Annotated in this window: 45 protein-coding genes; 5 read left to right on the forward strand and 40 right to left on the reverse strand. The window is 38.0% G+C overall.

What is annotated here, in order from left to right; genetic code table 11:
• Positions 1–206: 206 nt before the first annotated feature.
• Together AX663_RS05050 and AX663_RS05055 are read right to left on the reverse strand one after the other, a co-directional pair.
• Entirely contained in the window at positions 207–1,205 is a 999-nt protein-coding gene (locus AX663_RS05050; RefSeq protein WP_013990622.1) for an alpha-ketoacid dehydrogenase subunit beta, read from the reverse strand.
• Positions 1,206–1,229: 24 nt separating this feature from the next.
• Positions 1,230–2,201, reverse strand: coding sequence for a thiamine pyrophosphate-dependent dehydrogenase E1 component subunit alpha (locus tag AX663_RS05055; RefSeq protein WP_060972898.1), 972 nt, complete (start codon positions 2,199–2,201; stop codon positions 1,230–1,232).
• 458 nt (positions 2,202–2,659) lie between these two features.
• Between AX663_RS05055 and AX663_RS05060 the strand changes: the two genes are divergently transcribed.
• Positions 2,660–3,652 (forward strand): hypothetical protein, encoded by a 993-nt coding sequence (locus AX663_RS05060; protein WP_231605980.1) that lies wholly within the window; start codon positions 2,660–2,662, stop codon positions 3,650–3,652.
• On the forward strand, positions 3,642–4,931 hold the full coding sequence (locus AX663_RS05065) for a hypothetical protein (RefSeq protein WP_060972900.1): 1,290 nt from the start codon (positions 3,642–3,644) through the stop codon (positions 4,929–4,931). Before AX663_RS05060 ends, AX663_RS05065 begins: the two co-directional genes overlap by 11 nt.
• 167 nt (positions 4,932–5,098) lie before the next feature.
• Here the strand turns inward: AX663_RS05065 and AX663_RS05070 are convergent, their stop codons facing one another.
• The 3 genes from AX663_RS05070 to AX663_RS05080 all read right to left on the reverse strand — a co-directional run bounded on the left by AX663_RS05070 (position 5,099) and on the right by AX663_RS05080 (position 9,059).
• Complete coding sequence (locus AX663_RS05070) at positions 5,099–7,042, reverse strand: DUF2207 domain-containing protein (RefSeq protein ID WP_060972901.1); 1,944 nt, start codon at positions 7,040–7,042, stop codon at positions 5,099–5,101.
• Positions 7,043–7,117: 75 nt separating this feature from the next.
• Positions 7,118–8,386, reverse strand: coding sequence for a dihydroorotase (locus AX663_RS05075; protein WP_060972902.1), 1,269 nt, complete (start codon positions 8,384–8,386; stop codon positions 7,118–7,120).
• Positions 8,387–8,405: 19 nt separating this feature from the next.
• On the reverse strand, positions 8,406–9,059 hold the full coding sequence (locus tag AX663_RS05080; RefSeq protein WP_049545851.1) for a uracil-DNA glycosylase: 654 nt from the start codon (positions 9,057–9,059) through the stop codon (positions 8,406–8,408).
• Between the two features lie 213 nt (positions 9,060–9,272).
• Here AX663_RS05080 and AX663_RS05085 point away from each other — a divergent pair, with 213 nt between their 5' ends.
• On the forward strand, positions 9,273–10,469 hold the full coding sequence (locus AX663_RS05085; protein WP_060972903.1) for a cation diffusion facilitator family transporter: 1,197 nt from the start codon (positions 9,273–9,275) through the stop codon (positions 10,467–10,469).
• A gap of 231 nt (positions 10,470–10,700) precedes the next feature.
• Complete coding sequence (locus tag AX663_RS05090; RefSeq protein ID WP_060972904.1) at positions 10,701–12,047, forward strand: D-alanyl-D-alanine carboxypeptidase; 1,347 nt, start codon at positions 10,701–10,703, stop codon at positions 12,045–12,047.
• Between the two features lie 26 nt (positions 12,048–12,073).
• Here AX663_RS05090 and AX663_RS05095 read toward each other — a convergent pair whose 3' ends face one another.
• The 10 genes from AX663_RS05095 to AX663_RS05140 form a co-directional block, all read right to left on the reverse strand.
• A complete protein-coding gene (locus AX663_RS05095; RefSeq protein WP_060972905.1) occupies positions 12,074–12,925 on the reverse strand; it encodes a patatin-like phospholipase family protein in 852 nt (283 codons plus the stop codon).
• Positions 12,922–13,542, reverse strand: coding sequence for an SGNH/GDSL hydrolase family protein (locus AX663_RS05100; RefSeq protein ID WP_060972906.1), 621 nt, complete (start codon positions 13,540–13,542; stop codon positions 12,922–12,924). The genes AX663_RS05095 and AX663_RS05100 overlap by 4 nt, the downstream gene beginning before the upstream one ends.
• A gap of 3 nt (positions 13,543–13,545) precedes the next feature.
• Positions 13,546–15,123 carry an ABC1 kinase family protein gene (locus tag AX663_RS05105; protein WP_060972907.1) on the reverse strand — a complete coding sequence of 526 codons (1,578 nt, stop codon included), beginning with the start codon at positions 15,121–15,123 and terminating at the stop codon, positions 13,546–13,548.
• Positions 15,124–15,140: 17 nt separating this feature from the next.
• Positions 15,141–15,419, reverse strand: coding sequence for a phasin family protein (locus AX663_RS05110; protein WP_013990645.1), 279 nt, complete (start codon positions 15,417–15,419; stop codon positions 15,141–15,143).
• Between the two features lie 246 nt (positions 15,420–15,665).
• Positions 15,666–17,102, reverse strand: a complete 1,437-nt coding sequence (locus tag AX663_RS05115; RefSeq protein ID WP_021144203.1) for a glycoside hydrolase family 1 protein — start codon at positions 17,100–17,102, stop codon at positions 15,666–15,668.
• A 123-nt stretch (positions 17,103–17,225) separates the two neighbouring features.
• Entirely contained in the window at positions 17,226–18,362 is a 1,137-nt protein-coding gene (locus tag AX663_RS05120; RefSeq protein WP_037601295.1) for an AI-2E family transporter, read from the reverse strand.
• A 77-nt stretch (positions 18,363–18,439) separates the two neighbouring features.
• Positions 18,440–19,036, reverse strand: a complete 597-nt coding sequence (locus AX663_RS05125; RefSeq protein WP_060972908.1) for a histidine phosphatase family protein — start codon at positions 19,034–19,036, stop codon at positions 18,440–18,442.
• A complete protein-coding gene (locus AX663_RS05130; RefSeq protein WP_060972909.1) occupies positions 19,033–19,641 on the reverse strand; it encodes a histidine phosphatase family protein in 609 nt (202 codons plus the stop codon). Before AX663_RS05130 ends, AX663_RS05125 begins: the two co-directional genes overlap by 4 nt.
• The gene (locus AX663_RS05135) at positions 19,638–20,240 is read right to left on the reverse strand and encodes a histidine phosphatase family protein (RefSeq protein ID WP_060972910.1); all 603 of its coding nucleotides are present in this window, start codon (positions 20,238–20,240) and stop codon (positions 19,638–19,640) included. The genes AX663_RS05130 and AX663_RS05135 overlap by 4 nt, the downstream gene beginning before the upstream one ends.
• 17 nt (positions 20,241–20,257) lie before the next feature.
• Positions 20,258–21,085 (reverse strand): Cof-type HAD-IIB family hydrolase, encoded by an 828-nt coding sequence (locus AX663_RS05140; protein WP_060972911.1) that lies wholly within the window; start codon positions 21,083–21,085, stop codon positions 20,258–20,260.
• Positions 21,086–21,272: 187 nt separating this feature from the next.
• Between AX663_RS05140 and AX663_RS05145 the strand changes: the two genes are divergently transcribed.
• Complete coding sequence (locus AX663_RS05145; protein ID WP_060972912.1) at positions 21,273–22,250, forward strand: phosphodiester glycosidase family protein; 978 nt, start codon at positions 21,273–21,275, stop codon at positions 22,248–22,250.
• A 36-nt stretch (positions 22,251–22,286) separates the two neighbouring features.
• Here AX663_RS05145 and AX663_RS05150 read toward each other — a convergent pair whose 3' ends face one another.
• From AX663_RS05150 to AX663_RS05270, 25 genes are all read right to left on the reverse strand, one after another.
• Positions 22,287–23,339, reverse strand: coding sequence for a hypothetical protein (locus tag AX663_RS05150; RefSeq protein ID WP_060972913.1), 1,053 nt, complete (start codon positions 23,337–23,339; stop codon positions 22,287–22,289).
• A 10-nt stretch (positions 23,340–23,349) separates the two neighbouring features.
• Positions 23,350–24,342: a stealth family protein gene (locus tag AX663_RS05155; RefSeq protein WP_060972914.1), complete on the reverse strand. Its 993-nt coding sequence runs from the start codon at positions 24,340–24,342 to the stop codon at positions 23,350–23,352.
• On the reverse strand, positions 24,339–25,439 hold the full coding sequence (gene glf / locus AX663_RS05160) for a UDP-galactopyranose mutase (protein ID WP_060972915.1): 1,101 nt from the start codon (positions 25,437–25,439) through the stop codon (positions 24,339–24,341). The genes AX663_RS05155 and glf overlap by 4 nt, the downstream gene beginning before the upstream one ends.
• Before the next feature lie 13 nt (positions 25,440–25,452).
• Positions 25,453–26,451: an acyltransferase gene (locus AX663_RS05165; protein ID WP_060972916.1), complete on the reverse strand. Its 999-nt coding sequence runs from the start codon at positions 26,449–26,451 to the stop codon at positions 25,453–25,455.
• Between the two features lie 2 nt (positions 26,452–26,453).
• Positions 26,454–27,869: a flippase gene (locus AX663_RS05170; RefSeq protein WP_060972917.1), complete on the reverse strand. Its 1,416-nt coding sequence runs from the start codon at positions 27,867–27,869 to the stop codon at positions 26,454–26,456.
• Between the two features lie 49 nt (positions 27,870–27,918).
• Positions 27,919–29,085 carry a hypothetical protein gene (locus tag AX663_RS05175; protein ID WP_060972918.1) on the reverse strand — a complete coding sequence of 389 codons (1,167 nt, stop codon included), beginning with the start codon at positions 29,083–29,085 and terminating at the stop codon, positions 27,919–27,921.
• A gap of 28 nt (positions 29,086–29,113) precedes the next feature.
• On the reverse strand, positions 29,114–30,106 hold the full coding sequence (locus AX663_RS05180; RefSeq protein WP_060972919.1) for a glycosyltransferase family 2 protein: 993 nt from the start codon (positions 30,104–30,106) through the stop codon (positions 29,114–29,116).
• A gap of 19 nt (positions 30,107–30,125) precedes the next feature.
• Positions 30,126–31,100, reverse strand: a complete 975-nt coding sequence (locus AX663_RS05185) for a glycosyltransferase (RefSeq protein WP_060972920.1) — start codon at positions 31,098–31,100, stop codon at positions 30,126–30,128.
• A gap of 24 nt (positions 31,101–31,124) precedes the next feature.
• Entirely contained in the window at positions 31,125–31,727 is a 603-nt protein-coding gene (locus tag AX663_RS05190) for a DUF1919 domain-containing protein (RefSeq protein WP_331462067.1), read from the reverse strand.
• A gap of 60 nt (positions 31,728–31,787) precedes the next feature.
• Positions 31,788–32,933 (reverse strand): glycosyltransferase family 4 protein, encoded by a 1,146-nt coding sequence (locus AX663_RS05195; RefSeq protein WP_060972921.1) that lies wholly within the window; start codon positions 32,931–32,933, stop codon positions 31,788–31,790.
• A gap of 2 nt (positions 32,934–32,935) precedes the next feature.
• Complete coding sequence (cps2T, locus tag AX663_RS05200) at positions 32,936–34,108, reverse strand: beta 1-4 rhamnosyltransferase Cps2T (RefSeq protein WP_060972922.1); 1,173 nt, start codon at positions 34,106–34,108, stop codon at positions 32,936–32,938.
• 32 nt (positions 34,109–34,140) lie between these two features.
• On the reverse strand, positions 34,141–35,508 hold the full coding sequence (locus AX663_RS05205; protein WP_060972923.1) for a sugar transferase: 1,368 nt from the start codon (positions 35,506–35,508) through the stop codon (positions 34,141–34,143).
• Positions 35,509–35,564: 56 nt separating this feature from the next.
• On the reverse strand, positions 35,565–36,305 hold the full coding sequence (locus AX663_RS05210) for a tyrosine-protein kinase (RefSeq protein ID WP_002890888.1): 741 nt from the start codon (positions 36,303–36,305) through the stop codon (positions 35,565–35,567).
• Between the two features lie 9 nt (positions 36,306–36,314).
• Positions 36,315–37,007, reverse strand: a complete 693-nt coding sequence (locus AX663_RS05215) for a capsular polysaccharide biosynthesis protein (protein ID WP_048790943.1) — start codon at positions 37,005–37,007, stop codon at positions 36,315–36,317.
• Between the two features lie 8 nt (positions 37,008–37,015).
• Entirely contained in the window at positions 37,016–37,747 is a 732-nt protein-coding gene (gene cps4B / locus AX663_RS05220) for a capsular polysaccharide biosynthesis protein Cps4B (RefSeq protein ID WP_048790944.1), read from the reverse strand.
• Positions 37,748–39,208 (reverse strand): LCP family glycopolymer transferase CpsA, encoded by a 1,461-nt coding sequence (cpsA, locus tag AX663_RS05225; protein WP_060972924.1) that lies wholly within the window; start codon positions 39,206–39,208, stop codon positions 37,748–37,750. It abuts the gene before it with no gap.
• Between the two features lie 340 nt (positions 39,209–39,548).
• Positions 39,549–40,259: a purine-nucleoside phosphorylase gene (gene deoD, locus AX663_RS05230; RefSeq protein ID WP_048675940.1), complete on the reverse strand. Its 711-nt coding sequence runs from the start codon at positions 40,257–40,259 to the stop codon at positions 39,549–39,551.
• A gap of 397 nt (positions 40,260–40,656) precedes the next feature.
• Positions 40,657–41,370: a type 1 glutamine amidotransferase gene (locus tag AX663_RS05235; RefSeq protein WP_037601325.1), complete on the reverse strand. Its 714-nt coding sequence runs from the start codon at positions 41,368–41,370 to the stop codon at positions 40,657–40,659.
• Positions 41,367–42,614 (reverse strand): chloride channel protein, encoded by a 1,248-nt coding sequence (locus AX663_RS05240; RefSeq protein WP_060972925.1) that lies wholly within the window; start codon positions 42,612–42,614, stop codon positions 41,367–41,369. Before AX663_RS05240 ends, AX663_RS05235 begins: the two co-directional genes overlap by 4 nt.
• A gap of 182 nt (positions 42,615–42,796) precedes the next feature.
• On the reverse strand, positions 42,797–43,510 hold the full coding sequence (locus AX663_RS05245) for a LemA family protein (protein ID WP_060972926.1): 714 nt from the start codon (positions 43,508–43,510) through the stop codon (positions 42,797–42,799).
• A 13-nt stretch (positions 43,511–43,523) separates the two neighbouring features.
• Complete coding sequence (locus tag AX663_RS05250) at positions 43,524–44,333, reverse strand: purine-nucleoside phosphorylase (RefSeq protein ID WP_060972927.1); 810 nt, start codon at positions 44,331–44,333, stop codon at positions 43,524–43,526.
• Between the two features lie 18 nt (positions 44,334–44,351).
• Positions 44,352–44,897 (reverse strand): DUF1697 domain-containing protein, encoded by a 546-nt coding sequence (locus AX663_RS05255; protein WP_060972928.1) that lies wholly within the window; start codon positions 44,895–44,897, stop codon positions 44,352–44,354.
• Between the two features lies 1 nt (position 44,898).
• Entirely contained in the window at positions 44,899–46,110 is a 1,212-nt protein-coding gene (locus AX663_RS05260; RefSeq protein WP_060972929.1) for a phosphopentomutase, read from the reverse strand.
• A gap of 121 nt (positions 46,111–46,231) precedes the next feature.
• Positions 46,232–46,912, reverse strand: a complete 681-nt coding sequence (rpiA, locus tag AX663_RS05265) for a ribose-5-phosphate isomerase RpiA (RefSeq protein ID WP_060972930.1) — start codon at positions 46,910–46,912, stop codon at positions 46,232–46,234.
• 159 nt (positions 46,913–47,071) lie between these two features.
• A partial coding sequence (locus tag AX663_RS05270) for an LPXTG cell wall anchor domain-containing protein (protein ID WP_156430764.1) occupies positions 47,072–47,448 on the reverse strand: 377 nt, incomplete at its 5' end.

The following is a 47,448-nucleotide window of genomic DNA, read 5'->3' on the forward strand; positions in this document are numbered from 1 at the left end:
ACAGAATTTTAGGAGTTTTACGTTAGTGTGCTTGCACACAAGTAAAACTATCTAAGATTCCAAAGCATTTCGTTTGAGTTCAAATCAACTCAAACGCTTTAACGCCCTCTCCTTTCTACTTTAAATTATATTTTCCGATACTCTCACAGTTAAAACAAGAAACACATTTTACTAGCGAGACATATCACTTAACCGTCGCTAGAAAGTTAGTTTCCTTTATTGGCCATCTTGATAATAGCAGCCTTAATCTTTTCAACATCTGGAAGAACCGCTTGTTCCAAGACACGCGCATAAGGTACAGGCACATCTTCACTTGCCAAACGTACAATTGGGTGGTCAAGGTAATCAAATGCTTCACTTTCAGTAACCATAGCAGCAATCTCACCGATGAACCCACCAGTCTTATATGCATCATTGACCAACATCAGTTTACCAGTCTTCTTAACTGACTCGAAAATCAATTCCTTATCAAGTGGGATAAGCGTACGTGGGTCAACGACCTCAACGTTAATACCTTGTTCAGCCACTTCTTCAGCAGCCTTAAGAACACGTTCCAACATACGACCATATGTGACAATAGTAAGGTCAGTCCCTTCACGCTTGATTTCCCCTTTTCCAAGTGGAATGTAGAAATCAGGATCTTGAGTCACTTCCTCTTTCTTACCGTAAAGTGCTTTTGGTTCCATGAAGATAACAATGTTATTGTCCTGAATAGCAGATTTCAAAAGACCTTTAGCGTCGTTAGCATTACCTGGAGCAACAACTTTAATCCCTGGAATGTGAGTCAACCATGACTCAAGAGATTGTGAGTGCTGTGCCGCAGAACCAATCCCTGAACCAGAAGCTACACGGAAAGTTACAGGAGTCTTCAAACCACCACCAAACATGTAGTTGTTTTTTGCACCATTATTAACGATAGCATCAAGGGCAATCGTGATGAAGTCCATGAAAGTCAAGTCAACGATTGGACGAAGACCTGTGATGGCAGATCCAACAGCTGCACCAGCGATAGCTGCCTCTGAAATTGGTGTATCTTTAACACGTTTTTCACCAAACTCTGCCAACATCCCAACTGATGTACCGAAGTCACCACCATAGATACCAACATCTTCACCCATAAGGAAGATGTTTTCGTCTTTACGCATCTCCTCGCTCATAGCAAGGTTTACTGCCTCACGCAAGGCCATCAATTTTGTTTCACTCATACTTGTATTCCTCAACCTTTCTCTTTAGTCTACCCATACATCTTCAAAGGCAACTGAAAGTTCTGGATCTGGGCTATTTTGGGCGAACTCATAAGCTGCATCAACCTCTGCCTTGACTTGGCTTTGGATAACATCTAACTCTTCAGCGCTTGCAATATTTTCAGAAACGAGATAGTCACGGTATTTAATAATTGGGTCGTTATTGTTCTTCCACTCGTCAACTTCTTCCTTAGTACGGTAAACACCTGCATCAGCAGTTGAGTGACCAAACCAACGGTAAGATTCTACCTCAACGATAGCGGGACCGTTGCCACCACGAACATGCTCAACAGCCTTGCCCATTGTTTCGTATACAGCCAAAACATCGTTACCATCTTCACAGTAGAAACCAGGAATACCATAAGCTTCCGCACGTGTATAAAGGTGAGGTGTGTTTGTTGCTTTATGGATATCCATTGAGATACCATAACGGTTATTGATGATAAAGAAGATAACCGGCAATTTCCAAGTAGCTGCCATATTGACTGACTCATGGAATGAGCCTTCATTAGTTGCACCATCTCCTGAAAAGGCCACAACAATATTTCCTGTTTCTTTGTATTGCTGAGTGAGAGCTGCACCTACGGCAAGAGCATAACCACCACCAACAATACCGTTAGTTCCGTAGTTACCTTTTTCAAAGTCAGCCAAATGCATAGAACCACCACGGCCCTTAGAAACACCTGTCGCCTTACCTGCAAGCTCCGCCATCATTTTATTCAAATCCATGTCTTGGGCAATAGATTGTCCGTGACCACGGTGATTTGAAAAGAAGATATCGTCATAGCTCAAGTGTTGAACAGCCCCAACGTTGGCTGCTTCCTCACCAACTGAAAAGTGAGTCATTCCTTGAACAAAACCACGACGAACCAATTTATTAATACGTGAATCAAATTCACGAATACGTTCCATTTTAGTGAACATCTCAAGATGTGTCTCTTTAGAAAGTTTTACCATATCGATCTCCTCTATCGAAATTTTACTATACATCTAGGATAGGTTAAAAAAACTTAATGGGCAAGAAATATGCTTGAAAAATGAAAAGCCTTACATCCTTATCACTTATAGGCAATTCGTATGCTCTTTTTGTTTGCGATATGGTATAATGATATGATTATATAGATTTTACCCGAATAGGAGAATATTTGATATTGAGTGATGTCATAATTCACGGGCTTACGGCATGTATAGCTTTTATTTTACAAATTATTATCTTCAAGGTGACCACGCAAAGGCCGCTTAGATACTGGGTTATTATTTTAGCTGGTATAGCAATTTTTGCCTCTAGTTATTTGGGCATTTTGTATCCAAAATCCGGTTTTATTGCACTAGTACTCTTTCTAGCTGCCAAATCCTACAAAAATCTAAGACATACCATTTTGGAGACTTTCTTCATACCTTTCACCTTTGCCTTAATGGTAAGATTGGTCATTTTCCTGATTATTCCAATCTTTTTCCCTTCTGTCCTAGATTACTATTATGCTGGTCCCTTTATTCTCTTGCTTGCCTTTTTGCTATGGTTTGCTCAAAGTGCCCTTCTACAGGTGGACTACTCACGAATGATGCAAATTGACAAAGCAAGACCATGGTACAAATCAACCTCTGTTGCTCTTTGTGCTCTAGCCATTATTTACTTTGCTTCTGAACTTCTTTCAACAAACATTCACTTTACCGTTGCCTTTCTTATTATTACAGCTCTGATTCTATCTGGACAGGTTAATCTCTATAGAAAGGACCTCAGTGCGCAAACACAAGAAGCTCAAGAGGAACATTCTCAGCTTCTTCAAAAATCAAGTCAGAACATCAATACTTGGTACCAGAAAAAAACTAGCCAAGAGCTCTTTATCAAGGACGAAGCTGAAAATCTCTACGATATCATCCGTTTCCAACAAAACGAGGAAGCTCAGGAGTTAATTGACTACTTGCTGACTCCGAATCCACTCGATAAAAAGATTGATCATTTTTATCGAGATAAACTTGAAAATATTAAACTCCCTGATTTGCGAGTCCTCTTTGAAGCTAAATTCCTAAAGGCAAAAGAATTGGATGTTTGGGTTAGTATGGAGGTCCCAGAACCCATTACCGTTTATCCTATTTATCCTTTAGATTGGGTATATATCCTTTCAACAATCTTGGATCACGTCATTGACCAAGCACAAGATAGCGAACAGAAATACCTTAGCTATGCTTATTTTAAAGACGAGGATAGTCAACATTTTGTCGTTGAAAGTTCAAGCACTAAAGAAGATTCAGCTATTACATCTGATTTCTCTGATCCCGAACTGAAACGCGTCAATAGTATCCTATCCACTTATCCAAACGTTAACATTGTTTCAAATACACGGGCTGGTATTTACCGCTTACAAATCGAGATTGACATGACACAAGGAGGTTACAATGATTACTAATATTATCAATCCTCTCTTACAGGCTGTTAGTTTCATTTCTATTTGGTACCTCTACCAGACTATGTCTAAGGTTAAGCCACAACGAGGACACCTCTTACTTCTATTTTTGTCCTATGTAGCTGCAGCATCCTATTTTAATCTCGTAAAAATCGTTGTAGACCCGCTTTTCTTCCTTGTTGCCGATTTGGCCCTTGTCAAAGAGCGTTCTTTCTATCATCGATTGCTTTACGCTTTTTATCCAACTATCCTTTTTGATATGGCAACACGACTACTTTCAATTGTCATTATCCCTCACGTCTTACATATCAAAGGTGATATTACCCTCAACACTAACTTACATATCTTGACCTACATCTTAGCACCATTAATCATTTACCTAATGCTTAAAATCTTCGCCGTAGACCTAAATCAGATGAGTAGTCTTGACGAAGCTTGGGCTAGACGTAACTGGTTGCGAAGCACTGCCTTCCTAGCTGTCTATTATGTCTTCTTTACTGTTATCCATGGTCTTAACAGTATTCTTCCAACAGCAAATGAACCTAAAAATTTATTTGAAATAGTTTTCAAGGTCAGTCCTAATAGTTCTGTTATCTTAGTTCTCTATATTGCCCTACTACTATGGGATTTTTACAATTGGAACCAGGCTGTCCACCAACAATCTATCGATAGACTTAACAAAGAACGTCATAAATTGTTGGGTACTATGACTAACTATAGCAAATCCTTTATCCAGATTATTATGCAAAAGCAAACGTCCTTCGACTTATTCAAGAAAAATCTCAAGGAGGTTTCTCTTGCCTTGGAAAATGAAGATACTGCCAAAGCTACTAGTCTACTTGAGATTTATAAAACGGACAATGCTAGCATTGGTAATCCAGAGACTCAAGAAAACTTGGATAGGCTTAGCAATCCAATAATATCTAGTTTCCTCTCTAACCGCATTTTAGAAATGCGAGCTGCTCATATTGATATTGCTATAAACATCAGTCCTCAGTTTGGTGAGATTCCTTTATCTGACCTCGATTTATATCAACTGCTCCAAGCTTCGGAAAGAGCGATATTTAAACTACTTCGTCCTGATATCAAAGTCAACAGTAGTTACCTTCAACTGGATCACTCACAACTCCTTGTTGTTGAATTACCAGTTTTGGCTGATAAGGTTAGCAAAGATAAAGAACTGAATGATTTAGTAAAGAGTTTGCCAAATGTTGACTATCGCATCGGTTTACATGCAGGTTATCTGACTCAAATTATTGAAATCTTTGAACCTGGTTATTAAGATTATATTTAAAAAGAGCCACTGGCTCTTTTTTTGTTACTTTATATCTCTTCTCACTAAAAATTCCTAACAGTTTAGAATGAAAGGAATTATTCGCCAAATAAAAAGACACCCAAGATCATATAGACTGAGTGTCTCTATTGATAGTAAACTCCGACTAGCGTAGCTTAGAAGGCGCCACCACCGCCTCCTCCGCCACCACCAGAGAAGCCACCGCCTCCAAAGCCACCACTACCACTATTTGAATTGATAGAAAAGCTACTTACGGTATCTGAGGCAGAAACATAAGATTCTAGATAATTGACATTATTCAGCATAATAAATGGTGTCGCAGAATAAGTAAACTCATCTAAAGATGGATTACTGAGGTGAATGTTGTATCGTTTTAGCACATCACTAACTTTTTTCGCCTGTCCATAGAGTGTCGCATAAACCAAGATACGATTCCATAGGATGACAGATTCTAATTCTGACTCTTTAAAGCTAGGAATACTCTGAATCATATTTTTAAAGCTATGCCACTGGTAATACGTTGAAATTTGAGTTGCATCAAGACATCTCTGACGACGTCTTTTCACCAAGAACCAGAATAAAACGGTAAGTCCTGCTATAGGTAGTAGTCCAAGAATATAGTAAAAACCAACTCCTGATCCAAATGCACCAAATAAGAACAAAGTTGAAAGTATACAAAACATCATTGAAAGTGCCAAAGCTGCTACTCCCAATATGTTAAATGTCTTTTCTTTCGCACTAAAATCTCTATAAATTTTAGGAAGTCCTAGTGCAATTTCCTCTTTTTCAACGCCTTTGGCTACTTGATAGCCGTCATTAGAGAATTGATATTTGACACGTTTTCCCTGAGATCGAATAGTTTCTCGCTCATAGCTTGTTCTAGCACTCTTGAATTGTTTTTCTAGAGCATCTTTATCAAGATAATAGCGCGAGAACATTTCACTATCTCTAATTTCCATGCGACCATCAAACAACATATCTAAGAATGATACTTCAAACGAAGAGAGACCTTCCTTTTCAATACGTGTCAGAATATTACTATCACCTTCTCGCCTAAAAGTGAGATAACCTCTATCAATAAAATCGAGGATGGTAGCTTGCACCATATATTTGAACTTCAAAGGACCCGTTTCTTCTTTTAGCCCTGTTTTATCGAAAGACTGATTATAAACATTCTTAGCTAAGACCAAAGGTGCTAAATCTTGAGGGGCTTCATAAAGACGTGCATCTCGAGGGAAAGAAGGCGTTCTAGTGCTATAAAGAACAATAAGGTAACAGAAAATACCAATAAGAACAAAGCTTAAAATTACAAGTGGCAAAATGACATAAAAAATGCGTCGGTAGTTTTCTTTAGACTTTTTGATATCTCTTTCTTTTTTTAGAAACTCTGCCTCATTTGTCTTATGTAATAAATAAGCCTGATTATTTTCCCGTAAAGCACTGGTCATTGGCCAGTAGGCATGTAATTCCAATTTACCTGATGATGGTAAATTGTCTACATGAACCTGATAACCTGTAGCAGTACGTTTAACCTGTGGGTCTTTTCCAAAATAGCCAGTGTGGGCGTAAAGCTCTCCTTGACTTGCATCTAGACCATCAACTGTGAAATCAACCTGTCCAAATCCTTTATCCCAATCAGAGATTGGAAACCAATTTAAAACTGCAATATCTGAATATAGATTCAACAACTGTTGGATTTGCCAAGTAACTTTGAGGACAACCCTATCACCATCTGAACCTGAATTATAAACTTTGAGTTTAACACCATCATAAGAGTCTGTTTTTTCAACTGTAATATCTGTTTTTTCTTTCCCATTTACGGTTGCTGAAACCTTGGGATCATCCATAATAGAATAACCACCAATTTTCCCCAAGGTTACATACTGACCTTTATAGTCACTATCAAAATCATAAGTCACTTCCTGAGTAAACGTCGCATTACCATCATCATGTATAGAAAGGTGACCAACATAGGAAGGTAGACTATACTCTACCTCATCCTCGTCAGCTTGAACGTGTTGCAAAGAAAGTGGCAGAAAACAGGCTAACAAAACAGTTAAAGCAAGGTATTTAACAAGACCTTTCATTATCTTTTTCATCATTTTGCTCCTTTAAGGACTAAAAAAGCAGGTGCAACACCAAGTGTCTCGATGTGCCCTGCTCTGATCTGCTATTTAGGCTTGATAAACAATCTCACCATCACAGATAGTGTATTTAACACTGCCCGTAAGTTCTTCGCCTACAAATGGTGAATTGGCTGCTTTAGACTTAAAGTCTGCTGTGACCTGACGTTTTTCCTTGTCTGCAAAAATCACAAGGTCAGCTGGTCCATTTTCAGCCAAATAACCAGCATCGAAGCCATAAAGATCAGATGGGTTGCTAGTCATTACTTTCAAGAGTTCCGTCAAGCTTAAGTGTCCTGCTTCAACCAAGTAGGTCAATCCAAGAGATAGAGATGTTTCAAGACCAGTCATTCCTGATGGTGCTTTAGTCACATCATCGACATTCTTTTCATCGGCATGGTGTGGCGCGTGGTCTGTGGCAATGACTGAGATGACTCCAGATTTCAACCCTTCGATGACGGCCTGACGGTCAGATTCCAAACGAAGTGGTGGGTTCATCTTGGCATTAGCACCTTTTGAGAGCAAGAGGTCTTCTGTCTTAGAGAAATGTTGTGGTGCCACTTCGGCTGTAACTTGTGCTCCAAGTTTTTGAGCAAATTCAACCACTTTTACAGATTCAGCTTTTGACAAGTGTTGAATATGAACATGGGCTTGTGTATCATAAGAAATCATGACATCACGCGCAATCATACTGTACTCAGCTACACCTGTTGCCCCACAAATATGGAATTCTTTTTTAGCAATATTTTCATTGAAACCGAGAATACCATTTAGATCAGGATCCTCCTCGTGAAGGCTGATAAAGGTATTATTCTCCTTAGCTAGCTCCATGGCTTTTTTGACAATACCAGCATTGGTCAATGGAATACCATCATCTGAGAATCCGACAGCACCGGCTTCAAGCAAACCCTTGAAATCAGTGATGTTTTCACCATCAAAATTCTTAGTAATAGTCGCAACAGACTTAACATGGATATTTTCCTTAGCTGCCGAAGTCAAGACCTCCTCCAAGGTTTCCTTATCTGAAATCGTTGGATTAGTGTTAGCCATCATTACAACTGTTGTAAAACCACCCGCAGCCGCTGCCAAGGCACCAGTATGAATGTCTTCCTTATGAGTTTGACCTGGCTCACGGAAGTGAACATGGATATCCACCAAGCCAGGAGCAACCACAAGACCAGTCGCATCAATGACTTGAGCATCTCCAGCTTCGATATTTTCAGCAATTTTAACGACTTTTTTACCATCAACAAGAACATCAGCTTGCGTATCCAAACCAGACTTAGGGTCTACAACACGACCATTTTTAATCAGTAACATAATCTTCCAACTTTCTATTTTACTTCAACCAATCAATTGGGGATTGGCCTTGAGATACAAGGTAGGCATTGGCTTTTGAAAATGGCTTGCTGCCAAAAAAACCACGATAGGCCGACAAGGGACTCGGATGGGCACTCTCAATAATGGCATGTTTAGAGTTAGTCACTAGTGCCTTCTTCTTACGAGCATAGCCACCCCAAAGTATAAAGACAACAGGAGTATCCTTTTGATTGAGAACCTTAATCACAGCATCTGTAAAAGGTTCCCAAACCTGACCAGCATGCCCATTTGCTTGACCTGCTGGAACTGTTAGACAGGCATTAAGCAAAAGCACCCCCTGCTCTGCCCATGACGTTAAATCATGAAAGGATCTAGGACCTAAATCTTCCTCTAATTCCTTGAGAATATTTTTCAAAGACGGGGGAGCTGGAAGGCTATCAGGTACCGAGAAGGAAAGTCCCTGTGCTTGATGAGGCCCATGATAAGGGTCCTGACCAAGGATTACCACCCGCACTTCTTCAAACGGAGTCTCCAACAAGGCATTAAAAACCTTGTCACGCGGCGGATAAACCGTCCCCTGGCTATAAACCTGGTCCATAAACTGATTTATCTTTGAAAAATAATGGTCAGGCAACTCCTCTTTCAGAAGCTTGTGCCATGTCGAATGTTCCATAAAAACCTCTTTTTAGACTGTTTTACACCCTAAATTATACCATAATTTGTAGGGAATATTCGGAAAATACTGAAAAAACACCATGATTACGAAGCATTTGCTATCAAGTTTTAAAAATACATTACTCCACAAGTTTAAAGGGCTTACAACCTTTAACTCGTTATAGTTTTATGCTATAATTTAAACTTGTATTTTAACAGAAAAGGTAACCCTATGACTACGTATGAAAATTTAAGAGCAGCCAGACGAGGTCCCATTGTCAGCATCGCTGCCTACCTTCTTCTTACCATTGCAAAACTTCTAGCTGGACACTTTTTAAATTCTAGCTCTTTGATTGCCGATGGTTTCAATAACTTGTCAGATATTTTAGGGAACGTGGCCCTACTCATTGGATTGCACCTAGCTAGTCAACCTGCTGATGCAGATCATAGGTTTGGTCATTGGAAGATTGAAGACTTATCAAGCCTAGTCACTTCCTTTATCATGTTCGTGGTAGGCTTCCAAGTCCTAATTCAAACAGTCCGAAAGATTTTTCTAAGAGAGGAAACTGTAGTCGATCCCCTTGGTGCAACCGTCGGAGTTCTTTCTGCTATCGTCATGTGTGGCGTTTACTTATACAATAAAGGACTTGCCAAAAAGCTGAAATCTAGTGCTTTGATTGCGGCCGCTAAGGATAATCTCTCCGATGCCGTAACTTCTATTGGAACGTCAATCGCCATTGTTGCAGCATCCTTCAACCTCACGATTATTGACTATATTACAGCCATTATCATTACCTCCTTCATTCTAAAGACAGCCTATGATATCTTCATGGAAGCAACCTTTAGTTTGTCAGACGGTTTCGATGAGAGAAACCTCAAAGCCTATGAGAAAGCGATTCTTGAGATTTCAAAAGTCACTAAGGTTAAGAAGCAGCGTGGCCGTTCTTATGGTAGCAACGTCTATCTTGATATTGTGGTTGAAATGAATCCTGACCTCTCTGTTTACGAGAGTCATGCCATTACTGAACAAATTGAAGAGGTTCTCAGCAAGCGTTTCTCTGTCTATGACACTGATGTCCATGTAGAACCAGCTGCTATTCCCGAAGATGAAATTTATGGCAATGTCCTTCACAAACTCTCTCGCAATGAAAAGATTATTCTGTCAAAAATTCCTGACTATGAAAATCTTTTAGCACCAGACTTCTACTTAATCGATGAAAATGGTCACCACCACAATCGTGAAGAAGTCATTGCCAATCACCAACCACTTCTCAATAATTTTGACAGCTTCAAGATGACATCTGTTAGTCAAAAAACGAAATTAATTAGTTATGAGTTGGGAGGAAATTTCCACACTAGTATCTGGCGTCGAAATGAAACCTGGTTCATGATTTACCACCAAGTCACAAGGATAAAAGATGAAAAGTAACGAGCAAGCAAGCTCGTTTTTTTCTGCTTTCAAATAGATTTTGTGTAACATTCAATAGATTCTAAAAATTACATTAAAATACTAAATGTTAGGAAAACTCTAACTTTTATATGTTATAATGAAGATGTTTGTCACTACCGAATTTAGGGTTTTTGACAGGCAAATGATATTAATAGATAAAAATAGGTTCTGCCAGCTACAGAACCCCATAGATATTAAAGGAGACACATTGTGAAAAAGAAAATTGTTGCCGTCCTTTTAGCAGCTTGTCTAGCTCTAGCACCGAGTCTGTCTAGTGCAGACGAATTGATGGATATCACACGCGCTGCTGGTTATACTGAAGCCACTGAAGCCTATCGCCCAAAATCAACCCTCTTAATCGATGGAAATACCGGAGATGTCCTCTGGGAAGAAAATGCTGATGAGGTGCGTGACCCAGCTTCTATGTCTAAGGCCATGACACTTTATTTGGTCTTTGAAGCTATGTCTAAAGGAGAGATTTCTGAAGATACTGTTATCACAGCTACTCCAACCGACCAAGCTATTGCCGATATTTACGAAATTTCAAACAACAAGATTGTTGCGGGTGTTGATTATACCGTTTCAGAACTCATCACTATGACAGCGGTGCCTTCCTCTAACGTTACAACCGTGATGCTAGCCAACTACTTGACCAATAATGATCCTGATAAATGGCTAGACATGATGAATGAGAAATCTAAAGAGCTAGGGATGACCAATACCAAATGGTTCAACGCTTCTGGTGCCGTTGCTGTTGCCTTCAAAGGTTACTACAGTCCTCAACGTTATGATAACAACCAAACCAACCAAACAACTGCGCGTGATTTGGCTATCATGACCTATAACTTCATCAAGAAATACCCTGACATTCTCAAATACACTAGCAAACCTGTTGTCACAGTTAAAAAAGGAACACCTTACGAGGAAACCTTCGAGACTTACAACTACTCTATTCCAGGTGCCAAATACGGAATTGATGGGGTTGATGGGTTGAAGACAGGATCTAGCCCAGAAGGTGCTTTCAACTATATTGATACCATCAAGCGTGGTAATCAACGTATGATTGCTGTCATCATGGGTTCTGGTGATTGGTCTGACCAAACAGGTGAAGAGATTCGTCATACCTTTGGTAATGCTCTCGTTGAGAAGATGTACAAAGACTTCTCTTACAAGAAAGTTCTTAGCAAGGGTGAACAAGAAATCGACGGTAAAAAATACAATGTCGAAAAAGACGTCTATGCCACCGTTAAAAAAGGTAAAGACCCTAAAATCTCTGTTAAAGATGATCACATTGTCATTGATAATGGTCTGAAGACAGTGTCACCTAATATCAAAGCTACTTCTGTTAAGGCAACTAAAGTTAAAGGATGGTTCGATTTTGGAAGTAACCAGAAAGATAAAAAGGCTACTAAAACAACAGATAAGAGCCAACTCCCAGTTTATTTCTGGTTGCTATGTCTTGTCCCAGTTGGACTCCTCTACTTGATTTACCATAATGAAAAAGGACGTCGTCAAAAAGTTAAAGAACGCCGTCAAGCTCGACAAATGAATAACTAAAAGAACGTGCTCAACCGAGCACGTTTTTAGTTGTCTCCAAGAAATGTTTTGAGATTAGACATATCATTACGCATTTGATCCAATCCTTCTTGATAAATGGCTTCAAACTTTTCAGGATCCTTCTCCAAACGACTAACTTCAAGTGCATGTTCTGGACGGATAGCATAAAGATTTCCAGTTTTTTCCAAAGCCTCTATCTTTTCAATACTCTTATTGTAGTGGATGTGGCGATTTGAAGCCACTTGGACAAATTCAGGATACTTACGATAAAAGAGCTTGTAGATTCGCTTACTCGTTTTAGATGGCTGTTTACGGTAGCCTTTAGGACGTGTCAGAACTACAATGAGTTTATCAAAGCCCAAATTTTCCATAAAATCAATAGGGAGACTATCAGACAGACCACCATCCATGTAGCGTTTACCCTTGTACTCGACAATTTCAGAAACCAGAGGTAAGGCGGAACTTGCCCGAAGGGCTTCCATTTGCTCAAAGACATGGTCAATCTTGATATAGTCTGGTTTTCCGGACTCAATATCTGTAGTAACCACATAGAAGGGAATACCTGAATCAGCAAAGGCCTCCTGATCAAAAACGTCCAACTCCATGGGAACCTTATAATAGGAGAATTCCTTATTAACGAAGTTACCTGTTGTCAGCCATGACCAGAAACTCATATAACGACGGTCTCCCATAAAACGCTTGTTGTAGCGAAGGGCTCTTTGGGGCTGGTTAGAAAGGTAATTAACACCAAAAAGTGCTCCAGCCGATACCGAAACAACGCCATCCACCTTCATTCCAGCTTCTAAAAAGGCATCTAATACACCAGCCGTATATAAGCCACGCATCCCCCCGCCTTCGAGGACTAAGCCAACTTTCATTCTAAAATCTCCTTTATGATTGGTTCCGCAAGGACTTGATAACCTTGTGGACTCAAGTGCAAACCATCCGTTGTATAGTTGTCATTTAACTGTCCCATGTCATCAGTAAGGTAATCAAAAAGATCGACATAGGTCACACCGGGGAGGACAGCTAATTGTTGATTTAGCTCACGTACAGTCGTATTATTTCGAATCTTAACCTTAGAAGCATACTGTGATTCTTCACTAACTGGAAAGACACTCAGCAAATAGACCTCAGTAAAGAGGGATTCCTGACGAACTGTCATGATAATATCGGAAATACGAGTGACAATATCTCGAATAGGGTAACCTCTTCCGATGTCGTTAATGCCAATCAAGAGCACCAATTTACTTGGTTCCAAATCTAAGACCTGCTTTTTAAGGTGCTCTAAAAGCCAAACCGAGTCTGTTCCTGCAATCCCACGGTTAACAAGGGGAAACTCTCGACCCAAATATTTTTTCAATGCAAAAAACTCCGTGATGGAGTCCCCTGCAAAAACGATTTGGCTTTTGTCTAACTTTTGATTTTCAGTCACAAATTTGGCTAAACGCTCTTCTTGATAGGCCACAAGCTCAGGCCTAGTTGTTTCAATCATACTTTATCCTTTTTTCTTAAATATTATACGCACTACTGTGATTAAAGCTAGAAAAGTTCCAAGTCCAAGAAATAGCCAGTCAAGATTTTCAAAACCTGATTTATTAGCCAAAAGGGCACCGGAAAGTAGAAATCCCAATGACAATAAGGCTAAAACCAGATTATTTAATACTTTCTCAAAAACTTTAATTCGACCCGAAAAGTTAATAAAATCATGGTTCACCACAATTCGTCCGTTTAAAATTTGCTCCAAGAGCTGATGCAGACGACGTGGAATGTTCTTCCCATTGCGAATCAGATAAAAGAGTTCAATCAAGATACTCTCTTTATTCAGGGCCTGCTTAAGCATGTCAGGTCCCATATTTTCTAGGAAGTAATCCTTGGCCAGAGTCATAAGATCCATATTTGGCGCTAACTCTCGGAAAATCCCCTCAATTTGAAGCGAAGCCTTCTCCAAAATGGTAATTTGAGAGGAGGCTTTAAGATGATTTTTCTGGAAAATAGCCATCAAATCCTGCAGCAAATCTGTTATAGAGAGACTTCCCAAGTCAATACCAGAATAACGACCTAACATTTGCTCTACATCTTGACTTAGGACTGCACGATTAAGACCATTATCAAATTGTGTAACGGACAAGATGGCCTTGGTCATACCATCAACATCTTGTGCGGTAAAACTGTACAGGATGTCATTTAAGGACGCACGCATCCCCACTTCCAACTCACCCATAATTCCAAAATCAATGAAATAAATCTTGCCATCACGTACCAACAGATTTCCAGGATGGGGGTCACCATGAAAATAGCCATCTTTGAAGACTTGCTTGATAAATGACAGCATAAGTTTCTTGCCCACATCTTCTAAGTCATAGCCAGCCTCAATCAGTTGGCTGTAGTGATTAAGCGGAATCCCATTGATATACTCTTCAACTATGAGGTGAGGTGTCGTGAAGGTATCATAGACCTCGGGGACACCTAGACAAGCAACAGCCCTGTTATTGGCCTTAAAGCACTTCATGGCCTCTGCTTCATTCCTGAAATCTAGTTCCTTAATTAAGGTTTCACGCAGATTTTCCAAAACCTCCTGAACATCGACCATGGGGATAAAATGTTTTGGTATATGCCGTGCAAGCTTAATGAGAAGCTGAATATCTTCCTTAACGACCTCATCAATACCAGGTCTCTGGATTTTTACAATCACTTCCTGACCAAACAATAATCTAGCTCTATGGGTCTGAGCGACAGAACCAGAAGCTAAGGGCTCTTCCGAAAAATCAAGGAAACTGTCAGAAAGCTCATTAGGTAATTCTCGCCTAATGGCAGTCATGACTTCCTCTTTATTCAAGGGAGGAACTGAGCTCTGGAGCTTTGATAATTCTTTGATATAGTTTTCTGGCAAAAGGTCAGAGCGCGTGGATAGGATTTGACCAATTTTAACAAAACTAGGTCCTAATTGCTCAAAGGCTTGGCGTAGCTTGACAGGTGTTGTCTGTTGGTCTTGAGGAAGATGCTTTTCACGATAAGAAAGGAGACCAACTGACGAGAAAACCTTCAACACATGTCTCAATCGTTTACTAGCCATTTTAGACTCCTTACATTTTATTTATTTTGACTGAGCAAAGCGTCAAGTTTTTCTTCAAGACGTTTCACATCATCCTTAGTCGCATACTCAACTGAAGATTTCTTAGCATCAAGTTTCGCTAAAAATTCTTGAGCTTCTTCCTTACTTTGACGTTTGAGCTCTTGTTCCAGTTCCTTACCTTCTTCAACAGTCAAACGCCCCTTTTCAACCAACTCTTTGACAAAGCTATCGGCCTTATCAACTGTCATAGCAGTCAACCCGATTCCAGCTAAGAGAACTTTTTTCAAATCATTCATTATCGTTACCTCCATCTAAGTAGGAAAAGCAAAGAGATAGACTCGCTACTTCTTCGGAAAATATAAGAACGCTTTCACACTTTTATTCTACCACTTTTTCAGAAAATATGTGGAATAACATAAACAAAGTTATTGTGTATTAAAATACTCTCTTTTTACTCATGTCAACAGAAATCCAGATATATCAAAGTTGTACTTTAATACTAAAAAAGAATCTCGAATATTTTTGAGATTCTTAGTCATACTCTATTTGTAAAGGGCTTCACCATTACTTTCGATAACAGACTTATACCAAACAAATGATTTTTTCTTATAACGAGCCAAGCTACCACTACCATCATCATTGCGATCAACGTAGATAAAGCCATAACGTTTACTGAGTTCAGCCGTTGAAGCTGATACCAAATCAATTGGCCCCCATGTCGTATAGCCCCAAAGTTCTACACCGTCTTGAAGGGCTTCGCCAACTTGAATCAAGTGTTTTTGAAGGTAATCAATACGATAATCATCTTCAACTGTTGGACCATCTGGGCCATCAACGAGAACATCCTTGGCACCTAAACCATTTTCGACGATAAACAATGGCAACTGATATCGATCATAGAAGTCATTCAAAACTAATCGAAGACCGATTGGATCAATAGCCCAACCCCATTCAGATTTTTCAAGGTAGGGATTTTCGACACCACCTAAGATGTTGCCTTTTCCAACCTTATAGTCTTGCGGATTGTGTGCTGTTGCCACAGACATATAATATGAGAATGAAATAAAATCAACGGTATTCTTCAAGATTTCTTCATCACCTGGAGCAAATTGTATTTCAATACCATTCTCTTTGAAATAGCGTTTAATATAGTTTGGATATTTCCCACGCGCATGGATATCTGAGAAGAGATAGTTTTGATTTTCAAACTCGTGAACAGCCAACTGATCCAAAGGATTTGCTGTCATTCCATAAGCTGGCATGGCAAGAACCATACATCCAATCTTAAAGTCAGGGTTGATTTCATGACCGATCTTGGTTGCTGAAGCCGAAGCGACTAACTCATGGTGAACTGCTTGGTAAAGATCCTGTTTAGAGAGCTCTTCCATCGGAGTTGAAATCCCACCTGACATGAACGGTGCGTGTAAAACAGAGTTCACTTCATTAAAGGTCAACCAATATTTGACCTTATCTTTATAACGTGTGAAGACTGTACGAACATAATTCTCATAAAAACCAATTAATTTACGATTAGTCCATCCATTGTACCGACGCGCCAAGTTGAGTGGTGTTTCATAATGGGACAAGGTTACAAGCGGTTCGATGCCATATTTGGCCAATTCATCAAAAACCTTATCGTAGAAGGCTAGACCTGCTTCATTTGGCTCGGCATCATCACCATTTGGAAAGATACGAGTCCATGCAATTGACATGCGGAAGACCTTAAAGCCCATCTCTGCAAAAAGTGCTATGTCTTCTTTATAACGGTGATAGAAATCTATACCTTCTAGTTTTAGATTATCTGGTGTTGGTTGGTCAGTAATCAAAGGATTCAAGGCCCCGGGTTCAAAGGGAACACCGCCTTTTGGCGTTACATCCTGTACGGACAAGCCTTTGCCATCTAGGTTGTAAGCACCCTCAAACTGGTTGGCAGCTGTTGCACCACCCCAGAGAAATTCTTTCGGAAATGTATATGTCATCTTTTATCTCCTTGCATTGTTCAATTTACTAATAGTATAACACTTAGAAAACGATTACACTTATACTATCTTCTTGAAATCTGATACTATAGCACGAAAAAAACAGACCGAAGTCTGTTTTAATTAGTCATTACTTTCAAGAGCATTTGCTGCTTTGGCTTCTTCTCGCCTAACAACATTATCTTTAACAATCTGATATAGGGTTGCGGCTACTGGCACAGAAACCAACATACCTAAGATACCACCCAAGGCAGAACCTATGGTGATTGCGAAGATAACCCAAATACCAGGAAGTCCGGTAGATCCACCGACCACATAAGGATAGATGAGATTCCCTTCAAACTGCTGCAAAATAACCACGTAGGCAACAAACAAAAGCGCCAAGGTCACAGAATGTGTCATAATCAAGATGGTACCAATCGTCACACCAATATAAGCCCCCACAACTGGAATCATTGCTGAAAAACCAATCAGGATAGAGATAGTTGCAGCGTATGGGAAATTAAAGATAATCATCCCAATATAACACAAGGTCCCCAAAATACAAGCCTCAAGCGACTGATAGACGAAGAAATTACGAAATCGATTATTGAGAATAGCAACTACATAGTGGAAAGTCTTACCATAACGTCCTAAATAGACGTCTACCAAACGATTGACCTGATTCCCAAGTTTCTCTTTTCCAGCTAAGACATAACAAGAAAAGACAATACTGATAAAAAGATTAATCAAGGTTGATGGCAGACTCGTTAAAGAAGTCAAGAAACTGGTCAAACCATTCATGATTTGTTGAAGCAACTGAGCACTGTAGCTATTGATTAGCTCTCTAACCTGTGTCACACCACCAAAATCTTGAATAATTTTTTGCAAGGATTTGTTCTTAAGCAACCAATTAATCAAATTATTAATAGCTGAGCGGTCTTGACTAATTAAGGTGTTGATACTGTCAATCAAATCAGGAAGGACAGTGAATACTACCCAAGTAAAGACCAAGCCAATGGTTCCCAATGCCGAGAGCAGAGCAATAGGACGCTTGATTTTAGCGATAAAACCAAATGGAATAAACTTGACCAGCAGTTTCTCATAAAAAGACATCAGGATATTTACCACAAAGGCAATCCCTGCTCCAACCAGGAAGGGCTGACTGGCAACGTAAATGGTGTTACAAATTGAAACAACTGTTTCCCAGTAAGTATAGATCAAGAAACAGCTGAAAAAGAGGACAGCCAACCAAATGAACTGATTTTTTGTAAATTTCATAGGCACTCCATAATTTAAAATACCTTTCCATTATACACTAAGAAAGGGTTTCTTACTATCTTTGATCATGAAAGCCACTAAAATTCCACGAACTCTTGATCATTTAAAGGATCAATCAGTTTGACAAAGTGAAAGTTCGATCCATCGTAATCAAAGACTAAGATGGCGCAATTGCCTGGACAAGACTGAAAGGCACGCTCCGGCTCCACAGCATGAAGAAAAGTCATCAAGGCTCCTGCGTGACTGACAGCCAAAATAGATTGGTTAGGATGTTTATCCACTATCTCTCTTGCACCATTTACCACTCGTTCTACAAACTGATCTTGACTTTCCCCACCAAACTGAGCATAATGGTCACCGAAATGCCCCTGAATTTGAATTTTAGGATGAAGATACTCCGGTTGCCCCTCAAAGATACCGAAGTGCATCTCTTTAAGTCCCTTAACACGTTTATAATCAGTACGCCCAGTAGCCAATTCAAGCGTATCAGAAGCTCTTTCAGTAGTCGTGCAATAATACTGATCAAAAGTCAAACCATGTTTTTCAAAATAGGCACGCACCTGACGAGCCTGGTCCTGACCTTTTTCAGTCAAAGGGGAATCACACCAACCTTGAATTCGATTGAGTGTGTTAAAAAGTGTTTGTCCATGTCGCATTAAATAGAATCGTGTCATTCTTCACCTCCATAGATATACTCTTCTTCTACTGGATTATAAACTGAGACCAGTTCAAATTGACCTTGGTCATAAGTAAAGTGTAAAATACAACAATTTTTAAGACCACGAATATCTGGAACAGGATCTAAAACACGTCTACAGAATTGCAAAATAGATGGACCATGACTAACCAGCAAGGACTTAGAACCATCGGCCACACTCTCCATGATGGCCCTAATCGTCAACTCCATACGATCCCGGACCTGGCTCGTACTCTCGCCACCAAATTGAACAAAGTAATCACCAAAGCCCTGTCCATCAGGTAAGGTTTTAGGAGTAAGATACTCTGGCTGCCCTTCAAAAGCACCAAAATCCTGTCCTTTAAGACCTTTAAGTCTTTCATAGTCTGTTCGTCCAGTCACAATTTCTAGAGTATCGCTAGCTCTCTCAGAGGTTGACGTAAAGACATGATCAAAAATTGGCTCTTGCTTAGCTAGATACTGACCAGCCTTTTTAGCCTGTTCAATCCCGACTTCCGTCAAAGGGGCATCGCAGACCCCCTGAAGCCTATGCTGAACATTAAATCGTGTTTCTCCATGCCTCATTAAATAAAATTCTTTCATAATGTTACCTCTAAACCAGAAATCGGATCAATCACCTGAAGAAGTTCCAATTGTCCTTGGTTATAATCATAAACACAAATATTACAATTCCCAAAACGTACTCCTTCAGGAAAGGCTAAGTCCATGGTAATGATTAATCCCCACAAAGCAGCTCCATGACTGACAAATAGAAGATTCTCATCACCATCTTTAGTGTGTTCTTCTGCTTTCTCTAAGACAGTCTTTAGAACCCTCTGGCCGACATCTCGAATATCTTCACCACCGTATGGGACCAAGAGATCTTCAAAGGATCGTGAACCTGGACGATGTTTGGGTAGGAGATGCTCTGGTTGAGCTTCAAAAGACCCAAAATTCATTTCTTTTATTCCCTTGAGCTGGATTACAGTGTACTCAGGCGCCACAATCTTTGCTGTGTCAGTTGCTCTCTCTTGCGTAGATGAATAGACAGCATCAAAAGAAATACCTTTCTTTGCAAAGTACTGCTTAGCTTGTTCTGCCTGACAGATTCCATTTTCAGTTAGGGGAGAGTCACACCAGCCCTGAACACGCTTTTGCGTATTAAATAATGTCTCACCATGTCGCATTAAATATAATTTCATTTCTTTACCACCCTTTTTTAATATAAACCTAAATAATCTTCTAAGATAGTCAAGACACCTTGACCTTGATCCTTATGATGCGGTGCTACTTGGTCTGCCACTTGCAAAAGAGCAGGGCTGGCATTTTCCATCGCATAAGAATGACTAGCCATACGCAGGAGCTCAATATCATTGTCACCATCACCAAAAGCCATAACATTTGCCTCATTCAAGTCCCAATGGTTAAGAAGCTGCTTAAGCCCCCAAGCCTTGTGCATGCCTTTTTGAATGAAGTCAATAGCACCAAAACCGCTTGGAACAGCGACAAGATTACCATCAAAATCACGATTAAAGGCTTGCGAAACCTGATTAGCCTCTTCAGGACTCAGCAACATGGTGATCTTTATGAAATCATCCTCTAAATCCTTCAACCTATTCAAACGGTGAATGGATGCTTCCATAGCGGCTTGCTCTTCTTCTGTTATCATCTCTTTACCAAAATGTAGTTTCGTTCCTGATAGCATATAAGCAGATTTAGCACCATTAAATATAGTCGGTTTATCTAACAAATCATAATTAAAATATCTTAGTAATTTTTCAACATCATTAAATGCCATAAACTCCTGACACAGAAGCTTGCCATAGCTAACCACCTGACCACCATTTTCGGCGACAAAATGCAGGCGGTCAAAAGTCTCCGCAAACATAGGTTTAAGGCGACTCATACTATTACCTGATGCAACGACAAAGTGCATATCACGCGCAGCCATGGCATCCAAAATCTGACTAAAACGCTCCTTATCATAGCTCCCTTTATCGTCTAAAAATGTTCCATCCATATCTGATGCAATCACCTTAATGGTCATAAAGCACCTCCTTGACTAACTTATCCCTATTATAACCCTTTTGGAAAACGCTTACCAGTACCATACTAGGAAAAACTGATACTATTCTTGGATATTTAATGGTCTTAGGATTGTTTTGTAAGCCTAGATTGTTTATAATTATAGTATGAAATTGAAGAATATTTTAAGAATACTATTTTCTCTTCTAATGATAGGTGCCATAGTTGGTGGACTGCTCTACCTCACCATCTATTTCAACAATCGAGATATTAAGAAGCTTTCCATGCCATCAAATAAGGATGGATTGAACTTTACCATAAAGAATAAAGAGCTCTTAGATCAGTCTGTCTTACTTGAAAAAGGCAATATTAAAAATGTAGACATGCAGATTCTCTCCTTCAAGAAGGACGGAAAGTATGTCCTACAAAAAGGAAGAACCGAAGATAATAATCCTGAACTCACAGAGCAAAGTATTAAGTACGAAGCTAAGCGACGAGAAGCTCTTGCTCTTATTAACTCTGGTTTTTGGTCTTACGAAGGGCTAGATCGTCCTTTCGCTCAAAAGGAAATCGAATTGGGCAAAACAGGCCTTCTATATGGAGATGATCAAAATAATATCACTGCCGGAACCTATCCAAATATCGACACAGCTAAAATGTTTACCCACATGGGAAGCAACGGTTGGGATACAGGTGCCTTTGGTATTCTCATTAAGGATAAAAAAGTAGATAAAACCTGGGAAAAAGGTGATCCTGACCAACCAAATGCTCGTTCCATTTACGTAGAGACCCATGATGGTATTATCCGAATTATCCAAACCTATGGCCACAACTCCCTCAATAAGGGCTTGAATCACGAAGATGTCTATAAGCTTTTAAAAAATATAGGCTACTCGAATATTCGTCTTGCCTTCCTACTAGATGGTGGTGGAACGACTCGTATGTACACGCGATCTGATAATGGTAAGGAAAAGGTTGCTGGTGCCTTTGTCGACAATAGAACCTATATTGAGTACCTCTACCTCACCAAGCGTGATACTAATGCTGCTGATCCAAATATATGGCGTGATCCAGAGCTCGTAAAAGCAGGTAAATCCAAGTCAATCACTTATGACGACTATATTGAAGCAATCTATTCAAATGGAAAAGTTCCAGGAACCCAATACCAGTTTGAAGTCTCCAAATAATGCAAAAAATCCTCACTAAAATGAGGATTTTTTATCTTATTTTAAATTGTTCAATGCAGTAAGTAGGTAGTGACCATCACGAATACCTTTACCGACACGCTTGGTATTTTCAACCAAATCTTGGTAATCAGTATCTGAAAGATTGTCAATTGCCGCCTTCAATTCATGAAGTGACTCAACTGCAATTCCACAGCCGTTCTCAAGCACAAAATGAGATAAAGCTGACTGTTTCCAAACGACAAGCGGGAATCCTGAGGCCAAGTACAGTGACGCCTTGTGAGAGTTATTATAGCGAAGGTACTCGCCGAAAACACCACTACATGTCTCAGCACTGTCGCCATCCCAGACAAGCCCAAAACCACCCTCAAGGGCTGCAGGAAGCTCATCAGGTAGGAAGGAACCAAAGTAGTTCTCATTCTCAAGAGCTCTGCTTTCGTCGAAGCCGACACCATAAAGGTTATAAGCAGGTTCTGCAGGAAGAGAGTAAAGATAACCAGCTTTTTCTTGTGCCAAGTTACCAGCTACAATAATTGGCTGATTCTTTGTAAGACCCGTCTTCTCTTGGAAATTTGGAATCAAATAGTCAAAAATACCAAGACTGACAATCTTATCTTCTGCAACCCCTTTATCCACTAAAACAGATTTCATAATTGAATTGTGGGCAATGATACCATCAACTGCACCAAGAAGACCTGATTCTTGAATTTGAACCCGAATCTTATGTTTAAAAGGTACTGTATCCAAATTGGCATAGCGTAAAACTTCCAAATCGTGGATAATAAAATGAACTTTTACGCCTTTTTTCTGTGCTTTCTTTACATGATGTGTTGTGAAAAAACTATGATGAAGCATTGGGAACTGGATAAGTAACTCATCACCTTGCTTTAGTTGATTCAAGGCCTGTCCAAAAGCCTTCGATTTATGAAGTTGTGCTTTAAGTGTACTCATCTCGTACCAATTATCAACTGAAAGAACCAAGGCTTGATAACCTTCTCTCTTTACAATTTCTTCAACATCATTACGTGCCTTATTACCGGCATTTTTAACATTGTTATCGTGTAAAAATTCTTCTTTTAAATAGTATTTCATCTCTTATTTCTCATTTTTCAAAAGCTGATTTTTCAGGATAGCGTTCTTGTAAGATTTCCTTAAAACGAATGATATTCTCCTCTTTAAAGTCAACTTCATCATTCACACAAAGCAATTTTTTATGTTTATCTTTAAAGATACTCTCTAACCTATCTATTTGATGTAAATTTATCGTTTCACCAAAATTCTTTGATATAGGATAAAACTGATTACTTTCAATATGCCAATACTGACAGATATATTGATTAACGTCTACTTCGTAGTTTCTAATTTTATTTCGTGACGTTCTATCTAAGGTTTCTCCCTCAATTTGCCATAAATTCGCCAAGGTGCTTTTTTTCATTGGTGTAGCTAAATGGTTGTTCACATAGCCAGTTGGCCCCCATGGCAAAAGTAGCAAGTTTTTCAAAACTAAATGCCCATAGCGGTAGTTAAAAAATTTCCAAGGTGAGGACTTTAGGGCCTTCTTATTAGGAAAATGACGATAAATTAACTCAACATTTTTGTAATATGTATTTGTATAAGCTGACCAAGGAACCAAAGCATCATATACAGCAAAAAGCTTAGGTTGACCATTTTTATAAAAATCCGAAGGTTGACTATCCCTAATCAAGTACACATCATCATTGAAATACAAATAATTTTCCGACAATCCTTTAATACGATGAAGATTAAGCTCAATAGCAGCAGAATTATAGGTAGGTAGATACTCTTCAGGCATAAATTCCTTATGAGTAATCCATCTGAGTTTTGGATGCTCCAAGTTCAACCAGTCAGGTTTTTGTCCGTTGGTAACTAAGTAAACATTATTTACCCAAGGGGCATGCTTTTCAATCATTCGGAACCAGTAATTAAAAATTCCAAATTCACGGTATCTTAAATCTCCATCAACTAATTCATTAGAAACTGAGATTTGGCCTGTTACTTCTTGTTTCTCACGGATAAACTCCGGGTCACTGCCATCTACCCAGAGGACAACGATATCAATTTTTTCTTCTGTCATTTACTAAATTCTTTCTCTACGACTTCCAAGGCACGCTCAATGACCACGTGCATGTCGTAGTATTTATAGTCTGCCAAACGTCCACAGAAGATAACCTTGTCATTTTTCTCAGCTTCTTCTTGGTACTTAGCAAACATGGCATTGTTCTTTTCATCATTGATTGGGTAGTATGGTTCATCTCCACGTTTCCAATCAGCTGGGTATTCACGTGTGATAACTGTCTTAGGTTGTGTACCATACTCGAAATGCTTATGCTCAATAATACGAGTATAAGGAATCTCACGCTCTGTGTAGTTGACCACGGCATTTCCTTGATGATTTTCTTCATCCAAGACTTCGTGTTCAAAACGAAGACTGCGATACTCCAACTCACCATGTTTGTAGTCAAAGTACTGGTCAATCATTCCTGTAAAGACAACTTTTTCAGCTGAGGCTTCAAGCTCTTCACGATTGGCAAAGAAGTCAACTCCAAGCTCTACTTCTACATCTCCAAGCATATTTTCAATGATGACATTGTAACCACCGATCGGAATTCCTTGGTAACGGTCATTAAAGTAGTTGTTATCAAAAGTAAGACGAACCGGAAGACGTTTGATGATAAATGGTGGAAGGTCTGTGGCAGAACGTCCCCATTGTTTTTCAGTGTATCCCTTAATCAACTTTTCGTAGATATCTGGACCAATCAACTTGATAGCTTGTTCTTCCAAGTTTTTAGGCTCAACATCTTTCATATCAGCCGTTTGCTCAGCTATCTTGTCCTTAACTTCTTGCGGAGTCTTAGTGCCCCACATAGCATAAAATGTATTCATGTTAAATGGAAGGTTGTAAAGACTACCCTTGTAGTTAGCAATTGGTGAGTTGATATAGTTATTAAACTCAGCAAATTGGTTGACATAATCCCAAACTTTTTTATTTGAGGTATGGAAAATGTGAGCACCATACTTGTGAACGTTGATACCTTCAACATCTTCACAGTAAATATTGCCACCGATGTGATCACGCTTGTCAATCACTTTTACTTTTTTGCCACGTTTTGTAGCTTCATGTGCGAAGATTGCTCCAGACAAACCAGCACCAACGATAAGATAATCGTACATTATAAACTCCTTTTTATAATTTAACTATTCGATTGATATAAGGGATTTTCATTAATATCATACTTATTAGAAAACTAATCACTAATGTGAAAACAGGGAAAAATAAGTGTGCACCTTCTATGTTAAACCCTATCAACTTTTGCCATATTTGCATAACATAGGTATGTATAATAAATACCCCCATCGTTTGGACTGATAACAAGTAGATCATTCTATGTTTAGAAGCATCAATGGTTAGCGTCAATAAGGTAAGAAATAGTCCTAAACTAATTACTTTTACCAAAAGATTGTCATAAAAATATTCAGCAAAAAGATTATGATAAGTAGTTTTTGCTATGAAAAATAATATTATCGGTGAAATCAATAACAAAAGTATGCTAACTATTTTCATCCATACCTTAAAGATTGATTTTAAATTATCTATATTGAATTGTGCTACAAAACCACCTAAAATGTAGTAAAAGAACCAAGTCCATAATCTAAACGTCTGTATAACATAAATTTGCACTGGCATTTGAAACAAAAAATTTATCAATTCAAAAATCAAACCAATAATTGTTAATACAGATAGAAAGTATAAATAACTTCTTTTTGAATGTAAATACTTCTTCAATATCGGCAAGCATAAATAAATAAGTATTAGTGAGCCAAAAAACCAAAATTGGAAGAAATAACCCTTTTGTATCAAAGAAGCCAAAATTTTTTTAATTGGATTAATTGTGAAGTCTCTTTTAAGAAACCAAATGATAACGGTCCATGAAGACACTGTTATTAGAACCCATTTTATTTTATGTAGTATATAGGGATATGTTATCTTGCTCTTACCCAATAATAAATAACCATTTACCATAAAAAACAAGGGAATTGAATAAGTACCTAGATAATATAAATAAGATGAGTAATTCCATCGCCCTGTTTCCTTAAACCCTGGCATCGTAGTATGAAGCAAAACAACTCCTATACAAGCAATTACTTTTATCAAGTCTAAGTTTATATTCCGTGTTTTCTTCATTTCTAATTTTTCCCTATTATTTGTTTTAATTCTTTAACATCTACCACTTTCAAAACTAGAATAGCAAGAAGGTAAATGAGGCCACCAAGCACTGCATACACAAGAACATTTAAAGTAGGTGGAAAATGCAAGAATGGTTTTGCACTTAGCAACAAGCCATACATCATAGCAGATGCGCATACAATTTTTGCCATAGACTCAAGAATCGGTACTTCTTTGAGGTAAGGAAGGCTGAAGTACAATTGAATGAACCATACCAAAGCCTCTGTTAAAACTGATACAATTGAGGCACCAACAAAGCCAAATGGAGGAATTAACAAGAGATTAAGTCCAACACTGACAACAGCCGGAATAGTCGTAGAGAGCATAAACTCACGATGTTTATTGTGTGGAATCAAAATCTGGATTCCCATAATATTTGTCCAACCAATAAAGAACATCCTAAAGACCATGATGGCAATGGCAATATTAGCTGCTTGGAAGTCCTTTCCTAGGAAAAAACTAACAAAGTCTTTATTGACAACCAAGAGACCAGAAATAATTGGGAAAATGACGAGATTATAAATCAAGAAAGAGAATTCATGCATCTTGTTAACAGCCTTATAGTCTCCACTAGACAAAAGACCAGATACCCTTGGAAGCATTACACTTCCCAATGAAGTCACCAACGTCAACAAAATATTAATTATTTTCAAAGCCTGATCATAAATCCCTACATCATTTGTCGATGACAAGGCACCCAACATTGTACGATCCAAAGTCACGTATAGTGAAATGGCAACCTGAGGGAGAAACAGCAAAATAACAGGTTTAAGATGTTTCTTAGCATAGGATAAATCAAATTGTGGTTCTCCAATGTAAGGTCTCGCTGGTAACCACATACTTAATTGCCCAAGCAATTCAAAGAAGGTCAATAGGAAAACATAGAGATACAAATCACCAGGTGTTTTCACAAATAGGAAGATAGAAATAACTCCTAAAACCTTTACCGTTGTATTCCTTGCGGTAATACGACGAAAATCCTCCAAACCTTGGAATAACCAAGAAATATCCATTCCTTTCGATATCAAGCTTAATCCTAAGATATAAGCCACCATATTTTGCATACCAGGAAAGAACAAACATAATGATGTATACAAGACAAGAGACAAAATAGTCGCAATCAATTGGAGGGTATAAATACCCCAGAAATTTTTACGAATATCCTTTCGATGTCCTGAAATCTCTTTAGTACCATAGTTAGCAACACCTAAAGTTGCCAAAAGAATAAAGTAGGTCACAATCGAATTAAAGTAACCATAAGTACCTAAATCCTTTGAACTAAAAATCCTAGTAACATAAGGTGTCGTAATGATTGGTAAAACAATGACCAGTAATTGATAGGAAAGATTGTAGGCGTAATTTTTTAAAACTTTCATATGTATATGACTCTGTTTAGACTTTCTAAATGATATAGCTCTGTTTCAATTACAAAAAATCTTTATCAGTCTTCATCACAAAGAGTCGACTAATCAATAAGATAAGAGGTGAGTAACGAAGAACAAGCATTTGCGGATCAAACATGCCATGAATAATCATAACACCTAAGCAAGCAAGGACAATATCTTTTCGATTAGTCACAAAATAATTCATGACACGTGTTAAAGCAAATAACATAAATGCACTAACAACCAATCCATCAATTACGAGTAACTGCACAAACGAGCTATCAATAAAGTTATAGTTACTTGAAAAATTACCGAAGATGTCCATGGTTGTAAATGAAATTGGTCGACCTAATAAGGAAACTCCGAAGTTTCGGAATCCTTGAACACTCAGTCTTAGACGATTATGTGTAAATTGGTCAACAAGATGGAATAAATCACCAGTTGAATAGAAACAGAAATAGAGGATTATAGCCAATGCTATAATAACACCATATTTGGCAAGATTTGCTGTTATAACATTACTATCTATGAAATCAAATTTAAAGACCTTAAGACTAATAAAAACATAAGTCAAAATCAAGAGACTTAGATAAAGTGGACTTGAGGTTGAGGTCTGTTGGTACATATAAAACGTAGCAAATAGTAGAGCTAACAACTCTATATAAGTAACCTTCTTTCCTCTAAACATAAGATAACTACATAGGGCAAAAAACATACGTTGAGAAGCAAAGGAAACATAGTTAAATCCTAAACTATAACGATAACCACTATCAGCACTCATCAACATATTAGAAATAATGCCCATCTTACTAGCTAGAATAGTTACAAACAGCACTAAAAAGGTGGCGAAGGAGAAAGTCCCTAATAACTTCTTGAACTCTATATCCCTAGCTGAAAAAACCAACAGTAAAACGTTTAAATCAGGAAGACCATCTCGATTTTTTGACACAATTAACATGGTCAAGGTAAATAATAGGAAAATTATTAATTCCTTCAAGTGGTATCTGAAATAATTTATGGTATCAGGAAGATTAATGAGTTCCTTTATCGTAATCATAACTATTGTAAAATATAGCAAGATACGATAGAGTGACAAAAAACCATCCACCCTTACAAAATAAGTTGTAGTTACCAGAGATGCAAATAATACCCAAATAAAAAGAGTAAATAAATAGATTTTCTCTGAGATAAAGCGACTGCTATTCACAAGTACTTTCCATACCTTTCAATTATTCTTATAAATGTTGTAATAACATCTGTATTTTTTTAAGATAAATCAGAACAACATACATTCGACATTTCAACAACAGTTTTATGAGTGGATTCAATGCAGAAGAATCATTCTTTATAAAATCCTCTATCTCTCGTCTTTCACATGTATCTTTAACGAGCTTAACTTTTCTATTTACAGATAAATTCTGTTTCGTTATATTGTAGATGTTACTCATCAGTATTCTTGCTTTTACAGTATTAACAAGCACTGAACTATCCAAATTCCAGTCAGAAAGTAGATTATCAACCATCTTCAATTCTTGAAGCTGATACTGAAGACGTTTGGGGTTATAGCCCGACATGGCGGAACCTTTTCTACCAATGACATAAACATAGTAGGAATCTTGAGAAAGATAAATCTTTTTGACTTCACGATAAAGATCAAGATTAAAGCGGACATCTTCACCTAACTCATACTGCTCAAAAGAAAGGTTATTTTCAAGAAGAAATTCTCTGCGATATATCTTATTCCAAACTGTGTAAAGCATATCCGATAGGAAAAGTTCTTTAAATATCTTGATAAAACCATCCTTGTCGTAATTCCCTTTAAATGGAAGTGACTTTTCAGTACGATGCTTCTCAGTTAAATCTTCCTCAAAAGAATTGTAATAACTAAAAACAGCCAAATCCAAATCTAACACTAGCTTATCAGCAAAATCAGCAAAGAGATTACCAACAAGATAATCATCACTATCAACGAAGTAGATAAACTCTCCCCTGGCTTTGGACAAGCCAAAATTACGTGCCGAACCAACACCGTGGTTCTCAATATGATAGACTGAGATATTTGAGTACTCGTTAGCATAAGTATCGCAAACACTGCCACTACTATCCGTAGACCCATTGTCTACCACTATAATTTCCAAGTCATCATAGTTCTGAGAAATAATACTTTTTAAACAACGGTGAATATATTTCTCAACATTATAAACTGGAATAATAACAGAATATTTCAAAATAGACTCCTAAATCATATCAGAAAATGTTTTGAATACTGAAAGCCAGTTTTAATACTTTAAGTCTAAACAGTATATATTTTAACTTATTTGGTTGATTTTTCATTTGAGAAAGAGAAACACTATTCTTAAGTAACTCTTGTTTCACTTGATTAGTAATATCTATATATTTTTTATCTAATTTAGATTTATATAAACTTGCCAAGATATGAATCAAGCCATTCACATAATATAGCTGTGAAATTTGTAATTCTTCTTGATTTAATCGTGAACGAACAAAATCAGAATAGAAAATATCTTTATAAAATTCAAACATATCACTAAACTTCCGCTCATTCCAAGACTGTGTAATGGAATCAGGATTATCAATTAAATAGTGATAATACTTTTGATTGGTAGCAAAGACATTCTCAGCTGAAAGAAAAAGCTTGTAATTCGTTCCCAAGTCTTCATAATATTTTCCTTTTGGAAAAGAAATATTATTATCAATAAATAGAGACTTTTTATATATTTTGTCGTTGGCAAAACCTGTGATATAACTATGCTTGAGCATTTGGACAAAAGCATCTTTACCTTCAAACACTTGAGTTACTAATGGATCTGAAACTATAGGATCTTCTTCACCCTTCACAAACTCACGGTTAAAAGAAACGATATCAAACTCTTGGGATTCCAACACCTCTGCTAATTCTTTAAATGTTTGTGGTTCAAGCCAGTCATCAGAATCAGGGAAATAAACATAGTCACCCTTAGCATGTGAAATACCAGTATTGCGAGCTTCAGAAAGCCCACCATTCTCCTTATGAATAACTGAGATAAAGTCATACGATTTAACATAGTCATCACAAATCTTAGGAGAATTATCAGTACTTCCATCATCTACAAGTAAGATGTCATAGTTCTTCCACTCTTGAATAAGGATACTCTCAATACAACGTTTTAAATACTTTTCGACATTATAAACTGGAATGACAACAGTTAAAAGTGGTTTCATGGATTCTTCACCTTAATTTTTATTTTATGTTAAATCTTCACCACCCTTATTCAACCAGGTAACAGCATTAAAATAGCGGTGGTAGGTTTTTAAATCAATTCCAACATGTCCTTGCTTCTCTGCTGATTTAAAGTGGACCAATGAAGGTAGGTCACTGTAATTCTTCGAAGAGAAAATCACCTTACTCTTGTATGGAAGTTCTTCAAACTCTTTCATCAGCTCGTAAGTACAGGCATCATTATCATTGAACTTGAAATACAAATTATCCCAATGTATTCTTTCTAAACGACGATTCCATTTTTGAGTTGCTTCTTCTTCATCAGCATAATGCAGGAAATGAAGTTCAATATCATCAAGAAGTGCTAGAGGATAGGCATTATCAAAGTCTTTGATGTATTTCGATTCCTTAACAAATGTCAAAGGAATATTACCACTCAAATAGTGTTTTAAATTCTTTAGCATCTTGATGTAATCAGGAGAAAAGACAAACATCCCTACAAATGGAGTTTGATAAGGTAAGCCCAATTCCTGATAGACTTTTCCAGCCCAACAATTATCACAAATGATCGTAAAATTTTTATTCTTAAGTCTTCGTCTAGGAATAAAATTAATAATTGGATAAACGATTGGTTATAATTTATTTTTTAGTGTTTCACTGTTCATATTAGTACTTCTTAGAACTTCTTTTTATTTCTTATATAGCTCTGAGAAATTACGAATATAACTTTGTAATGAGAAGAGTTCTTTTTGGCGTTTAACAGAGGCCTTGCCAAATTGCTCTCTCTTCTCAGTGTTATCAGCCAATTCTTGGATGGTCTTAGACAATTCTGCATGCTGATTTGGTGTGGCAAGAAGGCCGTTTTCGCCTTCTTTAACCATTTCACAGACACCACCATGACGGTAGCCGACTACAGGTTTGCCACAAGCCATTGATTCGAGAACTACAGTTGGTAGAGGATCTGGATTGGTACTTGGCAAGACAAAGATATCAAACATATTATAGAGCTCTGTCGTCTTGCTATAATAATCGATGCGCTTAATTTGTCCAGCTACTGGTGAGTCTGATATTGCCTTTTCCAACTCATCAACACGCCACTCTTCACCTTCAAAAGCACTCCCTGCCAGAAAGGCTATTGCTTTTGGATTAGCCTTTAAGATTGGAGTCACTGCTTCCAAGAAATCGCCTTGACCTTTCCAAGCATTCACTCGACCAACCATTCCGATAACAAAGGCATCCTGTGCAATACCAAACAGGTCACGAACTGCGCTGGCGTCCATTTCATGATAGACGGCATTGTCAACACCATTATAGATGACCTGAACTTGGTCATTTTTTACAAAGCGAGACTGCTTCACGTGGTTGGCCACAGCATTTGAAACTGTCACAATCGTATCAGCATAACGCCCCATCAAAAAGTTGATGAAATCAGAGATTGCTTTTGGTTTGACGATAATCTCGTGAACATGCCAAATCAAAGGAAGTTTCAACTTACGTTTGAGATAAATTCCCTCAAGTACCGCAGTCGTATTATTGTGAATAAGAGTAATGCCATTTTCCTTAGCATATTTAGCAATTTGCTTTGAATAACGATTATAAGAGCCAAAATACTCAAGAATTCCCTTAGGATTAAAATACTTCCGGCGCAAGATTGGATAATCGATAACTTTTACCTTAGCACCAACCTTTTCCAATGCACCCACTAAGACGCCATCGTTGGGCAAGATGACATGAGCCTCAAAGGCTTCTTTATCCAATCCTTTAATAAGCTCCAACAAAACCTTATCAGCACCATACATTTCGGCACCAGCGTGAAGATATAAAATTTTCTGCATTTCTATCCTTTAAATACTTTCTCGTAGTCTGTAACAATTTTTTCCCAAGTAAAGGCTTCTTCGATACGTTTACTTGATTTTTGATTGAGGTCTGCGATAGCTTGTTCATCCAATTGTTCAGCTTGATTAATGACACTTGCCAATTGGTCTTTTTTCCAATAGAGAGCACCATCTTCACCGACTTCACGGTTAAAGCCAACATCCAACAAGAGATTGAGCTTAGTTGACTCAAGTGCCTCAAGAAGTGATGGATTGGTTCCACCTACCTCATGACCATGGAAATAAGCAAAGGCATTCTCACGAATGTACTTGAGCAATTCTTGGTCATAAACAGTTCCGACAAACTTCACACGAGAATCCTTGTCAAAACCAGTTTCCTGGCTCAACTTGTCGTAAAATTTGTTTTCTTCAACATTGGTAATGAGAACAAAATCCTTGTCGGAGTTAGATGCCATAAAACCACGAATCATAGCCTCATAGTTATTTTCAGGCACAAAACGTCCTACAACAAGATAATAATTGTTTTCAATAACACCCTTTTCGAAGTACCATGTGCGTACCTTATTATCAACCTTAGTCAATCGAGATTTAGTTGTATCAGTTCCATAGGCAATATAGGTTGTTTGAGGACGATACTTCGCATAATCATTTTGAATATAAGATTCAATGTTTTTACTATCACAAATCAAGAAATCTGCATGTTTAACCATGAGTTGCTCTGAAATTTTCCAATACTTACGAACCGGAAGACTCCACTTTGCACGAAGCCATTCATGACCATCCGGGTTAACCATAAGGGTACCACCGATAGCCTTGATTTTCTTTTTAATACCTGAGATAAATGGACCAATTCGGCAGGCCAAAACATAGAAGATTGGTGCTTGATCATTATTTTCCTTAGCAATCTCAATGGCCTTATTAAGAGCTGCGATGTCATAAGCGATGGCACGTGCAGGCCCGATATTTGGGACGTCAATATTGTAGCATTTAGCACCGTTATGTTCGAAAGAATCTGATGTAATTCCTGATTTAGCAGAATTTTCACGCATACAAGCTACATAATATTGAATATCTTTGTCTTGTTGGAACTCTGTTAACTTCTCAACAAAGGTCTCAAATCCACCATATTTTGCTGGAATTCCCTTAGAACCAACAATATAAACTGTTTTTGTCATTTAATCACCATTAAAAGAAATGGAGAAAGCCATCACTTTGCTCCATCCTTCATTACTACTACTTTAATTGTTTTCAATAAGATTTTGATATCGCGCCAGATTGTCCATCCGTCCATATAAGCAACGTCTAGTTTTACAACTTCATCAAAATCAGTAATTTCACTTCGACCACTTACTTGCCAAAGACCAGTAATACCTGGTTTAAAGCTGAGGCGACGTTTTTGTTCCGGTGTATAAGATTCGTACTCATCCAAGGTTGGTGGACGTGTTCCTACCAAGCTCATATCACCTTTTAGAACATTCCAAAATTGTGGAAGTTCATCAAGACTCGTTTTACGAATGAAATGTCCAATTTTGGTAATACGTGGATCATTGTCCATCTTAAACATACCACCAGACATTTGATTCTGTGCCATCAAATTCTTCTTGATTTCTTCCGCATCAACACGCATAGAACGGAATTTATAAAACTTGAAGATACGTCCATTTTCTCCCACACGATCTTGAGCAAAAATAGCTGGTCCTCCATCTTTACGAATAAGAGGATAAAGGAAGATTCCAACAATACCACAGAGCATCAAACCAACTAGAGCTCCACAGATATCGAGGAAGCGTTTCGCCAAGATATCTCCATAGCTATAAAAATGCGTAGAAAACGTAACAACTTTGAAAGGACCCAATTGTTGGATACGTTTTTCACCCTGACTCATAAATTCAAGGGCATTCAAATTAATGGATACTGGGATTCCCATAAGTTCAAATGGAGACGCATAATCCCAAATCTTGTACTGCTCACTTGGCAGATTAATCAAAACTTGGTCTACTACTGAGTGTGTCGCATATTCAATCAAATTTTCAGGTTTAACACTCTTGATAAATGGATCAGAGAAATAAGGATTATCCAAGACACAAACTGCTGTAATCCTACCATCCATATTGTCCTTCATACGAGATAAAACATTATCAAGACGTGCCTGATCAGAAATCAAAAGAATATTCTTGTTACTTTTACGACGTGTATAGATAGAAGAGCGGAAATACTTAAGAACAGTATTTGTAACGTATAAGAGAACACCTGAAATCAGAGTAACATAAAGAAGTCCGCGACGTGAGATAGAAAAACTTCCATCTGCAAAAAACGAGAGGAAAGTTGCAATTAGAGCAAATATGAAACAATATTTGACAGTTGCAATGAGTTCATCCAAGTAGCCTCTATACTTAAGATTTTCATAATAACTACTGATATAGTAAGACACTACATGTACGACACCTAAAAGGACAATGCTTCCTTGGGTAATCTCTGTATATGGTATTTTACTAGCTACCATGGCTGCGAAAACAACCACAACCAACTGTATAATACCAATTTCAATGCGACGAATTTCTTGTTTTTCTTTCACTCTAAACCCCTTTTTAATCTGTTAAGGTATAAGGAGCCGCATCATCCCCATTAATGCTATCCTTTTCTACGACGATGTGCTCTTGAATGACCTTCTTTTTGGTCTGATTTTTTCCCGTACTCACCATATGATCCGTAAGAACCATATGATCCATATTTATCAACTGTCATGTCAACTTTATTAAGGACGACACCTAAGAACTGTGAACCACTTTGTTCCAATTGTTCAACGGCCTTAGTAACGAAACGACGTTTAATTTTTCCAGCTGCTGTAACCAAAAGACTGGCATCAGCCTGATGGGCAATAATAACAGCATCAATGACCAAACCAATTGGTGGCGTATCAATGATGACATAATCATAACGACTACGAGCAACTTCCATCAAATGTCTAAAATTGTCATTTTGCAAAAGACTTGTTGGATTAGGTGGTACAGGACCAGATGCAATGACATCCAAACCTGAAATATCAGTTTGACAAATCGTTTCATTTAGATCAGCATTTCCAGAAAGGAAATTTGAAAGGCCTTTATAAGGCTCATTTGATTTAAATGTACCTGACAAAACAGAGTTACGGGTATCCGCATCAATGAGAAGTGTTCGGAGCCCAACACTAGCAAATGAAATCGCCAAGTTAACAGATGTCGTTGATTTTCCTTCACCAGCTTCAACAGAGCTAACCGCAATCACTTTCATCTGAGCACCAGAAAATTGAATATTTGTGCGAATGGCATTGTAATACTCTTCTGTTTGTTTGGCAAAGTTTTCTTTAGATTTTACTAACTTTAATAGAGGCATTTCTTCTCCTTAAATTTTATCTGTATCAGGGACAATTCCAAGAAGTGTCATTCCAAGGGCATCTTCCACATCTTCTGGACGGCGAATACGATCATCTAGGATTTCACGTACCAACACACCAACCACTGCAAGGAATCCTCCAAGCACTGCTCCAAGAAGCACATTACGTTTGATATTTGGTGAAGATGGTGACTCTGGCAATTTAGCTTCTTCAAGCGTTGTGACATCTTCAACTTTTGTCACGTTCTTGATTTTTTCTGAAGCAACTTCACGAACCTTATTGGCAAGTGTTTGCGCATCTTGACCAGTTTTAGCATTAACAGAAATTGAAATAAGACGAGTATCAGTAGGAATATTAACTGAAATCATTTTAGCAAGTTCTGCTTCTGTCATATTCAATTTTTCATCTTTGATAACTTCTGACAAGACATCGTTTGATGTAATAATTTCTTTGTAGTCTTTTGTCAAAAATGTACCGGCCTGCAAATCTTGAGCAGAAAGGTTTTTGCCATCATTAGCTTGATTAACCACATAAATACGTGTAGACGATGTATATGTTGGCTGAATGAGGAAGTAAGTTCCCAAGAAGGCAAAGACAGCGACATAAAAGGCTGTAAATAAAATAAATACTTTTTTAGTCCAAAGTTTTTGCAATAGTGCAAGTACATCGATTTCAACACGCTTCGTGTTTTCCTGAGTCATAGTTTCTCCTATATATATTGATTTTCAAGTAGTGTTTGTGGATTTTCGATAAAAAGGTTACGAGCACGTCTCGTTCCGTAAGTCTTCTCGATAATAGCGTAAGCATCTTTCATAAATGGTGGTCTTGGACCAAGATTATGCATGTCACTAGCAACCATATGAACCAAATTTTTCTCCAAGAAATAACGAACACGTTTTTTTCTTACTTTATCTTTATCTCCAAAGAGCTTTGGTTTTAGAACATGTGAGCTATTAACTTGAGTATAGCACCCCATGTTGATGATTTCTCGAACACGGTCAGCATTTTCTTCGAGGGCATCATAGCGCTCAATATGAGCAACAATAGGCGTTACCCCCGCTCGCAAAACATTACTAAGCCCACTATGAATTTCTTTCCAAGATGTGCGAGCACTAAACTCAATCAAAGCAAATTGAGTGTTGTGCATACGCGGAATAAGATTCTTTTCAAGTTTCTCCACAATGTCTGAGGTGTAATAAAGTTCACCACCATAATAAATAGTTAAGTCTGGATAAAGTGCTTCTGCTTCTGCTTTCACCTTAGAAAAGTTGGCAAAAATTTTATCCTCTGGAGTCTCAAACATCCCCTTACGACGGTGAGATGTTGAAACAATCTTACGTACCCCTTGGGCGTAGCTTTCACCAATAAGGTCTAAACTTTCTTCTAAAGTTTTAGGACCATCATCAACATCAAAAACAATATGTGAGTGAACGTCAATCACTTATTTTTCCTCCATCAGATTTTTGATAGCTTGAGAGGCACTTGCCACACTCGAATCATCTAGTTTCATCATGTAAAGACTAGAATTTGGCATAGCATAAGAGGTCAATTGACCAGTAGAACCAGTACCAGTTACTGCTTGAGACGTTACTGTAAATTTAGAGCCTGAATCAAGTTGTGTATTAGCCAAATCATTAATGGTATCCAAAGACATATTTGTCTGAACAGAGTCTTGGAGATTATTAACGATTGAAGTAAAGTTTGATACAGATTTTAGAGAAGCCAACTTGTTTACAATCGCAGAAATAACTTTCTCCTGATTTTTACCACGGTCATTATCTCCGCCATCTAAACTATAGCGTTCACGAACAAATCCAAGTGCTTGCTCTGAATTCATTTGGATATCACCAACAGGGAAATCAAACTTCCCATGAAGACTTGTGAAAGCTTGATCATTATGGACTGTCACACCACCAAGTTGGTCAATCAACTTAAGGAAAGATGTGAAATTAATTCGTGCATAGTAATCAATCTTAATACCATATAGATTTTCCAGAGTTTGTTCAGATGTTTCAACGCCATAAATACCTGCGTGGGTTAATTTATCATACTGGTCTGCACCACCACCAGGAATCTTAACGTATGCATCACGTGGAGTAGTCGTCAAGAGAATCTTATGTGTATTCATGTTTACTGTCATAATGATATTGACATCTGAACGTGACACTGTTGAAATCGAACCATAGGTATCAATACCACTAATATAAATATTGAAGACTTTTGAATCTACTTGTTTTGCAGAGTTGCTATTCTTCTTTTTAATTTTATAAGTATAAATTGTTTTTAGATTTGAAGCATAATTACTATCGACAGACTCTAATAGGCTAGCATAAGAGCCACTCAAGACCATAGCTTTAGATTTGCCAGACTTAAGATTATCATAAGCTTCTTGATATGAGGCAACATCATCAACTTTAACATCAACTTTTTTATCTTTTTTGAGAGCTGACATCAAGGTCTCGATATTGTTCTTATCAACCTTAGTAGGTGCCTGTACGCTAGTAAGCTGGCTCACATCTTTGATGTCACTTTCCTTAGGAACCACGATGCTCATTTCCACTTCAGAAAATGCTGCCGTCTGATTCATACGGTTAGTGATGTCAATCATTTGTTTAAAACCAAAAATACCAACCAGAGAAACTAGCGAGAAGATAACCAGTACAACCGTTGTCACTAGTGGTGATTTCTTAGTCTTCTGAAGGAAGATGCTAATAGCAAGAACTACCAACAAACCAATGGTGATAATGATGTTCAAAAACCTAAAGGATAGGAAATTATAATTGAACATGGTGAATAATAAGACCAATGCTAAAATAGCATACAGAATGGTCAACCCAACGTTGACCATCCCCCACGATCTATTACTCGTACGTTTTTGCTTACGATTCGTACGCGAACTCATATAAATTGCTCCTATAAATTAAAATTAGACATTTCCCATTATTATTATAACATTACTATAACTTCATTTCAATTGTCATTCTTTTTAAAAAAGAAGAAACCGTTTTTCATTATGATATCTAGCATTTAATTTCTATCATTTTTTATAATATTGTAAACTTATTTTCACATTTTTAGTGGTTGAACCTTAAATTGTCGGATATTTACCTATTTATTACAAGTATTTTTCTTCCAAATATTTTTATTTTTTTCTAGTAGTTTGAAAATTTTTAACCTATTGTTTCTTCGAGTAGATATTAGTTACAACACAAAAGGACGACCTAATGGCGTCCTTTTACAAATTAGTCTGCAATAAGTGTTTCAAGACCAACTTTCATCATGTCAGTGAAAGTGTTTTGACGTTCCTCAGCTGTAGTGTCTTCATCTGGATTGACCAAACTATCAGAAATAGTCATGATGGCAAGAGCATCTACTTGGTGTTGGGCTGCAAGGTAGTAAAGTGCTGCTGCTTCCATTTCAACAGCCTTCACTCCCCACTTACCAAGCTCAATGTTTTTTTCGAAATAATTTGAATAGAAAACATCAGATGACAAGACATTACCAACATGTGTTGTCATACCAAGGTCTTTGGCAATGTGATAAGCCTTATCCAAGAGATTGAAACTTGCAATTTGTGGGAAATCGTATTGTGGCCAATCATTACGGATAATGTTAGAGTTTGTCGCTGCGGCCTGTGCTAGAACTAACTCACGAACGTGAACATCCTCGTTCAATGAACCAGCAGTACCCACACGAATCAATTTTTTAACACCATAGTCAACGATAAGCTCACGCGCATAAATAGAGATCGATGGCATCCCCATTCCTGTTCCCATTACTGAGACACGTTCACCTTTGTATGTTCCTGTGTAACCAAACATGTTACGAACCTCATTGAAACATACAGCGTCTTCGAGGAAATTCTCGGCAATGAATTTCGCACGTAAAGGATCTCCAGGTAGGAGAATTTTATCAGCAATTTCACCTTGCTTAGCAGCAATATGGATAGACATAATATAAGATACCAAGGGCGTTAAAGAGGCAAAGTAAAAATAGGAAATCCGACAAAGATGCTTCGCATCTAGGAGGATTTATCTTTTTTACACAGCCTCTAGCCCGGGTTCAGTTTCAAACCCGAACTACCCTTCCTTTCATTTTTTATATACAGGATAGGCGACAGAGAACAAAGTAATAATAGGAAACTGACGACGCAATATAAATGCTAGACAGTTTATCTTTTTACTTCGTTCTCCGCCCGTATTCAATTTAGTGAATACAGTTAACCCGTCCTTTCTATTTTTTGATGGTAAAAGAGCAACCTGAACACACTATCTACCATTCTTAATTTTTATTTTTAAATAATTTATCTACTATTATATAGTTGATAAATAATTACTTTTTTTAAGTGGATTAAGCTTGAGTCAATGAATCAAGAAAATCATATAACTTCTTGTTCATTTCTGAATAATCGTTGGTACGCAATTGTTCAGGTGTTTGAACAAACGGTAACTCCTTATTTTGCTTACGCAAATGTTCTTCGCCATCTGCAGCTATGAGCAAATCAATGGCTTGGGAATCAAACTCTAGGTGTGCTTGGAAGGCATAGTGTTTAGGACTAAAGCGAATAATTTGACGTGGACAACCTTGACTAGTAGCAAGAACAACTGCATTATCAGTCAATCCAGGCATATCACCATGCCAGTGGCCAGTATTGAGAGTTGTGCCAAAACCTTTGACATGCTCATCAGCTAATCCATCATCCGTAAGTGTTATTGGAAACACACCAATTTCGCGTTCTGGACTATGCTCATACTTACCACCATAGGCTACAGACAGAAGCTGAGCTCCCAAACATACACCAACAATATAGATATCAGCAGCAATTGCTTTTTGCATAAATGCAATCTCAGCATTTGGGTCATAATAAGGAAAGGTCTGACGATCCTCATCAGGTGACTGAGGACCACCCATCACAATTAGAAAATCAATACCTTCAACGGTTTCAGGAAGGACCTCTTCCTCATATACCTTGGTTGATGTGATATTATGCCCACGGTCTTGAGCCCATTTTAAATAGGCTCCTGGAACTTCAAACGTTTCGTGTAAGATAAAATGAATATTCATTGTTTTTTCTTCCATCTATTATTAATTATCCTTGATAGTAGACCCGCTAAGATTAGAGGAACTGCTACCAGCCCTCCTTGACCGGTAAAACCTAGAACTAAGGCTATTCCCGTCAGAGGAGCATCCAAAGTTGTTACTAAAAAAATGGTTGCGCCAAGTAACATTCCTAGATTAGGATTTAGGGACAAACCAAAAGTCTCAAGACACCTTGTTAATAAGAAACCCGATCCGACACCTAAAGTAAACGAAGGCGTCAGTGTCCCTCCATAAGTACCTGACCATAGCAACAAGCACACAATAAGCCCTTTGATTACCAGCAAAATCGGAAGGTATTCCGAAGTTCCTCCAGAGAACATCCATTGTGCTAGAACCTGACCATTTCCCATGATTATAGGATAGAAAGCTACAATACCACCTAATATTATAAAAGAGACGGGCATGGTCCAGAGAATATGTTTATCTGTTATACGACTTTTACTCGCCTTTTTAGCTAAAACTTTAAATATAAGAGCAAGCGGAGTTACAAACAGCGTCAAAACAAGAATCTGTATCAAACTAGTAGGATGTAAGCTTACTTTATCAACTAAATATATAGCTTTCCCACCAACAATTGGACGAGCACAATAAGCTGACAAATAGGTTGTCACAAGAATGATACCAATGTTTTTCAGTTTCCAAGCAACTCCCAAAGTTTCCAAAACAAACAGTATACTGGCAAAGGGAACTTGGTAAACCGCAGCTAAACCTGCTCCTGCACCACATGCAATCATGAGTTGTCTTTCAGGAATTTCTAAACCCAGTTTTTTTGATAAACTGCCAGCACATAAGGCACCTAATTCTCGTGGAGCTGCTTCCTTGCCTACTGAAGCACCTGCTCCAACGATTGCTACTTGCACCAAAGCATGTAGACTTTGGCCAAGAAAATTTGGACTCTTCTTGCCAACGAGTTGCTTAGCCTTTCTAATGGAAAGAAGGGAGACTCGACGCTGAAGGAAATACCAAAAGATGCTAGCTAAGACACCAGCTACCACTATAACTACGAAGCGTCGATAAGCACTTACAGAATTAAATTGTAACAAGAGATCTGTCGTATCATTGCCAAAAGTAAGAAATTTTATAAAATCTAAAAGATAGTGGCAAAGAATACCAATCAGACCAGAAGCTATTCCGGTTGTCAAAACAGCCAAACTTAACCTAATCGACTTGGGGAGCCAAGTCAAACTCTTTCTCTCTTTACTACCCATATATTAGAGTATGGCTAAAATTGCTTTAACCAACTTTTCCTACTGTCTTTAGAGTAGGGTCAATCCCTTCTTTGTTTTTATTTCATAGTAAGGCAATCTCGTGCTGAATTAGAAAAACTAAAACTAGCTTTCATTCTTTGACCTTTTTAACTATATTCTAGTCTTAATGATTTTGTTCTATGTTATAAGTAGTTTATCTCTGAATGACCTAAAGTTGTTCTTAACAAAGCAAGTGGCAAACTGTAAATTGTTTTATTATATTGCGACACCATTTCATTGTAGTATAATTTTTGATTAGCAACAAGTACTTCTGACTCTTTAATCTCAGCAATCAAATCCTTTATACTTTGATCAGCTGTAATATTTGTATCTCTTTCGATTTTCTCTATAATTTTATTCTTCGTTTCCTCTAGTTTAGTAGAGTATTCATGTTTAGAAAAATTGCCAGACTCACCGTAAGACTTCCGCTTAGATTCTGAATGATTAGCTTTGTTTTCATCGTTAGTCAAATTGTTGACAGACTTTTTTTCCTCTAACAATTCTGAAACATTTTTTCTAACAGACATTTTTAACTCATGGTCTACAATCTTATCAGTCAGTTCTCGCAGTTGTACAATCAATTTTTCCACATACTGCTCTTTAATTTCAATTGCACTGTATGATGATTTAATTGACTCTTTTAAGTTAACAACTTTATGGTATTGAAATAGAAACACTATTATGATATAGCTTAAAACTGCAAATACGATAGATGCTCCTTGAAATGGTTCATAATCTATCTCACTACCACTTGTATCTATAGCAGAAAATATAACCAACCAAACCATGGTCAGGAAAGCAATTATAAAAACTCCACGAATGATACGAAATAATGGATTACTCATTAAGTTTGACATCAATTATTCCTTTTTAAAGTTCAGCTAGAATAGCTTTCAGTAAGCCTTTGAAATCCCCTTTAACACGTTCTGTCACTTCCACAACTTCTTCGTGATTGAGTTCTTCTTGGAAACCAGCCGCAAAGTTGGTAATACATGAAATACCAAGAACTTTCAAACCAGAATGTGCTGCAACAATGACTTCAGGGACAGTTGACATCCCAACAGCATCTGCACCAAGAGTCTTATAAGCACGAATTTCAGCTGGAGTTTCGTAAGTTGGACCAGTCACACCGATATAGACACCATCATCTAATTTAATGCCCAATTTGTCAGCAACTCGATGTGCAGTCTCACGGTATTCTGGAGTATACGATTTAGACATATCAGGGAAACGAGGACCAAAATCATCCAAGTTTTCACCAATCAATGGGTTTTGACCAGTCATGTTGATGTGGTCAGTGATGGCCATCAAAGTGCCTGGACCAAAGCCGATACCACCTGCTGCATTGGTTACAACAACTCCTTCGCATCCAAGAGCTTTCATAACACGTACAGGGAAAGTAACTACTTCAAGCGGATTTCCTTCATAAAAATGGAAACGTCCTTGAAGAGCTAAAACCTTACGTCCAGACAAAGTTCCATAAACAAGTTTTCCAGCATGACCGACAACCGTTGACTGTCCCCAGTTTGGAATATCCGCATAGTCAATGACAACTGCGTCTTCAACTTCTTCAGCCAACCCGCCAAGTCCAGAACCCAAAATTAAACCAAACTCAGGTTTTTCAATTCCTTTGCTTTCCAAAAATGCTTGAGTAACTCTAATTTTTTCAAGTAGCGACATGTTAATTCTCCCTTAATTTTATTTCATTCTTAAAAAGTGACCAATTTTTGAAAATGTTCTTGCATTTCGAATGGTTATATAAGGATAAAAAGGTGCTTTCAATAGCTTCTTATGATAAGCCGTTTGGTTATAGCTTGATTTATCAAATTTACCCCAGTAGATCCCAAGTTGACCAAGATGAATAATTTCATCTCCCAACTCTAAAGACTCAATAACATTCCTCATTTCGTTCTTATCAAGTCTTTCAGTATATAAGAGCACATCTTTTCTATAGAAATCATCTTCCCACCACTTAGGTAAAGATGCCACTTCATTTTGGTAATCTTCTAGAGTAAAAAGAGAAAACACCTTAATAAATGGATAAGTCTTATTAAGAAATCTCTCTAAAACTAAGAGGAGTTCCACTTTCATCAAGGATGAATCGAAGAAAAAATTTCCACTATTTATATAGGAAGAAACATTTGACATCCCAAGTTCTTTTAACTCATGACAAAATTCTTCCATGACTACCTTGTGACGACCACCAACGTTTATCCCACGAACCAAAAATGCATAGCGCTTCATTTTAGACAAGTTTATCCAAGAAGCTTTCACCAATCATGGCTTTATCTACACCAAAGTTTTCAGCGACAGTTGCTGAGATGTCAGAGAAATGACCTACTGGAATAAGTCCATTTCCTTTGAATGATGGGCTATAAGCCAAGAAAGGAATATATTCACGAGTATGGTCTGTACCTGCATAAGTTGGATCATTTCCGTGGTCTGCTGTAATCATCAAGAGATCATCTTCACGCATGGCAGCAATGATTTCAGGCAAACGTTGGTCAAATTCGTGCAAACAATCACGATATCCATGTGGATCACGACGGTGTCCATAAAGGGCATCGAAGTCTACCAAGTTTGTGAATGAGAAGCCATGTTTGAAATCTTCAGAAGTCATAGCTTTAATCAAATTATCAATACCATGGCTATTTGATTTGTTGTGGCCCATATCGTGGTTAATACCAGCTCCGTTGAAAATATCATTGATTTTACCAACGGCATAAGTATCAATACCAGCTTCATTCAATTTATCCAAAACAGTGGGTGCAAATGGTGAAACAGCCAAATCTCGACGATTAGATGTACGAGTGAAGTTTCCAGGCTCACCAACGTAAGGACGAGCAATGATACGCCCTAGAAGAGCTGGACGCTCAAGGGTAATTGAACGCGCATATTCACAAATACGATACAACTCATCCAATGGAATAATATCTTCGTGTGCAGCAATTTGAAGAACTGGGTCAGCTGAAGTATAAATAATCAATTCACCAGTTTCCATTTGACGAGGTCCAAAGTCTTCAATAACAGCTGTACCTGAGTATGGTTTATTAGCTTCACGAATGACTTTACGACCTGAGAATTCCTCAATTTTAGTGAGAATTTCTTCTGGGAATCCGTTCCAGAAGGTATCAAAAGGTTCAGTAATATTGAGACCCATGATTTCCCAGTGACCAGTCATCGTATCCTTACCAAGAGAAACTTCCTGCAATTTTGTTGCATAACCAGTTGGGTTACTTTCTGCTGATACTGTTTTCAAAGGTGTTTCACGAGGAATATTTCCTAGACCAAGCTTAGCCATATTTGGCACATTCAATCCTACTGATTTAGAGATATGACCAAGGGTATCTGAAGCACCATCTGGCACACCTGCATTGACAAAGTCATTGGCATCTGGAGCAGCACCAATTCCTACTGAATCAAGAACGACTAAATGCATTCGGTTAAATTTGGACATAACAACACCACAAAGAGATAAAATCTTTTCGAAATTACCTCTTGCCTTTCTATATTATTTAATAGTTTGACAAAAATTAATTAGTTTTCCTCATTAAAAGTGAGGGGAAATCAAAATTGGACTAGGCCTTGACTTCAACAACCTTAACACCGTCTTTTCCTGCAACGATGACTTTGTTAACCATACCATTGAACAATCCATGATCGACAACACCTGTCATAGCTTTTAGTTCTTCACCAAGAGCTACTGGATTTTCAATCTTACCTAAATCAAGATCGATGATATAGTTCTTCATATCTGTAACAAAGCGATTACCTTCCTCCGTAAGTCGGAATGATGGCTTATAGCCCTTCGAATCAAAGACACGATAGAGACGATCAGCACCATATTGAACCACTTCAACTGGTAATTTGAAAGCACCTAATTGATTAACCATTTTTGACTCATCAACTACCCAGATATATTCTTTCGTAGGTGTAGCGACGATTTTTTCCATCAGAAGGGCACCACCGCCACCTTTAATCCCATTGAGTTGAGGGTCTACTTCGTCGGCGCCATCAACAGTAACATCAATACTGTCAATATCATCCACTGCCTTCAAAGGAATACCTAAGCCTTCAGCTTGTTTAGTGGTTTGACTTGATGTCGTTACTCCAACAACACTAAGGCCTTCTTCCTTAATACGACGGCCAATTTCCTCCACGAAGAAATAAGCTGTTGACCCTGTACCGAGTCCAACAACCATTCCATCTTCAACGTATTTGGCAGCGGTTACGCCAGCGATTTTCTTAAGTTCTTCCATGCTCGTCTCCTTGCATCTTTCTATAATAGTCGTTCAAAACAATTATAACATGTTTCAACAGTAAATAGAAATGATACGAGGGAGTAAAACCTAGCAAAAATAAAAACTAGATTCTATTTAGAATCTAGTTTTGATGGGGAACTAATTTAATAGCACCACTTAATCTTCTTTACGACGTTTGAAGAATCCTACAAAGGCTGCAAAAATCATTGAAAGAAGTCCAATAAATCCAGCATTGCTAGTGTGCTCACCAGTTTGTGGCAACTCAGCTTGAGGCACTACAGGAACTTCAGTATCTGGAGTTGGTGTAGTTGGCGGTGTCACTGGAGTTGGAGGAGTAACAGGTGTTGGTGGTGTTTGTGGAGTCGGTGGTGTTGGTGGTACCACGTGAGACTCTCTCTCAACGACATAGTTCTTGTGCCATACAACACTTGGTTTTTCAGGAGTTTTAGGTTCTACTGGTTTAGCAGGAACTTCAACTACTTTTGGTGTTGGTGGCGTTGGTGCCGTTGGACCTGTTGGTGGTGTTGGTGCTT

Origin of the sequence: Streptococcus sp. CCH8-H5, from assembly GCF_001556505.1 — a bacterium.
Classification (GTDB): Bacteria; Bacillota; Bacilli; order Lactobacillales; family Streptococcaceae; genus Streptococcus.

What these genes read in the sequence shown, in the direction of transcription:
- AX663_RS05050 (WP_013990622.1), bottom strand. Translation starts at nt 1,205, where the DNA reads ATGAGTGAAACAAAATTGATGGCCTTGCGTGAGGCAGTAAACCTTGCT.
- AX663_RS05055 (WP_060972898.1), bottom strand. Translation starts at nt 2,201, where the DNA reads ATGGTAAAACTTTCTAAAGAGACACATCTTGAGATGTTCACTAAAATG.
- AX663_RS05060 (WP_231605980.1), top strand. Translation starts at nt 2,660, where the DNA reads ATGGTAAGATTGGTCATTTTCCTGATTATTCCAATCTTTTTCCCTTCT.
- AX663_RS05065 (WP_060972900.1), top strand. Translation starts at nt 3,642, where the DNA reads ATGATTACTAATATTATCAATCCTCTCTTACAGGCTGTTAGTTTCATT.
- AX663_RS05070 (WP_060972901.1), bottom strand. Translation starts at nt 7,042, where the DNA reads ATGAAAAAGATAATGAAAGGTCTTGTTAAATACCTTGCTTTAACTGTT.
- AX663_RS05075 (WP_060972902.1), bottom strand. Translation starts at nt 8,386, where the DNA reads ATGTTACTGATTAAAAATGGTCGTGTTGTAGACCCTAAGTCTGGTTTG.
- AX663_RS05080 (WP_049545851.1), bottom strand. Translation starts at nt 9,059, where the DNA reads ATGGAACATTCGACATGGCACAAGCTTCTGAAAGAGGAGTTGCCTGAC.
- AX663_RS05085 (WP_060972903.1), top strand. Translation starts at nt 9,273, where the DNA reads ATGACTACGTATGAAAATTTAAGAGCAGCCAGACGAGGTCCCATTGTC.
- AX663_RS05095 (WP_060972905.1), bottom strand. Translation starts at nt 12,925, where the DNA reads ATGAAAGTTGGCTTAGTCCTCGAAGGCGGGGGGATGCGTGGCTTATAT.
- AX663_RS05100 (WP_060972906.1), bottom strand. Translation starts at nt 13,542, where the DNA reads ATGATTGAAACAACTAGGCCTGAGCTTGTGGCCTATCAAGAAGAGCGT.
- AX663_RS05105 (WP_060972907.1), bottom strand. Translation starts at nt 15,123, where the DNA reads ATGGCTAGTAAACGATTGAGACATGTGTTGAAGGTTTTCTCGTCAGTT.
- AX663_RS05110 (WP_013990645.1), bottom strand. Translation starts at nt 15,419, where the DNA reads ATGAATGATTTGAAAAAAGTTCTCTTAGCTGGAATCGGGTTGACTGCT.
- AX663_RS05115 (WP_021144203.1), bottom strand. Translation starts at nt 17,102, where the DNA reads ATGACATATACATTTCCGAAAGAATTTCTCTGGGGTGGTGCAACAGCT.
- AX663_RS05120 (WP_037601295.1), bottom strand. Translation starts at nt 18,362, where the DNA reads ATGAAATTTACAAAAAATCAGTTCATTTGGTTGGCTGTCCTCTTTTTC.
- AX663_RS05125 (WP_060972908.1), bottom strand. Translation starts at nt 19,036, where the DNA reads ATGACACGATTCTATTTAATGCGACATGGACAAACACTTTTTAACACA.
- AX663_RS05130 (WP_060972909.1), bottom strand. Translation starts at nt 19,641, where the DNA reads ATGAAAGAATTTTATTTAATGAGGCATGGAGAAACACGATTTAATGTT.
- AX663_RS05135 (WP_060972910.1), bottom strand. Translation starts at nt 20,240, where the DNA reads ATGAAATTATATTTAATGCGACATGGTGAGACATTATTTAATACGCAA.
- AX663_RS05140 (WP_060972911.1), bottom strand. Translation starts at nt 21,085, where the DNA reads ATGACCATTAAGGTGATTGCATCAGATATGGATGGAACATTTTTAGAC.
- AX663_RS05145 (WP_060972912.1), top strand. Translation starts at nt 21,273, where the DNA reads ATGATAGGTGCCATAGTTGGTGGACTGCTCTACCTCACCATCTATTTC.
- AX663_RS05150 (WP_060972913.1), bottom strand. Translation starts at nt 23,339, where the DNA reads ATGAAATACTATTTAAAAGAAGAATTTTTACACGATAACAATGTTAAA.
- AX663_RS05155 (WP_060972914.1), bottom strand. Translation starts at nt 24,342, where the DNA reads ATGACAGAAGAAAAAATTGATATCGTTGTCCTCTGGGTAGATGGCAGT.
- glf (WP_060972915.1), bottom strand. Translation starts at nt 25,439, where the DNA reads ATGTACGATTATCTTATCGTTGGTGCTGGTTTGTCTGGAGCAATCTTC.
- AX663_RS05165 (WP_060972916.1), bottom strand. Translation starts at nt 26,451, where the DNA reads ATGAAGAAAACACGGAATATAAACTTAGACTTGATAAAAGTAATTGCT.
- AX663_RS05170 (WP_060972917.1), bottom strand. Translation starts at nt 27,869, where the DNA reads ATGAAAGTTTTAAAAAATTACGCCTACAATCTTTCCTATCAATTACTG.
- AX663_RS05185 (WP_060972920.1), bottom strand. Translation starts at nt 31,100, where the DNA reads ATGAAACCACTTTTAACTGTTGTCATTCCAGTTTATAATGTCGAAAAG.
- AX663_RS05195 (WP_060972921.1), bottom strand. Translation starts at nt 32,933, where the DNA reads ATGCAGAAAATTTTATATCTTCACGCTGGTGCCGAAATGTATGGTGCT.
- cps2T (WP_060972922.1), bottom strand. Translation starts at nt 34,108, where the DNA reads ATGACAAAAACAGTTTATATTGTTGGTTCTAAGGGAATTCCAGCAAAA.
- AX663_RS05210 (WP_002890888.1), bottom strand. Translation starts at nt 36,305, where the DNA reads ATGCCTCTATTAAAGTTAGTAAAATCTAAAGAAAACTTTGCCAAACAA.
- AX663_RS05215 (WP_048790943.1), bottom strand. Translation starts at nt 37,007, where the DNA reads ATGACTCAGGAAAACACGAAGCGTGTTGAAATCGATGTACTTGCACTA.
- cpsA (WP_060972924.1), bottom strand. Translation starts at nt 39,208, where the DNA reads ATGAGTTCGCGTACGAATCGTAAGCAAAAACGTACGAGTAATAGATCG.
- deoD (WP_048675940.1), bottom strand. Translation starts at nt 40,259, where the DNA reads ATGTCTATCCATATTGCTGCTAAGCAAGGTGAAATTGCTGATAAAATT.
- AX663_RS05235 (WP_037601325.1), bottom strand. Translation starts at nt 41,370, where the DNA reads ATGAATATTCATTTTATCTTACACGAAACGTTTGAAGTTCCAGGAGCC.
- AX663_RS05240 (WP_060972925.1), bottom strand. Translation starts at nt 42,614, where the DNA reads ATGGGTAGTAAAGAGAGAAAGAGTTTGACTTGGCTCCCCAAGTCGATT.
- AX663_RS05245 (WP_060972926.1), bottom strand. Translation starts at nt 43,510, where the DNA reads ATGTCAAACTTAATGAGTAATCCATTATTTCGTATCATTCGTGGAGTT.
- AX663_RS05250 (WP_060972927.1), bottom strand. Translation starts at nt 44,333, where the DNA reads ATGTCGCTACTTGAAAAAATTAGAGTTACTCAAGCATTTTTGGAAAGC.
- AX663_RS05255 (WP_060972928.1), bottom strand. Translation starts at nt 44,897, where the DNA reads ATGAAGCGCTATGCATTTTTGGTTCGTGGGATAAACGTTGGTGGTCGT.
- AX663_RS05260 (WP_060972929.1), bottom strand. Translation starts at nt 46,110, where the DNA reads ATGTCCAAATTTAACCGAATGCATTTAGTCGTTCTTGATTCAGTAGGA.
- rpiA (WP_060972930.1), bottom strand. Translation starts at nt 46,912, where the DNA reads ATGGAAGAACTTAAGAAAATCGCTGGCGTAACCGCTGCCAAATACGTT.